This is a genomic window from Affinirhizobium straminoryzae (assembly GCF_007004135.1).
Classification (GTDB): Bacteria; Pseudomonadota; Alphaproteobacteria; order Rhizobiales; family Rhizobiaceae; genus Neorhizobium; species Neorhizobium straminoryzae.
In genome coordinates, this window is sequence record NZ_VJMG01000037.1 from 1 (window position 1) to 51894 (window position 51894).

At 64.0% G+C, this 51894-nt stretch carries 54 protein-coding genes; 30 read left to right on the forward strand and 24 right to left on the reverse strand.

What is annotated here, in order from left to right:
• Window positions 1-48 precede the first annotated feature (48 nt).
• Together rpsT and mutM are read right to left on the reverse strand one after the other, a co-directional pair.
• Window positions 49-315, reverse strand: a complete 267-nt coding sequence (gene rpsT / locus FNA46_RS13960) for a 30S ribosomal protein S20 (RefSeq protein ID WP_143125823.1) — start codon at window positions 313-315, stop codon at window positions 49-51.
• Between the two features lie 210 nt (window positions 316-525).
• On the reverse strand, window positions 526-1416 hold the full coding sequence (gene mutM, locus FNA46_RS13965) for a bifunctional DNA-formamidopyrimidine glycosylase/DNA-(apurinic or apyrimidinic site) lyase (protein ID WP_143125824.1): 891 nt from the start codon (window positions 1414-1416) through the stop codon (window positions 526-528).
• Window positions 1417-1561: 145 nt separating this feature from the next.
• Between mutM and ubiE the strand changes: the two genes are divergently transcribed.
• The 3 genes from ubiE to coaBC all read left to right on the forward strand — a co-directional run bounded on the left by ubiE (window position 1562) and on the right by coaBC (window position 5316).
• A complete protein-coding gene (gene ubiE, locus FNA46_RS13970) occupies window positions 1562-2338 on the forward strand; it encodes a bifunctional demethylmenaquinone methyltransferase/2-methoxy-6-polyprenyl-1,4-benzoquinol methylase UbiE (RefSeq protein ID WP_143125825.1) in 777 nt (258 codons plus the stop codon).
• Window positions 2339-2404: 66 nt separating this feature from the next.
• Window positions 2405-3979 carry a 2-polyprenylphenol 6-hydroxylase gene (gene ubiB / locus FNA46_RS13975; protein ID WP_143125826.1) on the forward strand — a complete coding sequence of 525 codons (1575 nt, stop codon included), beginning with the start codon at window positions 2405-2407 and terminating at the stop codon, window positions 3977-3979.
• Between the two features lie 116 nt (window positions 3980-4095).
• Window positions 4096-5316, forward strand: a complete 1221-nt coding sequence (gene coaBC, locus FNA46_RS13980; protein ID WP_143125827.1) for a bifunctional phosphopantothenoylcysteine decarboxylase/phosphopantothenate--cysteine ligase CoaBC — start codon at window positions 4096-4098, stop codon at window positions 5314-5316.
• 3 nt (window positions 5317-5319) lie between these two features.
• Here the strand turns inward: coaBC and FNA46_RS13985 are convergent, their stop codons facing one another.
• On the reverse strand, window positions 5320-5847 hold the full coding sequence (locus tag FNA46_RS13985) for a chromate transporter (protein WP_143125828.1): 528 nt from the start codon (window positions 5845-5847) through the stop codon (window positions 5320-5322).
• Window positions 5844-6410 carry a chromate transporter gene (locus tag FNA46_RS13990; RefSeq protein WP_143125829.1) on the reverse strand — a complete coding sequence of 189 codons (567 nt, stop codon included), beginning with the start codon at window positions 6408-6410 and terminating at the stop codon, window positions 5844-5846. Before FNA46_RS13990 ends, FNA46_RS13985 begins: the two co-directional genes overlap by 4 nt.
• A gap of 100 nt (window positions 6411-6510) precedes the next feature.
• On the opposite strand from FNA46_RS13990, the gene FNA46_RS13995 reads away from it, so the two are divergent.
• Window positions 6511-7449 (forward strand): LysR family transcriptional regulator, encoded by a 939-nt coding sequence (locus FNA46_RS13995; protein WP_143125830.1) that lies wholly within the window; start codon window positions 6511-6513, stop codon window positions 7447-7449.
• Between the two features lie 7 nt (window positions 7450-7456).
• Here FNA46_RS13995 and FNA46_RS14000 read toward each other — a convergent pair whose 3' ends face one another.
• On the reverse strand, window positions 7457-8245 hold the full coding sequence (locus tag FNA46_RS14000) for a class II glutamine amidotransferase (protein WP_143125831.1): 789 nt from the start codon (window positions 8243-8245) through the stop codon (window positions 7457-7459).
• A 263-nt stretch (window positions 8246-8508) separates the two neighbouring features.
• On the opposite strand from FNA46_RS14000, the gene otsB reads away from it, so the two are divergent.
• On the forward strand, window positions 8509-9246 hold the full coding sequence (gene otsB / locus FNA46_RS14005) for a trehalose-phosphatase (protein WP_143125832.1): 738 nt from the start codon (window positions 8509-8511) through the stop codon (window positions 9244-9246).
• Window positions 9247-9278: 32 nt separating this feature from the next.
• Complete coding sequence (gene otsA / locus FNA46_RS14010; protein WP_143125833.1) at window positions 9279-10694, forward strand: alpha,alpha-trehalose-phosphate synthase (UDP-forming); 1416 nt, start codon at window positions 9279-9281, stop codon at window positions 10692-10694.
• A 9-nt stretch (window positions 10695-10703) separates the two neighbouring features.
• On the opposite strand, the gene FNA46_RS14015 is transcribed toward otsA, so the two are convergent.
• Window positions 10704-12287: a peptide chain release factor 3 gene (locus FNA46_RS14015; RefSeq protein WP_143125834.1), complete on the reverse strand. Its 1584-nt coding sequence runs from the start codon at window positions 12285-12287 to the stop codon at window positions 10704-10706.
• An 88-nt stretch (window positions 12288-12375) separates the two neighbouring features.
• Here FNA46_RS14015 and dut point away from each other — a divergent pair, with 88 nt between their 5' ends.
• Window positions 12376-12834, forward strand: a complete 459-nt coding sequence (dut, locus tag FNA46_RS14020; protein ID WP_143125835.1) for a dUTP diphosphatase — start codon at window positions 12376-12378, stop codon at window positions 12832-12834.
• Between the two features lie 30 nt (window positions 12835-12864).
• Here dut and FNA46_RS14025 read toward each other — a convergent pair whose 3' ends face one another.
• Window positions 12865-13644: a DUF3313 domain-containing protein gene (locus tag FNA46_RS14025; RefSeq protein WP_246103085.1), complete on the reverse strand. Its 780-nt coding sequence runs from the start codon at window positions 13642-13644 to the stop codon at window positions 12865-12867.
• A gap of 266 nt (window positions 13645-13910) precedes the next feature.
• On the opposite strand from FNA46_RS14025, the gene FNA46_RS14030 reads away from it, so the two are divergent.
• Complete coding sequence (locus FNA46_RS14030) at window positions 13911-14525, forward strand: LysE family translocator (RefSeq protein WP_143125837.1); 615 nt, start codon at window positions 13911-13913, stop codon at window positions 14523-14525.
• Window positions 14526-14655: 130 nt separating this feature from the next.
• Window positions 14656-15624 (forward strand): cysteine synthase A, encoded by a 969-nt coding sequence (gene cysK / locus FNA46_RS14035; protein ID WP_143125838.1) that lies wholly within the window; start codon window positions 14656-14658, stop codon window positions 15622-15624.
• Between the two features lie 186 nt (window positions 15625-15810).
• Here the strand turns inward: cysK and FNA46_RS14040 are convergent, their stop codons facing one another.
• The 10 genes from FNA46_RS14040 to FNA46_RS14085 all read right to left on the reverse strand — a co-directional run bounded on the left by FNA46_RS14040 (window position 15811) and on the right by FNA46_RS14085 (window position 27201).
• Window positions 15811-16686, reverse strand: a complete 876-nt coding sequence (locus tag FNA46_RS14040; RefSeq protein WP_143125839.1) for a GNAT family N-acetyltransferase — start codon at window positions 16684-16686, stop codon at window positions 15811-15813.
• A 37-nt stretch (window positions 16687-16723) separates the two neighbouring features.
• Window positions 16724-18256: a YifB family Mg chelatase-like AAA ATPase gene (locus FNA46_RS14045; protein ID WP_143125840.1), complete on the reverse strand. Its 1533-nt coding sequence runs from the start codon at window positions 18254-18256 to the stop codon at window positions 16724-16726.
• A 216-nt stretch (window positions 18257-18472) separates the two neighbouring features.
• Window positions 18473-19420 carry a glutathione synthase gene (gene gshB, locus FNA46_RS14050; protein ID WP_143125841.1) on the reverse strand — a complete coding sequence of 316 codons (948 nt, stop codon included), beginning with the start codon at window positions 19418-19420 and terminating at the stop codon, window positions 18473-18475.
• Window positions 19421-19537: 117 nt separating this feature from the next.
• The gene (locus FNA46_RS14055) at window positions 19538-20638 is read right to left on the reverse strand and encodes a sn-glycerol-3-phosphate import ATP-binding protein UgpC (RefSeq protein WP_143125842.1); all 1101 of its coding nucleotides are present in this window, start codon (window positions 20636-20638) and stop codon (window positions 19538-19540) included.
• A gap of 1 nt (window position 20639) precedes the next feature.
• A complete protein-coding gene (gene ugpE / locus FNA46_RS14060; RefSeq protein ID WP_143125843.1) occupies window positions 20640-21488 on the reverse strand; it encodes a sn-glycerol-3-phosphate ABC transporter permease UgpE in 849 nt (282 codons plus the stop codon).
• A 10-nt stretch (window positions 21489-21498) separates the two neighbouring features.
• A complete protein-coding gene (ugpA, locus tag FNA46_RS14065) occupies window positions 21499-22383 on the reverse strand; it encodes a sn-glycerol-3-phosphate ABC transporter permease UgpA (RefSeq protein WP_143125844.1) in 885 nt (294 codons plus the stop codon).
• Window positions 22384-22459: 76 nt separating this feature from the next.
• On the reverse strand, window positions 22460-23776 hold the full coding sequence (gene ugpB, locus FNA46_RS14070) for a sn-glycerol-3-phosphate ABC transporter substrate-binding protein UgpB (protein ID WP_143125845.1): 1317 nt from the start codon (window positions 23774-23776) through the stop codon (window positions 22460-22462).
• Between the two features lie 125 nt (window positions 23777-23901).
• Complete coding sequence (locus tag FNA46_RS14075; RefSeq protein ID WP_143125846.1) at window positions 23902-24270, reverse strand: YraN family protein; 369 nt, start codon at window positions 24268-24270, stop codon at window positions 23902-23904.
• Window positions 24260-25168, reverse strand: a complete 909-nt coding sequence (rsmI, locus tag FNA46_RS14080) for a 16S rRNA (cytidine(1402)-2'-O)-methyltransferase (RefSeq protein WP_143125872.1) — start codon at window positions 25166-25168, stop codon at window positions 24260-24262. Before rsmI ends, FNA46_RS14075 begins: the two co-directional genes overlap by 11 nt.
• 98 nt (window positions 25169-25266) lie before the next feature.
• The gene (locus FNA46_RS14085; protein ID WP_246103084.1) at window positions 25267-27201 is read right to left on the reverse strand and encodes a S9 family peptidase; all 1935 of its coding nucleotides are present in this window, start codon (window positions 27199-27201) and stop codon (window positions 25267-25269) included.
• A 325-nt stretch (window positions 27202-27526) separates the two neighbouring features.
• Here FNA46_RS14085 and dnaN point away from each other — a divergent pair, with 325 nt between their 5' ends.
• From dnaN to FNA46_RS14120, 7 genes are all read left to right on the forward strand, one after another.
• Window positions 27527-28645 (forward strand): DNA polymerase III subunit beta, encoded by a 1119-nt coding sequence (gene dnaN, locus FNA46_RS14090; protein WP_143125848.1) that lies wholly within the window; start codon window positions 27527-27529, stop codon window positions 28643-28645.
• 124 nt (window positions 28646-28769) lie between these two features.
• The gene (pmtA, locus tag FNA46_RS14095; RefSeq protein ID WP_143125849.1) at window positions 28770-29363 is read left to right on the forward strand and encodes a phospholipid N-methyltransferase PmtA; all 594 of its coding nucleotides are present in this window, start codon (window positions 28770-28772) and stop codon (window positions 29361-29363) included.
• A 28-nt stretch (window positions 29364-29391) separates the two neighbouring features.
• A complete protein-coding gene (locus FNA46_RS14100) occupies window positions 29392-29994 on the forward strand; it encodes a histidine phosphatase family protein (protein WP_143125850.1) in 603 nt (200 codons plus the stop codon).
• Window positions 29995-30002: 8 nt separating this feature from the next.
• On the forward strand, window positions 30003-30695 hold the full coding sequence (gene pyrF / locus FNA46_RS14105; protein WP_143125873.1) for an orotidine-5'-phosphate decarboxylase: 693 nt from the start codon (window positions 30003-30005) through the stop codon (window positions 30693-30695).
• A 38-nt stretch (window positions 30696-30733) separates the two neighbouring features.
• Window positions 30734-31021 carry a DUF1330 domain-containing protein gene (locus FNA46_RS14110; protein WP_143125851.1) on the forward strand — a complete coding sequence of 96 codons (288 nt, stop codon included), beginning with the start codon at window positions 30734-30736 and terminating at the stop codon, window positions 31019-31021.
• Window positions 31022-31160: 139 nt separating this feature from the next.
• Window positions 31161-32141, forward strand: coding sequence for a complex I NDUFA9 subunit family protein (locus tag FNA46_RS14115; protein ID WP_143125852.1), 981 nt, complete (start codon window positions 31161-31163; stop codon window positions 32139-32141).
• Between the two features lie 235 nt (window positions 32142-32376).
• Complete coding sequence (locus tag FNA46_RS14120; RefSeq protein ID WP_143125853.1) at window positions 32377-32529, forward strand: hypothetical protein; 153 nt, start codon at window positions 32377-32379, stop codon at window positions 32527-32529.
• A gap of 127 nt (window positions 32530-32656) precedes the next feature.
• On the opposite strand, the gene FNA46_RS14125 is transcribed toward FNA46_RS14120, so the two are convergent.
• On the reverse strand, window positions 32657-33463 hold the full coding sequence (locus tag FNA46_RS14125; protein WP_143125854.1) for an undecaprenyl-diphosphate phosphatase: 807 nt from the start codon (window positions 33461-33463) through the stop codon (window positions 32657-32659).
• A gap of 155 nt (window positions 33464-33618) precedes the next feature.
• Between FNA46_RS14125 and FNA46_RS14130 the strand changes: the two genes are divergently transcribed.
• From FNA46_RS14130 to FNA46_RS14140, 3 genes are read left to right on the forward strand one after another with little or no spacing between them, the layout of a single operon-like run.
• A complete protein-coding gene (locus FNA46_RS14130; RefSeq protein WP_143125874.1) occupies window positions 33619-34311 on the forward strand; it encodes a glutathione S-transferase family protein in 693 nt (230 codons plus the stop codon).
• Window positions 34292-35485 (forward strand): tRNA epoxyqueuosine(34) reductase QueG, encoded by a 1194-nt coding sequence (queG, locus tag FNA46_RS14135; protein ID WP_143125855.1) that lies wholly within the window; start codon window positions 34292-34294, stop codon window positions 35483-35485. The genes FNA46_RS14130 and queG overlap by 20 nt, the downstream gene beginning before the upstream one ends.
• Window positions 35476-36348, forward strand: a complete 873-nt coding sequence (locus tag FNA46_RS14140) for an SDR family oxidoreductase (RefSeq protein ID WP_143125856.1) — start codon at window positions 35476-35478, stop codon at window positions 36346-36348. The genes queG and FNA46_RS14140 overlap by 10 nt, the downstream gene beginning before the upstream one ends.
• A gap of 74 nt (window positions 36349-36422) precedes the next feature.
• Here the strand turns inward: FNA46_RS14140 and FNA46_RS26075 are convergent, their stop codons facing one another.
• Window positions 36423-36794, reverse strand: a complete 372-nt coding sequence (locus FNA46_RS26075) for a hypothetical protein (protein ID WP_185969858.1) — start codon at window positions 36792-36794, stop codon at window positions 36423-36425.
• Here FNA46_RS26075 and FNA46_RS14145 point away from each other — a divergent pair.
• From FNA46_RS14145 to FNA46_RS14195, 11 genes are all read left to right on the forward strand, one after another.
• Complete coding sequence (locus FNA46_RS14145; RefSeq protein ID WP_188134458.1) at window positions 36793-37107, forward strand: septal ring lytic transglycosylase RlpA family protein; 315 nt, start codon at window positions 36793-36795, stop codon at window positions 37105-37107. The genes FNA46_RS26075 and FNA46_RS14145 overlap by 2 nt on opposite strands.
• 95 nt (window positions 37108-37202) lie before the next feature.
• Window positions 37203-38480 carry an RsmB/NOP family class I SAM-dependent RNA methyltransferase gene (locus FNA46_RS14150; RefSeq protein ID WP_143125858.1) on the forward strand — a complete coding sequence of 426 codons (1278 nt, stop codon included), beginning with the start codon at window positions 37203-37205 and terminating at the stop codon, window positions 38478-38480.
• Between the two features lie 128 nt (window positions 38481-38608).
• Complete coding sequence (locus FNA46_RS14155) at window positions 38609-39883, forward strand: imelysin family protein (protein WP_143125859.1); 1275 nt, start codon at window positions 38609-38611, stop codon at window positions 39881-39883.
• Window positions 39884-39930: 47 nt separating this feature from the next.
• Window positions 39931-41478 carry a di-heme oxidoreductase family protein gene (locus FNA46_RS14160; RefSeq protein WP_143125860.1) on the forward strand — a complete coding sequence of 516 codons (1548 nt, stop codon included), beginning with the start codon at window positions 39931-39933 and terminating at the stop codon, window positions 41476-41478.
• Window positions 41478-42584 (forward strand): imelysin family protein, encoded by a 1107-nt coding sequence (locus FNA46_RS14165; protein ID WP_143125861.1) that lies wholly within the window; start codon window positions 41478-41480, stop codon window positions 42582-42584. The genes FNA46_RS14160 and FNA46_RS14165 overlap by 1 nt, the downstream gene beginning before the upstream one ends.
• Before the next feature lies 1 nt (window position 42585).
• Window positions 42586-43668 carry a DUF1513 domain-containing protein gene (locus FNA46_RS14170; RefSeq protein WP_143125862.1) on the forward strand — a complete coding sequence of 361 codons (1083 nt, stop codon included), beginning with the start codon at window positions 42586-42588 and terminating at the stop codon, window positions 43666-43668.
• Between the two features lie 86 nt (window positions 43669-43754).
• On the forward strand, window positions 43755-44207 hold the full coding sequence (locus FNA46_RS14175) for a TspO/MBR family protein (RefSeq protein ID WP_143125863.1): 453 nt from the start codon (window positions 43755-43757) through the stop codon (window positions 44205-44207).
• A gap of 72 nt (window positions 44208-44279) precedes the next feature.
• Window positions 44280-44729, forward strand: coding sequence for a PaaI family thioesterase (locus FNA46_RS14180; protein ID WP_143125864.1), 450 nt, complete (start codon window positions 44280-44282; stop codon window positions 44727-44729).
• Complete coding sequence (locus tag FNA46_RS14185; protein WP_143125865.1) at window positions 44726-45364, forward strand: 5'-methylthioadenosine/S-adenosylhomocysteine nucleosidase; 639 nt, start codon at window positions 44726-44728, stop codon at window positions 45362-45364. Before FNA46_RS14180 ends, FNA46_RS14185 begins: the two co-directional genes overlap by 4 nt.
• A 40-nt stretch (window positions 45365-45404) precedes the next feature.
• Window positions 45405-46985 carry a glutamine-hydrolyzing GMP synthase gene (gene guaA / locus FNA46_RS14190; protein ID WP_143125866.1) on the forward strand — a complete coding sequence of 527 codons (1581 nt, stop codon included), beginning with the start codon at window positions 45405-45407 and terminating at the stop codon, window positions 46983-46985.
• Between the two features lie 119 nt (window positions 46986-47104).
• Window positions 47105-48043 (forward strand): FkbM family methyltransferase, encoded by a 939-nt coding sequence (locus tag FNA46_RS14195; protein ID WP_143125867.1) that lies wholly within the window; start codon window positions 47105-47107, stop codon window positions 48041-48043.
• A 70-nt stretch (window positions 48044-48113) separates the two neighbouring features.
• On the opposite strand, the gene FNA46_RS14200 is transcribed toward FNA46_RS14195, so the two are convergent.
• The 5 genes from FNA46_RS14200 to FNA46_RS26080 form a co-directional block, all read right to left on the reverse strand.
• Window positions 48114-48359, reverse strand: a complete 246-nt coding sequence (locus tag FNA46_RS14200) for an acylphosphatase (protein ID WP_143125868.1) — start codon at window positions 48357-48359, stop codon at window positions 48114-48116.
• 109 nt (window positions 48360-48468) lie between these two features.
• Window positions 48469-49650 (reverse strand): LysR family transcriptional regulator, encoded by a 1182-nt coding sequence (locus FNA46_RS14205; RefSeq protein WP_143125869.1) that lies wholly within the window; start codon window positions 49648-49650, stop codon window positions 48469-48471.
• Between the two features lie 163 nt (window positions 49651-49813).
• Window positions 49814-50155 carry a hypothetical protein gene (locus FNA46_RS14210; RefSeq protein WP_143125870.1) on the reverse strand — a complete coding sequence of 114 codons (342 nt, stop codon included), beginning with the start codon at window positions 50153-50155 and terminating at the stop codon, window positions 49814-49816.
• A 285-nt stretch (window positions 50156-50440) separates the two neighbouring features.
• Window positions 50441-51127, reverse strand: a complete 687-nt coding sequence (locus FNA46_RS14215; RefSeq protein WP_185969857.1) for an invasion associated locus B family protein — start codon at window positions 51125-51127, stop codon at window positions 50441-50443.
• A 127-nt stretch (window positions 51128-51254) separates the two neighbouring features.
• Window positions 51255-51894 (reverse strand): hypothetical protein (locus FNA46_RS26080; protein ID WP_210245881.1); only part of this gene is annotated, 640 nt, incomplete at its 5' end.

Genomic DNA, 51894 nt, shown 5'->3' on the forward strand with positions numbered 1-51894 from the left:
CCCGGTCAGAGACCGGGCTTCAAATGTGACAGTCAATTGTGACGGGTTTTAGGCCGAAAGGGCCTTCACGCGCTGCGCGAGGCGAGACACCTTGCGGGAGGCGGTGTTGCGATGCAGAACACCCTTGGTGGCCGCACGCTGGATTTCCGGCTGGGCGGCGCGGAGAGCTTCCGCAGCCTGTGCCACATCACCCGATGCAATGGCTTCTTCAACCTTACGGATGAAGGTACGAACGCGCGAGCGGCGCGCCTTGTTGATGTCGGTGCGGCGTGCGATCTTGCGGGTCGCCTTTTTCGCCGAAGTTGTATTGGCCATTTCTGCCTCTCTTCGAATTCGAACAAAAACTCCGCCGTCGCCGCGCCGGGTCCCTTGCGACCTGTCATCCAGCAATTCGGGAGCAATGGAGGAAGCCGTTCAATGGCTTTCCCAACTGTGGGCGGCGATATAGCTGGAATGCGGGGTCCAGTCAACGCGCATTTTGCACCCTTTTGCCCCGGCCTGACCCGCAAGACGCTGATTTGCGATTCATTTCTGGCAGGCGCCACAGTGGAAGGTGGAGCGTCCGGCCTGGGTCACCCGCAAAACGGTGCCGCCGCAGCCCGGCCGCGTGCATGGTGCCCCTTCCCGGTCATAGACGGCGAAGGTGTGCTGAAAATAGCCAAGCGAGCCATCTGTCTGGATATGATCGCGCAACGAGGAGCCGCCGGCGAGGATCGCGTCGGCGATCACGGCGCGGATGGCTTCCGTCAGCGCGACAAGCTCCGCCTTCGGCCGGCCGGTCGGGGTGACAAGCGTTCCCGCCTTGCGAAGCGGAGAGAGACCGGCGCGCCACAGCGCCTCGCACACATAGATATTGCCAAGCCCGGCAATCACCGTCTGGTCGAGCAGCAGCGTCTTCAGCGGCTGCACGCGATCGCGAAAGCGCGCGGCGAGATAGCCGGCATCCAGGCTGTTGCCGGTCGGCTCCGGCCCAAGGCCGGCAAAGGCAGGATAGAGATCGAGTTCTATGCGCGACCACAGGTGCATGAAACCGAAGCGGCGCGGATCGTTGTAGATAACGCTCAACCGCTCGCCCTCACGCTCCAGATGAAAGAGTACGTGGTCGTGCTTTTCATCCTTCGAGCGCGCGTGGTGGAACTCGCCCGGCGTGTCGGATGCTCCTCCCGCCAGAATGCGGAAGGAGCCGGACATGCCGAGATGGGAAATCACGCTCATACCGTCATCGAGATCGATCAGCAGGTACTTGGCGCGGCGGCCGAGACCGACAATCCGGCGACCGGAAACGCGTTCGGCAAAATTCTCCGGAAAGGGAAAACGCAGGTCCGCCCGGCGTGTCTCCAGCCGCACGATGCGGGCCTTCTCCATCGACGGCGCAAGGCCCCGCCGCACCGTTTCCACCTCTGGCAATTCCGGCATGAGTTCCTAAGTTCCTGTTTCCAACGGCCTGCACAGTCTCTATAGACCAGCGCCATAGTGCCGCAAGCGCGACAAGAGATAGTATCGCCTCGGGGCTTTCGCTATGGTCGCGCCGTGCCAGGAACGAAACGAAGGATGATATGCCATGGCTGACAGCCGGACCTCCGCTGAAGGTGGAATGGAAACCTCCTACGGCTTTCGCGAGGTGGGCGAAGGCGAAAAGCAGGGCCTCGTCAACGAAGTCTTCCACAAGGTGGCCAAGCGCTACGACATCATGAACGACGTGATGTCGGCCGGCCTCCACCGGCTGTGGAAGGATGCGATGGTGGCAAGCCTCAACCCGCGCAAGGACCCCTCCTACAAGGTTCTGGACGTGGCCGGCGGCACCGGCGACATCGCATTCCGCATCGTGGAGGCATCAGGCCGACAGGCACATGCGACCGTGCTCGACATCAACGGCTCGATGCTCGGCGTCGGCGCCGAGCGCGCCGCCAAGCGCAAGCTTTCCGATAATCTCACCTTCGTGGAGGCCAATGCCGAGGAACTGCCCTTCGAGGCGGGCAGCTTCGATGCCTATACGATCGCCTTCGGCATCCGCAACGTGCCGCGCATCGATGTGGCGCTGACGGAAGCCTACCGCGTGCTGAAGCGCGGCGGCCGGCTGCTGGTGCTCGAATTTTCCGAGGTGGAGATGCCGCTTCTCGACCGCATCTATGACGAATGGTCCTTCAAGGCCATTCCGCAGTTCGGCAAGATGATCACCGGCGATGCGGAGCCCTACCAGTACCTGGTGGAATCGATCCGCAAATTCCCCAATCAGGAGGATTTTGCCAAGATGATCCGCAGCGCTGGTTTTTCCCGTGTCAGCTATACGAATTACACCGGCGGCATCGCGGCGCTGCATTCGGGCTGGAAGCTGTAAGAGTGCCCGGCACAGGACCAAACGCGGCGTAGCGGGAAAGGCTGACGGCAGGATGAGGTTTTTCGCATGAGCACGATCGGTGCCTATTTCCGGCTGGCCCGCGTGGGCTGGGTGCTCGTGCGCGAGGGCGTGGTGTCGGCATTGCCGACGCAGGGCCTGCCGCCCGTGGTCGGCCTCGTCAAATCGCTCGCGCAGATCTTTACCCGCCCGGCCTCGATCCAGGAAAGCCGCAGCGTCCGTCTCACCAATGCGGTGGACCGGCTCGGCCCCTCCTATGTGAAGATCGGCCAGTTTCTCGCCACCCGGCCGGATGTGGTGGGTGTGGACTGGGCGCTCGATCTCTCCATGCTGCAGGACCGCATGGCCTTCTTCCCGACGGAGACGGCCAAGGGCGCCATCGAAGCCTCCCTCGGCCGCTCGATCGAGGACCTTTACACCCGCTTCGACGAACCGCTGGCGGCCGCCTCCATCGCCCAGGTGCACCCGGCGGCCGTTGCCTCTGCGGAAGGCGAGCGCAAGGTGGCCGTCAAGGTGGTGCGCCCCGGCGTGCGCCAGCGCTTCGCCCACGACATCGAAAGCATGTACCTGATGTCGCGCATGCAGGAACGCCTGCTGCCGTCCACGCGCCGCCTGAGGCCGGTCGAGGTCACCCGCACGCTGGAACAGACCACCAAGCTGGAGATGGACCTGCGGCTGGAAGCGGCGGCACTCTCGGAAATCGGCGAGAACACCAAAGACGATCCGGGATTCCGCGTGCCGAAGGTGGACTGGGAGCGCACCGGGCGCGACGTCATCACCATGGAGTGGATCGACGGCATCAAGATGTCGAACATCGAGGGCCTGCGCGCCGCCGGCTACGATCTCGAAAAGCTTGCGGAAACGCTGATCCAGTCCTTCCTGCGCCACACGCTGCGCGACGGCTTCTTCCATGCCGACATGCATCCCGGCAATCTGTTCGTCGATCCGGACGGCATCATCGTCGCCGTCGACATGGGCATTGTCGGTCGCCTCGGCAAGAAGGAACGCCGCTTCCTCGCGGAAATCCTCTACGGCTTCATCACCCGCGACTATCTGCGCGTTGCGGAAGTGCATTTCGAGGCCGGCTATGTGCCGTCCCATCATGACGTGGCAAGCTTTGCCCAGGCGATCCGCGCCATCGGCGAGCCGATCCACGGGCAGCCGGCCGAAACCATCTCGATGGCGCGCCTGCTGGCGCTGCTCTTCGAGGTGACCGACCTGTTCGAGATGCAGACGCGCCCCGAACTCATCCTGCTGCAGAAGACCATGGTGGTGGTGGAAGGCGTGTCGCGCATGCTCGATCCGCGCTTCAACATGTGGCGTGCGGCAGAACCCGTGGTCGGCGGCTGGATCCGTGACAATCTCGGGCCGAAGCGGATCGCGACCGACCTGCGCGACGGCCTGAAAGCCGCCGTCAAGCTGGCGGAAGCGGCCCCCGAAATTGCCGCCAAGACCGAAAAATTCCACCAGCAGCTGCTGCACATGACCGAGCACGGCATCCGTTTCGACAGTGAGACGGCCGAGGCGATCGGCAAGGCGGAGGCCAAGCATAGCCGCGGAGGTCGCGCCGCACTCTGGGTGATTGCCGCAACCTTGGCCTACATCGCCTTCCAGCTCAGCTGAGCCGATTGCATGCGGCGCATCAGGTGCTTAGGCTCCGGGACAGGATTGCGGATGACGGGTTTCTGACGGGCGTCGCCCCCTCATCCACACTCCGGGAAGAACACAGGGAGAGGCCCATGGAGCTTCAGGGCAAGCGCATTCTGCTGATCATTTCGGGGGGCATCGCCGCCTACAAGAGCCTGGATCTCATCCGCCGCCTGCGCGAGCGGGGAGCGACCGTCAGGCCGGTGATGAGCCGCGCGGCGCAGGAATTCGTCACGCCCCTTGCGGTCGGCGCGCTGTCGGCAAGCCATGTCTATACCGATCTCTTCTCCCGCGAGGATGAACAGGATGTCGGCCATATCCGGCTGGCCCGCGACTGCGACCTCATCGTCGTTGCCCCCGCCACGGCCGACCTGATGGCAAAGATGGCGCATGGACTGGCGGACGACCTGCCGAGCGCGGTGCTGCTCGCCACCGACCGTCCGGTGCTGGTTGCCCCCGCCATGAACCCGGTGATGTGGAACGCAGCCCCAACGCGCCGCAACGTGGAGACGCTGAAGACGGACGGCATCCACCTGATCGGGCCGATGAAGGGTGAAATGGCCGAAAGCGGCGAAGCCGGCACCGGCCGGATGGCCGAGCCGCTGGAGATCGTTGCGACCGTCGTCGCGCTCCTGTCCCCGCAGCACAAGCCGCTTGCGGGCAAGCGCGCCATCGTCACCTCCGGCCCGACCCACGAGCCGATCGATCCGGTGCGCTACATCGCCAACCGCTCCTCCGGCAAGCAGGGCCATGCGATTGCCGCAGCGCTGGCAAGGCTCGGCGCCGAGGTAACGCTCGTCTCCGGTCCCGTCACGATTGCCGATCCGCGCGGGGTAACGGTGCGCCACGTGGAAACCGCCGAAGAAATGCGGGCCGCCGTGCTCTCCTGCCTGCCGGCCGATATTGCCGTGATGGTGGCTGCCGTGGCCGACTGGCGCGTCGTCGGCACGGCCGGCCAGAAAATCAAGAAGCAGCCCGGCGAACCGCCGGCGCCGCTGGTCCTGACCGAAAACCCCGACATCCTGAAGACCATCGGCCATCATGAACAGCGTCCGACGCTTGTGATCGGCTTTGCGGCCGAGACGGAGAATGTCGAGGCGAACGGCCGCAAGAAGCTTGCGGCCAAGGGCGCCGACCTGATCGTCGCCAATGACGTTTCGCCGGACACCGGCATCATGGGCGGCGACCGCAACCGGGTCCGGCTGATCTCCCACGGCGGCATCGAGGACTGGCCGGAGCTTGGCAAGGATGCGGTGGCAGAGCGTCTGGCCGCGCTGATTGCCGAGCGCCTGAACCAGGGCAAGAGCGACTGAAGCCTAGAAAAAGCTGATGGCGAGTCCGCCAACCGCCCCGAGCGCCAGCACGGCCACCGGATGCGCGCGGGTGAAGACGGAAAGGGCCGCCGTCACGCCGGTCAGGCCCGCCAACCACCAGCTGGTGGCGGAGGCAGCGGTGATCACCACGGCGCTCGATGCCACAAGCCCCGCCGTCACCGGCAGCAGGCCGGCCTGCACCACCGCGCGCCAGGGGCGGTCACGAAACCGTTCCCAGGCGGAAACGGCCATGCAGGTGATCAGCGAGGAGGGCAGGAACTTGGCCAGCGAACTGACGAGCAGGCCCGGTAGCCCCGCCACGTGCCAGCCGATCAGCGGCACGATCATCATGTTCGGGCCGGGCGCAGCCTGCGCCAGCGCAAACAGCGCGCTGAATTCCGCCGGCGTCACCCAGTGCTGCACCTCCACCACCCGCCGCTGGATTTCCGGCAGCACCGCATAACCGCCGCCGAAGGCCATCAGCGACAATTCGGTGAAGATCAGCGCCAGTGCGATCAGCGTTGCGGTCATTGGCCGAACCTCCAGGCAAGCAGGATCGAGACCGGCGCCAGCACCAGCATGGCCACGATCAGCGGTACGCGCAGCATGGCCACGGCAAAAAACAGCATCAGCACCACCAGAAGCGCCACCGGACGCTTCAGGAGAGGTTTCAGCATCTTCCAGGCCATGCCGATCAGAAGGCCCGCAGAGGCCGCCGCAAGCCCGGCAAACAGGTGCTGCACATGCGCATCGGTGCTGTAGCGGTCGTAGAGCACGCCGAGCACGATGACGAAAGCCGTCGGCACCGCCGTCAGGCCGAGAATGCCGGCCAGGGCCCCGCGCCAGCCGCGAAACTTCATACCGACGGCCACGCTCATGTTGATCACATTGCCGCCCGGCAGGAACTGACAGAGGCCCAGCAGATCTGCGAATTCCTGCGGGCTCAGCCAAGCCTTGTCATCCACCAGCATGCGGCGCGCCAGCGGCAGCACACCGCCAAAGCCAATGAGACCGATACCGAGAAAGCCGGTGAACAGCTGGCGCGTGGTGGGAGCAGAGACACCGCCCTGCCCCGCTTCTGCAATGGTGGTCATGGTCGAGATTCCTTCAGAAGATGGATTGACGCAGTAGCGCTGCCGGCACCATAAGTCCAATATATCGTTTCAGTCTTTTCCATACGCAAAGGATATGGCAATGATCGAGATGCGCCATCTGCGCTATGCCGTCGCCATTGCCGACGAGGGCCACATGACGCGCGCCGCCGAACGGCTCGGTATTCAGCAGCCGCCGCTCAGCCAGCAGATCCGCGCGCTGGAAACCATGCTGGGCACGCCGCTCTTTCATCGGCTGCCGCGCGGCGTGGTGCCGACCGATGCCGGCGCCGTGTTCATCGCACGGGCCCGCCAGATCCTCGCCGACCTGCAGACGGCCGTTGCCGAGACGCACCGCGCCGCACGCGGCGAAACCGGCACGCTGTCCATCGGGTTTACCAGTTCGGCCGCCTTTCATCCGCTGGTCTCGTCTGCCGTACGCGCGCTGCGCCTCTCCTGGCCGGACCTGTCGCTGCGGCTGGAAGAAGGCGCGACCGACGAACTGACCGCGGATCTTCTGGCCGGTCGGCTCGATGTCGCCTTCCTGCGCGGCACGACGCTGGAGGCCGCGACCCTTTCCATCGCGCCGGTACACCGGGAAGACATGCTGCTGGCGCTGCCGGACGACCATCCGCTGGCGCACCCGCCGGGCATCGATCCGCCGGAACCGGTCGATCTCGCGGATCTTTCGGCCGAAACCTTCATTCTCTACCGGCGGCAGAGCGGCCAGGGTCTCTACGACCGCATCATCGCCGCCTGCCAGCGGGCGGGCTTCAGCCCCAGGGTGGCGCAGGAGGCGCCGAAACTCGCCTCGACGCTCAGCCTTGTCGCCGCCGGGCTCGGCCTGTCGATCATTCCGGAATCCATGGCTCGCCTGGAAACCTCGGGGATCGCCTATCGCCGCTTTTCCGCAAGCGCCGGCCTCGTCGCGCCTCTCTATCTCGCATGGCGCAGGGAGCCTGCCCGCGCCGCGCTCGATCATCTCGTGCGGGAGGTGAAGGCCCGTGCCGTCGTTGACGGCCATCCCCTCCCCCCGGACTGATGGTGGATCAGGCAGCCTCAGCCAGCGCCACCGGCGCAAATGGCGCGATCGTCATGCCGGCATCGCTCACCATCACCGCGCTGCCGTCCGGAATTTCCATCCAGGCATCCACATCGTCGTTCAGCGGTTCGGAGACGAGGCAATAGCCGCCACCCATGGGTGCCGCATACAGCGTCGGCGGACGATGATCGGTCGCATAACGGATGGCATAGAGCGCGTTCCCGTCGGAAAAGGCAGCGGTGAAGCGCACCAGCGTGCTCACCTCATGCTCGGCCGCCAGTTGCTCGATCGTGCCGATGGCCCGCGACACCGCGCCGAGCGGGTCGCCTGCCATGCCGAATTCCTGGGCGAGCAGGAACAGCATCTCGGAATCGGTGGTGCCGGTGCGGGCGTGGAACAGATCGTCCGACAGATGCCCTTCCATGCGCCGGCGAATGCGGTCGAAGCCGGCGATCTGGCCGTTGTGCATGAAGGACCAGCGGCCATGCACGAAGGGATGGCAATTGTCGCGGCGCGTGCCGCCATTGGTGGCGGCGCGCACATGGGCGAGAAACAGCGGCGAGCGGATCTGGTGGGCAAGGCTGCGCAGATTGCAGTCGGACCAGGCCGGCAGGATATCGCGATAGCGCCCGGGTTCGGGATGATCGCCGTACCAGGCGATGCCGAAGCCATCGCCATTGGTGGCCGTCTTGGCGCGGCTGGCGCAGTGGCTCTGCTCGATGAGCGAGTGGGCGGGCGAGGAGACGAGTTCCTCGAGATAAAGCGGATTGCCGCGATAGGCGGCCCAGCGACACATGGTTTCCAGCTCCAAATCGCGCCGCGCGATGCGGCGAATACCTTGAAAAGGATCGACCCAAAATCTTAAGCGAGGGTTAGCAGGCAAACGCCTGCGATGAAGGGCGATCCGGCAGCAAGATGTCGATTTCGTGACAGATTCCGCAACCCGGTTCCCAAACCTTTGCCCTTGCCATCCCGAGCGGCCGGCCTAGATCGCACCTCATGCGACCAACCGATGCATTCCGCAAAGCCGAAGCCAGACCGTTGCAACCGCAGGGACAGATGCTGGATATTCTCCGCACCGAACCGCAGGCACATGCGCTGTTTCTCGATATCGACGGCACGCTGATCGATCTGGCCGCACGGCCGGAGGCAATCGTCGTGCCGCCGGATCTTGCCGGCCATCTCGACACCCTTTCCGGCCGGCTGGGTGGCGCCCTGGCGCTCGTCACCGGCCGGGCGCTGCCCTTTGCCGACCGGCTGTTTGCCCCGCTCACGCTACCGATTGCCGGCCTGCACGGCGCCGAACGCAGACGCGCCGATGGTGTTGTCGACCGCGTGGAGCCCGACCCTGCCTTCCTTGCGCTGAAGCGCTCGCTGGAGCGGCTGACGGCGGACTGGCCGGGCGTGCTGATCGAAGATAAGGGGGCAGCCGTTGCCGCGCATTACCGGCAGGCGCCGGAGAGGCAGGCAGACCTCGAGGCCCTCATGCGCCAGGCGCTGTCGGAGGCCGGGCCGGCTTATGCCCTGCAGCGCGGCAAGATGGTGATCGAAATCCGCCCTGCCCGCGCCAGCAAGGGCGCGGCGCTACGCGCCTTTCTTGCCGAACCGCCCTTTGCCGGACGCAGACCGATCGCCATCGGCGATGATCTCACCGACGAAGCCATGTTCAAGGTCGCCAATCAGCTCGGCGGCCTGTCGATCCGCATCGGCGAGCCCGGCGAAGACACCGCCGCCCACACCACACTTGCCTCCGCCGCCGTCTTGCGTGCGATCCTGAAGGATCTCGCCACGCGCTGAGCCTGCCGGAGCAGACAGAAGGAGCCCACCGCTTGAGCCGTCTCATCGTCATATCCAACCGCGTTCCTATGCCGGAAAAGAACGGCACGGCCCCCGCAGGCGGCCTTGCCGTGGCGCTGCAGGCCGCCCTTGAGGAGCGCGGCGGCGTGTGGATGGGCTGGTCCGGCAAGTCGAGCGGGACAAAGGAGCCGGAGCCGCTGGCGCTGACGGAGCGCGGCAACATCACCTATGCGCTGACCGACCTCACCAAGACGGATGTGGAGGAGTATTATCACGGCTTCGCCAACCGGGTGCTCTGGCCGATCTGCCATTACCGGCTGGACCTTGCCGAATATGCCCGCAAGGAAATGGCCGGCTATTTCCGCGTCAACCGCTTCTTCGCCCATCGGCTGGCCCCGCTGCTGAAGCCGGACGACATCATCTGGGTGCATGACTACCACCTGATCCCACTTGCGGCGGAACTGCGGCAGATGGGCGTGAAGAACCGCATCGGCTTCTTCCTGCACATTCCCTGGCCGCCGGCCGACGTGCTGTTTGCCATGCCGGTGCATGAGGAGATCATGCGCGGTCTCACCCATTACGATCTCGTCGGCTTCCAGACGGACCACGATCTTGAAAACTTCCGCGGCTGTCTGGTGCGCGAAGGTTTTGGCAATGCGATCGGCGAAGGGCTCTACCTGTCGCACGGCCGCACCTTCAAGGGCGGCTTCTACTCGATCGGCATCGAGACGGCCGCCTTTGCCGAGTTCGCCCGCAAGGCGGCCGCAAGCGTGATGGTGCGCAAGGCCCGTCAGAGCCTTGAAGGCCGCGATCTGATCATCGGGGTCGACCGGCTGGATTATTCCAAGGGCATCACCCAGCGCATCGATGCCTATGAAAGCTTCGTCTCGCGCAATCCCGCGCATCAGGGCAAGGTCAGCTATCTCCAGATCACGCCGAAATCCCGCTCGGAAGTGCCGGAATACGAGGCCATGCAGCGCACCGTGGCGGAGCAGGCCGGCCGGGTGAACGGCGCGCTCGGCACCGTGGACTGGGTGCCGATCCGCTACATCAACCGCTCCATCGGGCGTCCGGTGCTGGCGGGGCTCTACCGGCTGGCAAAGGTCGGGCTGGTCACGCCGCTGCGCGATGGCATGAACCTCGTGGCCAAGGAATTCGTCGCCGCACAGGACCCGGAGGATCCGGGCGTGCTGGTGCTCTCCCGCTTCGCCGGCGCCGCGCGCGAGCTGAAAGGCGCGCTGCTGGTCAATCCTTACGACATCGAGGGCACCGCCAACGCGATTGCCCGGGCCCTCACCATGGGCCGCGAGGAGCGTATCCAGCGCTGGCAGGGCATGATGACCCATCTGCTGGAGCATGACGTGAAGCGCTGGTGCGATGATTTTCTCGCCGACCTGACGGCGGAGGCGGAAAACCCGGCGCCCGCCACGAGCGGCGGGCAGGACTGATCTCAATGATCACGCCGCCTTGGCGACGTGATATTCCTTGATGGCCACCATCTTGATCGCCGGATAACGTTCGGACTCGTAGCGCAGGGAGAACGAATCCTGCGCCAGGAACACCGGATCGCCGTCCAGATCGCGGGCAATGTCGCCGCGCTTGACGGTGAGGAATTTCTCCATCTCCGCCTTGTTGTCGCAGGAGATCCAGCGGCAGACGGAGAAGCGCGACATTTCGAAGGAAACAGGCAGGCTGTATTCCGCAGACAGCCGCTCCTTCAGCACGTCGAGCTGCAGGGCGCCAACGACGCCGACGATGGCGGGCGAACCGTCTTCCGGCGAAAACAGCTGCACCACGCCTTCTTCCGCCATCTGCTGCAGGGCTTCCTTCAGCTTCTTCGCCTTCATGGCATCCTCCAGCCGCACGCGACGCAGGATTTCCGGCGAGAAGTTCGGCACGCCCTGGAAGACGAGTGCTTCGCCTTCCGTCAGCGTATCGCCGATGCGCAGCGTGCCGTGGTTCGGAATGCCCACCACGTCCCCCGCATAGGCCGTATCGGCCAGCTGGCGCTGCGAGGCGAAGAAGAACTGCGGTGCCGTCAGCCCCATCTGCTTGCCGGTGCGCGCCAGACGCGCCTTCATGCCGCGCTCCAGCTTGCCGGAGCAGATGCGGGCAAAGGCGATGCGGTCTCGGTGGTTCGGGTCCATGTTGGCCTGGATCTTGAAGACGAAGGCCGTCATCTTGTCTTCGGCCGCATGCACCGTGCGGATATCGGCCACCTGGTCGCGCGGCGGCGGCGCAAAGTCCCCCAGCGCATTGATCAGGTCGCGCACACCAAAATTCCGGAGCGCCGAGCCGAAGAAGACCGGCGTCATATGACCTTCGAGAAAGGCCTGGCGGTCGAAGGGACGGCAGGCCTCGCGCGCCAGTTCCAACTCGTCAATGAAGGCATCGCGCTCGTTTTCCGGCAGGTTTTCCGCGACGCTCTGCGGACCATTGACCGCCATCGGCTCCACCTGCGTGTCGGACCCGCGATAGGTGTTGTTGGCCAGATTGTAGGAGCCGCAGAAATTCCGGGAACGGCCGACCGGCCAGGTGATCGGCGCGGTGTCGAGCGCCAGCTTCTCCTCCACCTCGTCGAGGATCTCGAAGGTGTCGCGCGCCTCGCGGTCCATCTTGTTGACGAAGGTGATGATCGGAATGTCGCGCATGCGGCAGACTTCGAACAGTTTCAGCGTGCGCGGCTCGATGCCCTTGGCGCCATCGATCACCATCACCGCCGCATCCACCGCCGTCAGCGTGCGGTAGGTGTCGTCGGCAAAGTCCTCGTGACCGGGCGTATCGAGAATGTTGAAGATATTGCCTTCGTATTCGAAGGTCATCACCGAGGTGACGACCGAGATGCCGCGTTCGCGTTCGATCTTCATCCAGTCCGAGCGGGTCTGGATGCGGTCCTTCTTCGCCTTCACCTCGCCGGCCAGCTGGATGGCGCCGCCGAACAGCAGCAGCTTTTCCGTCAGGGTCGTCTTGCCCGCGTCCGGGTGCGCGATGATCGCGAAGGTTCGGCGGCGGGAAACCGCCTCGGCAATGCTTTCAGCCATGTCGTGCAAATCCTTTGAGTTGCCGCGTATCTAGCGATTTTGGGCGCTTTATGCAATTGACCGGCAAACACAGGAAGGAAACCGCCCCATGCGCGATGTCATCGGCCCCGCCCTCAAGCTCATTCGCCTGCCGCACGGTGAAGGGATCGACCTGCCCGCCTACGAGACCCGCGGCGCCGCCGGCATGGATGTGCGCGCCGCCCTGACCGAGCCGATGACGCTTGTGCCCGGGCAAAGAGCACTGGTGCCAACGGGCTTTGTCTTCGAGATTCCGGAAGGCTTCGAGGTGCAGGTCCGCCCGCGCTCCGGCCTTGCCTTCAAGAACGGCATCACCTGCCTCAACACGCCCGGCACCATCGACAGCGACTATCGCGGCGAAGTGAAGGTGCTGCTCGTCAATCTCGGCGAGACCGATTTCGTGATCGAGCGCGGCATGCGCATCGCGCAGCTGGTTGTTTCGCCTGTGGTGCAGGCGCAGGTGCAGGAAGCCGATGGCTTCAGCGAGACCGCGCGCGGCGCCGGCGGATTCGGTTCGACGGGGGTGTGACGCAGCCACGCGACACCGCTGGAGCAGGGCCTACTTTGCCTTGTCCGTCCAGGACGGCGGGGCGCCGACCGCGCTTGCCACAAACCCGCCGACACCCGGTGCCCGCCCGAAAGCCTCGCAGGCCGCATATTTCGGTGCTCCGCCCAGTTGCGACTTCAGCTTCTGGCCGGAGGGCAGGTCGAGATGGACGCCCGACTGTGTCTCGCCCTTGACCAGGATCTGCGCGAAGGTGCCGGCAAAGGTGTTCGCCAGCCCATAGGCATCGCCGATTTCGGAGACGCGCGGGCTGTTGGTGATGGAATTGGCGCCGCGCGACCAGAGAATGGCGGCGCGCTGCGCCCCACCGGCATCCACCGCCTCCGCCTCGACGGCAAGACCGCCCAGTCCGATCGGCAGGCGTGGCACGCCGACCGGCAGCACGGCGGAGGTGCCAAGCGTTGCCACCTTGGAAACCCCGGCGGCCCATGTGCCGGTCGGTACGATGTCGGTGATGGTGCTGCGCACGGTCAGATCCGCCCGCTCGCCCGGCCCGACGACCCGGAAGCGGTCGGAGAGGCCGATGCACAGCGCGCGGTCGAGCGCGTTGGACACCAGCCGCTCCTGTTCGGCATCGTGAACCCTTGCGGCAGCCGCCGGCCCAAGCCTTGCCGGCTGGATGGAGACGGTGGTGGCGGAAAGCAGCGCGGACCGGTCGGCAAAGCTGCGGGATTTCGCCACCCGCCCCTCTTCCGGGCCGAGGCGACTATAGGAACTGAGCGAGCCGGCCTCCCGGAGCGGAACCGAACTGCAGCCGGAAGCGGCGAGCGCCATGCCGATTGAAAGGAACGAGGCTACGGGCAGCGACCACCCTTGCCACTCTGCTGGCGCATGCTTGTTTCTCGTTCCGGACATCACGTTCTGCTGCATCGCGCCCTCTCAACTGGTACCGTCAAGTACCCAAATTCCATCCGCATAAACGGACGCACTTGGTCTTTTTTCGGGCGGCGACGCGCACGCCATACTCTCCGAGACAGCGGCAGCGATTGCCCGACGGCGCATGATCTGGCATCAGACGCGCTGAGGCAGGAGGAAACGGGATGACACTGACGACACTTATCACCTATTCGCTGGCGCTGTTCATTGCCGCCGCCATTCCAGGCCCCGGCATGACGGCGATCGTGGCGCGGGCGCTGGGCTCCGGCTTCCGGCCGACCTTGTTCATGGGGCTCGGCCTCATCCTCGGCGATCTCGTCTATCTCACCGCCGTGGTGCTCGGCCTTGCCATCGTGGCGCAGAATTTTACGACGCCCTTTCTGATCATCAAATATCTCGGCGTCATCTATCTCTGCTACATCGCCTGGAAGCTCTGGACGGCGGGGCTGCTGCGGCAGGATATCGAGGCGAGCCGCGGCGGCGCTACCGGCGGCATGGCCTTTCTCTCCGGCCTGCTGGTCACGCTCGGCAATCCGAAGACCATGCTGTTCTACGTGGCACTGGCGCCCACGCTTCTGCCGCTCAAGGAGATCGGCCCGGCCGATTATTTGGCCCTGGTGGCAATCACCTTCGTGGTGCTGATGGCAGTCCTGCTGCCCTATATCCTGCTGGCCTCCAAGGCGCGCGAGCTTCTGAAGAAGCCGACCGCGCTGCAGGTCCTCAACCGTTCGGCCGCCGGCATCCTCGCGGGCACCGCCGCCTATATCGCCGCCCGCTGAGGGAAGGCGCCCAAGCGGATGAACGGCAAAGATTTTTCCGCCGGCGAGGGCTTTGCGCAAAGACACCCCCTCGCCGTCGGTGCCGTTCGGTCCTAATGTCGCGCCCAATGACAGCCTTGGGAGAAACACCATGTCCGACACCGCCAAGCCCGGCCGCGGCAAGATCTACGCCTCCATTCTCGACACCATCGGCAATACCCCGATCGTGCGCCTCGACAAACTGGCGAAGGAAAAGGGCGTGAAGGCCAATCTTCTGGCCAAGCTCGAATTCTTCAACCCGATCGCCTCCGTGAAGGACCGCATCGGGCTCGCCATGATCGAAAGCCTGGAAGCGCAGGGCCGGATCACGCCCGGCAAGACCACGCTGATCGAACCGACCTCCGGCAATACCGGCATTGCGCTGGCCTTCGCCGCCGCCGCCAAAGGCTACCGGCTGATCCTCACCATGCCGGAAACCATGTCGGTGGAGCGGCGCAAGATGCTCGCTTTGCTCGGCGCCGAACTGGTGCTGACGGAAGGGCCGAAGGGCATGAAGGGTGCGATCGCCCGGGCGGAGGAACTGGCCGCCAGCCTGCCGGACGCCATCATTCCCCAGCAGTTCGAGAACCCCGCCAACCCGGACATCCATCGCCAGACGACGGCCGAGGAAATCTGGAACGACACCGACGGACAGATCGATCTCTTCGTGGCCGGCATCGGCACCGGCGGCACGATCACCGGCGTCGGCCAGGTGCTGAAGGCTCGCAAGCCGGATCTCAAGGTATTTGCAGTGGAACCGGCGGAATCGCCCGTGCTGTCCGGCGGCGAACCCGGCCCGCACAAGATCCAGGGCATCGGCGCCGGCTTTGCCCCGAAAATTCTCGACACCACAATCTATGATGAAGTGGTGACCGTTTCGAGCGCGGACGCGCTGGAGACCGCACGCCTCGTGGCCCGCCTCGAGGGTGTTCCCGTCGGCATTTCCTCAGGCGCGGCGCTGACGGCCGCCATCCGCATCGGTTCGCGCCCGGAAAACGCCGGCAAGAACCTCGTCGTCATCATCCCCTCCTTCGCGGAGCGCTATCTTTCGACCGCGCTGTTCGATGGCCTGGGCGGGTGAGCGAATAGCGAATAGCGAATAGCGAATAGCGAATAGCGAATAGCGAATAGCGAAATTCTACCGGCGGTGTTTTGGCAAGAGGGATGTGCCGCCGGAGGCCTCCGATGAGGGCTTTGATCACGGCCCCGTCTGGTCGGCGGTGGCGCTGACCAGACGCCGGATGCGCGCCTTTTCTGTCGCATGGCCTCAGGTCATCATCAGGGCGGGAAAGTGCAGGATGCCCTGCGGCAGGACCGGGCCGCGCCAGAACATGCAGGCCTCCGGCCACGGGGTCCGGCGCAAACCGCTGAGCAGGGAGACGTCGCCGGGCACGAAACCCAACGCGACCCGGCCGCCCTGCGGGCCGGCCAGTAACTCTATGAGGCTGAAATCAGGCTGCCCGTCACGGGAAAGCCAGTCGCAGAGCATCAGTCCGTCCTCTGTCCGCTCCACAAAGGCAAGCCCCCCGCCCTCAGGCAACTCATGGGCCGTCACATCCGTGTTCATCAGATGCCAGAGCAGAACAGAGGCATCCGGCCGTGCCGAAAGCACGCCACCATGCACCAGCGCCCGGTCGCACCAGGTTGCCAGCAGGGCCCGGTCCTGCGGCGTCTCCGGATCGAGCCGGCGCCCGATGGCCCCTTGTGCCTTTCCGCCCGGCGGAAGATCCAGAAACAGGCGATCCGGGATCAGGCGGCGAAACCCGAAACGCGGATAAAAATCCACCACCGAGGGATTGGCGAACAGCAGAACCGGAGCGCCTTCGCGGTCCGCCTCCACCAGCACATGCTCCAGCAACCGCCGCGCCAGCCCGCGGCCACGATCCTGCGGGCGCGTGGCAACGGCGCCCAGCTGGCGGAGGGGCATCGGCTGGCGCTTGTCCAGCCACCCCTCCATCCGGGTGACCCCGACGGTGGCGCAGATCTCCTCGCCCTCGGTCAGGGCAAGAACGTCGTAGTTATCGCTCCAGCCACCCAAGCGCTCCCAGCCGGCAAAATTGCCGAGCCCGAAGATCGCCTTGAGGTGACCGAAAAAGCGGTCGTGCCAGTCCCGATCATGCCTTCCGATGCGTCGCAATTCCATGGCACCGTCCCCTCTGTGAGAAGACGGTGCTGGCGCCTCATGCCGCCGCCGTCAAGCGTTCGCCGGCAATCCGGTAGGAAATCGCCTCGGCGAGGTGGATGCGGCCAACCCTCTCCTCCCCTTCAAGATCGGCCAGCGTGCGGGCAACCTTCAGGATGCGATGATAGCCGCGGGCAGAAAACTTGAGCTTCTCGGCAGCGTCCCGCAAAAGCTGCGCTCCTGCCGCATCCGGCGCAGCGAAATCCTCGATGAGGGCGGTTGAGCAGCGGGCATTGGTGGAAATCTCCGGCAGGCCGGCGGCCGCGAAGCGGCGACGCTGCCGCTCGCGCGCATCCGCTACCCGTGCCGCGACCGTCGCGCTGCTTTCCGCCGGTCTCGGACGGATGAGATCGGCGGCGGAAACGGCAGGAACGTCGATGCGGATATCGATCCGGTCCATCAGTGGCCCGGAAATGCGGCTCTGGTAATCGCTGACGCAGCGCGGGCCGCGCGCGCAGCTGTGGCCCGGTTCGCCCGCCATGCCGCAACGGCAGGGGTTCATCGCTGCCACCAGCTGGATGCTGGCGGGATAGGAAACCCGGTGATTGGCGCGCGCGATCACGCATTCGCCCGTCTCCAGCGGCTGGCGCAGTGCATCCAGCACCTGCGGCGAAAATTCGGGAAATTCGTCGAGAAACAGCACGCCGTGATGGGCCAGCGATGCCTCGCCCGGCTTTGCCCGCAATCCTCCGCCCACCAGCGCCGCCATCGTGGCCGAATGATGCGGCGTGCGGAACGGCCGACGATCGGACAGCTTGCCGCCAGAGAGCTGCCCGGCGATCGAATGGATCATCGACACCTCGAGGAGTTCGGCGGCCGAGAGCGGCGGCAGGATGGAAGGCAACCGCGCCGCAAGCATGGACTTGCCCGATCCGGGCGGACCGACCATCAGGAGGTTGTGACCGCCGGCGGCCGCCACCTCCAGCGCCCGCTTGGCGCTTTCCTGCCCCTTGATGTCGGCAAGGTCCGGCAGGTTGGCGGCGGGCGCGCGGATCGCAGGCTGCGGGCGCGTGAGAACCTGGGTGCCACGGAAATGGTTGGCAAGCGCAATGAGACTGCGCGGCGCGAGAATGTCGATATCGGAACCGGCCCAGGCTGCCTCCGCGCCGCTATCGGCCGGGCAGATCAGCCCCTTGCCGAGCGCATTGGCGCCGATCGCCGCCGGCAGCGCGCCCGCGACAGCCGCCAGCGTTCCGTCGAGGTTCAGTTCGCCCAGCACCACATAGCTCGCCAGCGCCTCGGCCGGAATGGCGCCGAGCACCGCCATCAGGCCAAGCGCAATCGGCAGATCGAAATGCGATCCCTCCTTCGGAAGATCGGCAGGCGCGAGATTGACCGTCACCTTCTTCGGTGGCAGCGCCAGACCCGAGGCGTGCAGCGCCGCCTGCACCCGCTCGCGGCTTTCGGCCACAGCCTTGTCCGGCAGGCCGACGATCTGAATGCCGAGCTTGCCCGGCCCCACCATCACCTGAACGTCGACGGGCACGCCTTCAATGCCCTGGAATGCCACCGTGCTGACGCGCGCCACCATGCCCCACCTCGCCCCTTGGCGGGCGTCGATGTTCCGCAGATTTCGGTTGTCCGGACGCCCTTTCTGCAATCAAGCACAAGCGCAGGTCTAAAACAAGAACATTCGCGGAACAATTTCGCGCATTGAATGTATTAGCGTTTTCTGTATTCACCTAAAGGGAACAAACATGCACCAGAACAGAAACGCTCTGGTGCATGCTAACAATTTGAATTTCAATCAGCTTCTCTTGACTTCGATCGCATCCCACAGGAGCGCCGCGACATCGGCGCCGCCGAATTTCTTCACTTCCCGGATGCCGGTCGGCGAGGTCACGTTGATCTCGGTCATGAAGTCGCCGATCACGTCGATGCCGACGAAGAGGAAGCCGCGGGCCCGCAGCGCCGGGCCGATGCGTTCGCAAATCTCCGTCTCGCGCGCCGTCAGTTCGGTCGCTTCCGCACGGCCGCCCACATGCATGTTGGAGCGGGCGTCATGCTCGGCCGGCACGCGGTTGATCGCCCCCACCGCCTCGCCGTTGACGAGCAGGATGCGCTTGTCGCCCTTGCGCACTGCCGGCAGGTATCCTTGCGCGATGAAGGGCTCGCGATACATCTGGCCGAACATTTCGAGCAGCGAGGAGAAGTTGCGATCGTCACGCGCGGAGTGGAACACGCCGGCACCGCCATTGCCATAGAGCGGCTTCAGGATGATGTCGCCCAGTTCCTCGCGGAACCGCGCAATTTCGCCGAGGTCGCGGGTGATCAGCGTCGGCGGCATCAGATCGGCAAATTCGGTAACGAAGATCTTTTCCGGCGAGTTGCGCACCCAAGCCGGGTCGTTGACCACCAGCGTCTTCGGGTGCAGGCGCTCCAGCAGATGGGTGGATGTGATGTAGGCCATGTCGAAGGGCGGGTCCTGGCGCAGCATCACCACGTCCATGGTCGAGAGATCAACCCGCTCGCGTTCGCCGAGCGTGAAATGACTGCCCTTCTCGTCGCGCACCGTCAACGGCTCGACGGCCGCGAAGATGCGGCCGTCACGCATGGTCAGCCGGTCCGGCGTGTAGTGAAATAGTTCGTAGCCTCGCGCCTGCGCCTCCAGCGCCATGGCGAACGTGGAATCGCCTGCGATGTTGATGCCGGACACATGGTCCATCTGGAACGCGACTTTGCGGATCTTGGCCATACCCTGTCCCTCTTGAATTGCCCGCCAGATGTAGGACGCCGGGCGGGCAATGGCAACGGCCGGAAAAGCCTTGGTGGCTCCGTGCCGGGCGTCATCCCTGCCGCCCGGCAGACCCATTCAGACGGGTTGAACGACCGGTGCTGCGACACCGGCCGGAACCGAGCCCTTGCCGATGCGCTTGCCGCCATCGACGGCGAAGAAGTGCAGCCGGGCCGGATCGATGGCCAGTGACAGCTGTTCGCCGATGGCGATCTCCGGCGACAGCGCCACCGTCAGCATCTGGTCGCCCACCTGGCCATGCACGAGGCGCTGGGCGCCCAGTTCCTCGACGTAATCCACCGCAAACGGCAGAACGGCTTCGCCCTCGCGTGCCGGATGCAGGTCCTCGGCGCGGATGCCGACTGTCACCGGGCCGGAAGCGGGCGCCTCGGCACCCAGTTCGATCACCGCCGGGCCGATCGCCAGACGGTTGCCGTGCAGTTCGCCGGAGACGAGGTTCATCGCCGGCGAGCCGATGAAACTGGCAACGAAGGTGGAGGCGGGCGCGTGATAGACCTCGAGCGGCGAGCCGATCTGCTCGATGCGGCCGCCGTTCAGCACCACCAGCCGGTCAGCGAGCGTCATCGCCTCCAGCTGGTCGTGGGTGACGTAGATCGAGGTGGTGCCGAGACGCCGTTGCAGACGCTTGATCTCGCCGCGCATGGAGACGCGCAGCTTGGCGTCGAGGTTCGACAGCGGCTCGTCGAACAGGAAAGCCGCCGGCTTGCGCACGATGGCGCGGCCCATGGCGACGCGCTGGCGCTGGCCGCCGGACAGCGCGCGCGGCTTGCGCTCCAGATACTGGGTGATCTCCAGCATGCGGGCGGCTTCCGCCACGCGCGCATCGATCTCCGCCTTCGGCGTGCCGCGGTTCTTCAGGCCATAGGCGAGGTTCTGGTAGACCGTCATGTGCGGATAAAGCGCATAGTTCTGGAACACCATGGCAATGTCGCGCTCGGCCGGCTCCATGCGGTTGACCACGCGCCCGCCGATCGACACCTCGCCGTCGGAAATCGCCTCCAGGCCGGCCACCATGCGCAGCAATGTGGATTTGCCGCAGCCGGACGGTCCGACCAGTACGATGAATTCGCCATCCGCGATGTCGATCGAGACGGAATTGACGGCCTTCACGCCGCCGGCATAGACCTTCGACACACCGGCTATCTTGATGCCAGCCATCTTACTTCTCCGTTTCTGTCAGGCCGCGGATGAACAGCCGTTGCATGAAAATGACGATCAGGATGGGGGGCAGCATGGCCAGCACCGAGCCCGCCATCACCAGCTGCCACTGGATGACGCCGTCCTGCACGGTAACCATGCGCTTCATGCCCATCATCAGCGTGTAGTAGCCGGGATCGGTGGTCACCAGCAGCGGCCACAGATACTGCACCCAGCCATAGATGAAGAGGATGACGCAGAGCGCGCCGATATTGGTGCGCGACAATGGCAGCAGGATATCGCGGAAGAACTTCATCGGGCCGGCGCCATCCACGCGCGCAGCTTCCAGCATCTCGTCCGGGATCGTCATGAAGAACTGGCGGAACAGGAAGGTTGCCGTCGCCGAGGCGATCAGCGGAATGGTAAGCCCCGCCCAGGAATTCAGCATGCCGAGATCGGCAACGATCTTGTAGGTCGGCATGATGCGCACTTCCACCGGCAGCATCAGCGTCACGAAGATGATCCAGAAGGCAAGCTGGCGGAAGGGAAAGCGGAAATAGACGATCGCAAAGGCCGAGAGGATGGAGATCGAGATCTTTCCGATGGTGATCACCACCGCCATGATCAGCGAATTCAACGCCATGTGCGAATAGTTCGGCAGGCCGTTGGCGGCCGAGGCGCTGGTGAGGATCATGCTGTAGTTTTCGATGAGGTGCGAGCCCGGCCACAAGGGCACCGGCCCGCTCATCAGCGTTGCGATATCGTGCGTGGAGGCGATGATCGCCACATAGACCGGCAGTGCCACGACGGCAAAGCCGAGGATCAGGAAGGCGTGGGTGAGGAAGGTCAGGAAGGGACGGTTTTCAACCATGGTCTTACCCTCAATACTGCACGCGGCGTTCGACATAGCGGAACTGCACGAAGGTCAGCACCATCACGATCATCATCAGAAGCACGGACTGTGCCGAGGAGGAGCCGAGGTTCAGGCCCAGATAGCCGTCCTGGTAGACCTTGTAGACGAGCGTCGTCGTCGCCTGCGCCGGACCGCCCACCGTCGTTGCATCGACGATCGGGAAGGTGTCGAACATCGTGTAGTTCACGTTGATGATGAACAGGAAGAAGGTGGTGGGCGACAGAAGCGGCAGCGAGATCGTGAAGAAGCGCTTCACCGGGCCGGAGCCATCGATGGCGGCCGCCTCCATCAGCGACTGCGGCACCGATTGCAGCCCGGCGAGGAAGAACAGGAAATTGTAGGAGACCTGCTTCCACGCGGCGGCAATGATGATCAGGATCATCGCCTGCGTGCCGTTGAGATCATGATCCCAGCGGATGCCGGCCTTCTGCAGGAGGAAAGGCATCAGACCCGTGGTACTGTTGAACAGGAACCACCAGAGTACGCCGGCCACCACGGGCGCCACCGCATAGGGCCAGACCAGCAGCGTGGTATAGACGCGGCCGGTGCGGGTCAGCCGGTCGACGGCCGCGGCAAAGGCAAGCCCCAGCACCATGGACAGCGCCGTGACCGAAACGGCAAAGACCGCCGTGCGGATGAGCGCATCGATGTAGTTGGGATCCTCGAACAGCCGCTGGTAATGCAGCAACCCGACAAAGGTGGTGGACAGGCCGAACGGGTCCTCACGCTCGAAAGAGGATTTTACCGCCTGCGCGGCCGGCCAGATGAAGAAGACCAGCGTGATGAAGAGCTGGGGTGCCAGCAGCAGATAGGGCAGCAGCCGGCTGTCGAAAGTTGTTTTCTTGGTGTCCATGGAAGCCTCCGGCCCGGAGCGGACAAACGGAAGGAGGACCGGCAAAAGCCGGCCCTCCCGCAGGGGTCAGATGCAATCAGTTGGCGGCTTCGAATTCGCGAAGCAGCTTGTTGCCACGCTCGACGGCGCTGTCGAGCGCCTGCTTGGCGTCCTTCTTGCCGGCCAGCAGGGCCTGGAACTCTTCGTCCACGATGGTGCGGACCTGCGTGAAGTTGCCGAAGCGAACGCCCTTGGAGTTCGGGCTCGGCGTGCCGCGCATGATCTGCTTGATGCCGACATCGGAACCCGGGTTCTTGTCGTAGTAGCCCTGGCTCTTGCCGAGGTCATAGGCGGCGTTGGTGATCGGCAGATAGCCCGTGTACTGGTGCCAGTCGGCCTGAACCTCCGGCCTGGAGAGGTAGGTGAAGAACTTGGCAACACCCTTGTAGGTGGCCTTGTCCTTGCCGTTCAGCACCCACAGCGTCGCGCCACCGATGATGGAGTTCTTCGGCTCCTTGGTGACGTCGTCATAGTAGGGCAGCGGTGCGAAGCCCGGCGTGAAGGTCTTGGCGTTGTTGATGACGCCGGCGCGACCGGCCGACGAGTTCATCGTCATCGCGCATTCCTGGGCATAGAACATGGTCGCGGCATTGTCGCCACCGACCGGACCGCCATACTTGAACAGGCCTTCATCCTGCCACTTCTTCAGGTTGGCCCAGTGCTTGACCTGAACCGGACCATTGAAGGTGAACTGGGTCTTCAGGCCGCCAAAGCCGTTTTCCAGCGTCCCGAAAGGCTGGTCGTGCAGGGCCGAGAGGTTTTCCGTCTGGACCCAGGTGATCCAGGCCGAGGTGAAGCCGCACTTGGCAGCACCGGAGGAGACGATCTTCTTCGAATAGTCCTCGACATCCTTCCAGGTCTTCGGCGCGACTTCCGGGTCGAGACCGGCCTTCTTGAACACGTCCTTGTTGTAATAGAGGATCGGCGTGGAGGAGTTGAAGGGAAGCGACAGGATGTTGCCCTGCGTGTCGGAATAGTAACCGACGACGGGCGCCAGGAACGACTTCGGATCGAAGCTTTCGCCCTCGTCCTTCATCAGCTTGTAGACCGGATAGACGGCGCCCTTGGCGGCCATCATGGTGCCGGTACCGACTTCGAAGACCTGCACGATGGCCGGCTGCTGGTTGGCGCGGAAGGCGGCGATCGCGGCCGTCAGCGTTTCCGGATAGGAGCCCTTGTAGACGGGTACGACCTTGTACTCGCTCTGGCTCTCGTTGAACTTCGTGGCGATCTCCTCGAGCTTCTTGCCGAGCTCGCCACCCATGGCGTGCCACCAGGTGATTTCGGTTGCAGCCAGCGAGGTGGTGGCCGACAGCGCAAGCGCTGCAGCAGCCAAAGTAAGCTTCTTGAACATGTTCGCTCCCTCATATCCGTTTGGTCGGGTCCGGGTGCCTTAGCTGCCTTTTATGACAGTTCATTAATGGTTTTGTGACCGGACTGTTACAGCAATGACTTAAATTGCACAGCTTTGCAATATTGTCAGAATGCATCCGGAAGATGCAGCGGAAAACGCAATCCTTGCACTGCGATGATGTCGTATCGCTGCGAGAGCCGGTGGGCGTCCGGCCGGCGCGCCAGCCACAGGTCGCTGGCCGCGCGGATGCGCCGTTGCGCGGCAAGGCCGACGGCATCGACAGCGTCGGACGTCCTGCGGCGCGCCTTCACCTCCACAAAGACGACAAGGTCTTGCCGGCGGGCAATGATGTCGATTTCGCCCTGCGGCGTGCGATGGCGCAGCGCCAGGATGCGGTATCCCTTGAGGATGAGGAAAAGGGCGGCGAACAGTTCGGCGAAGCGCCCGCGGCGCTCCGCTTTCCGACGCTTGCCGCGATCCCGCTCAGCCGCCATCGCCGTCCTTCAGTTCGATCAGCCGCTGGTAGAGATCCTTGCGCGACAGGCCGGTGAGGCGGGCCGCTTCCGCCGCCGCCTTGGTCGCCGGCATGCTGGAGGCCAGTTCGCGCAGCATCACATCCACATCGACGGCGGCCGGCACGTCGTCATCGGCGGGCGGGCCGATCACCAGAACCACCTCGCCCTTGACCGTCTGGTCAACATACTGCGCGGCCAGTTCGCCGAGCGGCCCGCGGCGAAACTCCTCGAAGGTCTTGGTCAGTTCTCGGCACACGCAGGCCGCCCGGGTAGCCCCCAGCACATCGGCGGCGATCACCAGCGTATCGGCAATACGGTGCGGCGATTCAAAGAAGATCAGCGTCGCCGGGATCTTGGAAAGCTCCGCCAGCCGGTCGCGCCGCCCCTTTTCCTTGACCGGCAGGAAACCGGCAAACAGGAAGGCATCGGAGGGAAGACCCGAGCCGACAAGGGCCGCAAGCGGCGCGCACGGACCGGGGATCGGAACCACCTTGTGCCCCGCCTCCAGCGCGAGCTGGCCAAGCCGGTAGCCGGGATCGGAGACGAGCGGCGTGCCGGCATCGGAAACCAGCGCCACCGAACGTCCGCCGTCGAGCGCCGCGATCAGCCGCGGGCCCGCCTCGTCGGCATTGTGTTCGTGATAGGCGAGCGGCCGGCCGGCAATGCCGTAGCGATCCAGCAGCACGCGGGTGACGCGGGTATCCTCGCAGGCCAGCACATCGGCGCCCGCCAGCGTTTCCAGCGCGCGCAGCGTGATGTCGCCGAGATTGCCGATGGGGGTTGCCACCAGATAGAGCGCCGGCTCCAGCGGCCTCGCCGGTATCGCCACATTGCCCACCCGGTAGGTGCGCTGCGCACCCCTGTCGTCTTCCGTCACGTTCAACCTTGCCTCTTGCCTGCGGCCGGCTGGCCGCCATCAGGGGCCCGCCCTCGCCCCGAACGGGCGCCGGGCGGCTCCCAACCTGCAGCTATCCCTCAGACAGGCTGCTCGGCAAGATCGAAAATCTCGGCGCCGGCCCGGATTTCGTGGCTGGAGCCCTCCAGATCGTCGCCGAAGGGCTCGAAGGCGCCGCCGAGATGCTGCGCGAAGAAGGCCTCCGCCATGGCAATATAGGCGATGCGGTTGCCGGGCTTGTGAAAACCGTGGCCCTCGTCGGGATAGACGACATAGGTCACCGGAATGCCCTTGGCCTGCATGGCAGCGACGATCGTGTCGCTTTCCGCCACCTTGCAGCGCACATCATTGGCACCGTGGAAGATCAGCATCGGCCTGGTGATGCGGTCCACCTTGTGGATCGGCGAGCGTTCGGCGAGCAAGGCCCGCCCCTCTTCCGTGCGCGGATCGCCATAGCTGCGATACATGAACTCGGCAAAGCCCGCCCAATAGGGCGGCATGGATTCGAGCAGGGTCTGCAGGTTGGTGATGCCGACCACCGGCACGCTGCAGCAGAACACATCCGGGGTAAACGTTGCCCCGACGAAGGAGGCATAGCCGCCATAGGAGCCGCCATGGATGGCGATCCTTGCGGGATCGGCAATGCCCTCACGGATTGCCCAGTGCACCATGTCGATCAGGTCGTCATGCATCTTGGCCGCGTGCTGCTTTTCGCTCGCCGCCACGAAGGCTTTGCCGAAGCCTGTAGAGCCGCGGTAATTCACCGACAGCACCGCATAGCCGCGATCGGCCAGCCACTGGTGATCGCCGCGATAGCTGTAGACGTCGCGCCCCCAGGGACCGCCATGTACAAGGAGCACCATCGGCAGCGGTTTTTCCGGACGCTCGCCCTCCACGGAAGCCGGAAGCGTCAGATAGGAAAGAAGATCAAGACCATCCCGCGATTTGGTCTCGACCGCCTGCATCGGCGCCAGGCTGTAGGCATCTAGCTCCGGGCGGGCGCGAAATAGTTCGGTGATCGTGCCTGTGTCGCGATCATAGAGGAAGCTGGTGGCGGCCTGCTCCGCCTTGTGGGCGGTGATGATCCAGCGGCGGTCATCGTCCGAACGGCTGGCGATCCCGAATTCGAAACCCGGCAAGGTCCACTCGATCCGGGCAAAATCCGCCTCCACCTGCGCCGTGATATGGCTCCACGCCATGCGCGGACCGGCAACGCTGACAGCCTCCACATCGAACGAAATCGGATGCACCAGCGCCGACTGGATATCGAAACGCGGATGCTCGGCCACCACGGTTTCCGCACCGCTTTCCAGGTCGATCCAGCTGAAGGCTGCGGTGTTGCGGCCGACACAGCTTTTCATCAGCAGCCGCCTGTTGTCGGAATGAAACAGAAGCGGCCAGGTCAGCCAGCCGTCGATATGGTCGACATCCATCCAGTGATGAACCTCCTGACCCTCGATCCGCCAGAACCGTGTCCCGCCATCCGCCGCCGTGGACCGCGCATGGCGCGGCCGCATCTGCCAGTCGAGGCCGATAGAGGCGAACCCCTGGGTGTTCTGCCACAGCAGCTCGCGCTCACCCGTTTCGAGGTCGATGGTGTGGAGATCATGCCAGCGGGCATCGCGGTCATTGAGACCGACGACGATCTTGCCGGGAACCTGCCTCGACAGCATCTCGATCTGCGCACTGATCCCCTTGATGGGCGTCAGGTCACGGGTTGCCCCGGTCCGGGGATCGACGGCAAAGACGTGATGGTTCTCGTCGCCGTTTTCATCGTTGACGAACAGCACGAAGCGGCCGTCCTTCGTCCAGTCCTGCCAGGTGATGGGCCGGCCGGTGGTGCGCGTCAGCGGCTCGGCGGCACGCGGATCATCGGTCGGGGCGATCCAGATATTGATCACGCCATCGACCGGCGCAAGCCAGGTCAGCCACTGCCCATCGGGCGAAAGCTCCGCGCCGTAGGCATGCGGATTGCCGAACAGAAGCTTGCGGGGAATGAGAGACGAACGGGCCAAGGGAACCTCCGGCGGGGGATGGAAAGCCATGCATTTCCGTCAAACTCTCACCTTTCGATGTCGCCTTGACAACACCAGCCGATGCACGAAACCGTTATGCGCCGGCCTGCGGCGCCGCCTCCGGCTTTGCCCCTGCTCGCTTTGCCCGCGAAAACCTGTGCGAAGTGTCAGGTGCACTGCGGAAATCCTGCGGCGACCGGGCACCACCCCTTGCCTTTTCGTTAAAAACTCTGCCATTTTGCGCGTCCACATCGTCCGACCAGCTGACGGACAGGCATAACATTCGGTCCCCTCGCGGACCGGTACGGTCGAAAGCGGTAGCGTCATGCGTATTACTCTTGAGCGGTCCAACCTCCTGAAATCGCTGAACCACGTCCACAGGGTCGTGGAGCGCCGCAACACGATCCCCATTCTGTCGAACGTGCTGCTGCGCGCGTCGGGCAATGATCTGGCGCTGAAGGCGACGGACCTCGACCTGGAAATCACCGAGGAAGTGCCTGCCATGGTGGAACAGGCCGGCGCCACCACGGTGCCTGCCCATCTTCTCTATGAAATCGTGCGCAAGCTGCCGGATGGTGCCGAAGTGCGGCTTGCCACCAATCCGGATGGCGGCAGCATGGTCGTGCAGTCAGGCCGCTCGAAGTTCTCGTTGCAGTGCCTGCCGGAATCCGATTTCCCGGATCTGACCGCCGGCACCTTCAGCCACACCTTCAAGATCAAGGCGACCGATCTGAAGATGCTGATCGACCGCACCCAGTTCGCCATCTCGACGGAAGAAACCCGCTACTACCTGAACGGCATCTTCTTCCACACGATCGAGGCTGGCGGTGAACTGAAGCTGCGCGCGGTGGCCACCGATGGCCATCGCCTCGCCCGCGCCGACATCATCGCGCCCTCGGGCTCGGAAGGCATGCCGGGCATCATCATTCCGCGCAAGACGGTCGGCGAGCTGCAGAAGCTGGTCGACGACCCGGAGGCCCTCGTCACCGTCGAGGTGTCGGATGCCAAGATCCGCCTGACGATCGGCGGCATCGTCATCACATCGAAGCTGATCGACGGCACCTTCCCGGATTACCAGCGCGTCATCCCGACCGGCAACGACAAGGAAATGCGCGTCGATTGCCAGAGCTTTACCCGCGCCGTCGACCGCGTCTCGACCATTTCGTCGGAGCGCGGCCGCGCCGTGAAGCTGGCGCTCAGCGACGGCCAGCTGCTGCTCACCGTCAACAACCCGGATTCGGGCAGCGCGACGGAAGAAGTGGCGGTCGGCTACGAGAGCGACCCGATGGAGATCGGCTTCAACGCCAAGTATCTTCTCGATATCACCGCCCAGCTTTCGGGCGAGGATGCCATCTTCCTGCTGGCCGATGCCGGATCCCCCACCCTGGTGAAGGATACGGCCGGCGATGACGCACTTTACGTGCTGATGCCGATGCGGGTCTGAAAATCAAAAGGGATCGGTTCGCCGGTCCCTTTTTTTGCCGCATTTTTCATTGCGACATTTTCTCTTGTTTTTGCGCCATGAAGCGCCACCTGAAAACCAAAGAGGGGCGCACCGGGAGACCATGATGGAATTGCGTTTGAAGCAGCGGCTGGGCCGCAAGTTCGATGAGGAAATCCGCTTCTTCAAGGGATGGATGGACGGACCGAAGCGGGTCGGCGCGATCCTGCCCACCTCCGGCATCACCGCCCGCCGCATGGCCAGCGTCATCAATCCGCAGTCCGGCCTGCCGGTACTTGAACTCGGTCCCGGCACCGGCATCATCACCAAGGCCATCCTGGAACGCGGCATCGCGCCGGAGAAGCTGGTCTCCATCGAATTCTCCACCGACTTCTACCAGCACCTGATCCGCACCTTTCCGGGCGTGCAGTTCATCAACGGCGACGCCTTCGATCTCGGTCGCACACTCGGCGAACGCAATGGCGAGATGTTCGATGCCGTCATCTCGGCCATCCCCATGCTGAGCTTCCCGATGGAGCGCCGCATCGCGCTGCTGGAAGACCTGCTGGACCGCATGCCGCGCGGCCGCCCGGTGATCCAGATCACCTATGGCGCCGTCTCGCCGATCGTCGCGCGGCCGGAGCGCTATCAGATCCGCCACTTCGATTTTGTCGTGCGCAACATTCCCCCGGCGCAACTCTGGCTCTATACCCGTCCCTGACGACAGGTTCTGCAAGAGGGAGCTGGCCATGTTCGGCCTCTACATCACGCATCCGCAAGTGACGATCGATCCGGCGGTGCCGGTGCCGGACTGGGGGCTTTCGGAGACGGGTCTTGCCCGCACACGGCAGGCGGCAAGCCTGCCCTGGGTCACGCGCCTGTCGCGCATCGTCTCCAGCCGGGAGCGCAAGGCGGTGGAGACGGCGGCGATTCTCGCCGGGGCCGCCGGCATTTCGCCGGAGGCCGATGCCGCCATGCACGAGAACGACCGCTCCGCCACCGGCTTCCTGCCGCCGCCGGCCTTCGAGGCGGCCGCCGACTGGTTCTTTGCCCATCCGACCGAAAGCTACAAGGGCTGGGAACGCGCCGTGGATGCTCAGGCGCGCATCGTCGCCGCCCTTGCCCGCGCGCTCCACGGTCACGATCCGAGCCGACCGATTGCCTTTGTCGGTCATGGCGGCGTCGGCACGCTGCTGAAATGCCATCTGGCGGGACGCCCGATTGCCCGCGACGGCGACCAGCCGGGCGGCGGCGGCAATCTTTTCGCCTTCCGCCTGGGCGCCACTCTTGCCGATTGCCGGCTTGCATGCGACTGGACGCCGATGGAATTCTGGCAAGGAGACATGGCATGACTGCAGGCATGACCGCACGCGACCGTCTGATCGTCGGGCTCGACCTTCCCACGGTGGCCGAGGCGGAAACGCTGGTCGGGCGGCTCGGCGATACGGTTTCGTTCTACAAGATCGGTTACCAGCTGGCCTTTGCCGGCGGGCTGGAATTTGCCCGCGATCTCGTGGCCGAGGGCAAGCAGGTCTTTCTCGACATGAAGCTGCTCGACATCGACAACACGGTGGCAAACGGCGTCGAGAACATCGTGAAGATGGGCGTCACCATGCTGACCCTGCATGCCTATCCGAAGGCGATGCGCGCCGCCGTCGAGGCCGCAAAGGGCTCCAGCCTCTGCCTGCTCGGCGTGACGGTGCTGACCTCGATGGACGACCAGGACCTGCGCGACGCCGGCTACGAATACGATCCGCACACGCTGGTGCTGACGCGCGCCGAACAGGCGCGGGCCGCCGGCATGGGCGGCATCGTCTGCTCGGCCGAGGAATCGGCTGCCGTGCGCAAGATCATCGGGCCGGACATGGCGCTCGTCACACCGGGCATCCGCCCCAGGGGCGCCGACGCCGGAGACCAGAAGCGGGTGGTCACCCCTTTCGATGCGATCAAGGCCGGCTCCAGCCATCTGGTCGTCGCCCGCCCCATCGTGAAGGCAGAGGATCCGCTGGCCGCGGCGAAGGCGATTCTCGCGGAGATGCAGTCGGCGCTCTGAGCCGCTCGACACGACCCAAGCAGAAAAGGGAGAGAAACATGCCGAAGGGATACTGGATTGCCCGCGTCGATGTCCGCGACGCCGAGCGCTACAAGGATTATGTCGCGGCCGCCAAGCCCGCCTTCGAAAAGTATGGCGCAAATTTTCTTGCCCGCGGCGGTGCCGTGACGACGCTGGAAGGCGTGTCGCGGGCGCGCAATGTGGTGATCGAATTTCCTTCCCTGCAGCACGCCGTCGATTGCTACAATTCGCCGGAATATCAGGTCGCCGCCAAGATCCGCCAGGAAGTTGCGGATGCGGAGATGCTGGTGGTGGAGGGCGTCTGACGCCGCCGTTCCGGCATGGTGTCAAAGGCGAAACCCTTTTTGCCGCAGTGCGGGGGTGAGGCGCAGCTTGACACTTCACCTCGTGCACGCTTTGGGCTAGAGAAAAGCCATTGATCCCTTTGGCTTTCGGAGCAGTCCCATGACCACGTCCAATCTTCCGCCGCTCGTCACCGTCTTCGGGGGCTCGGGCTTTGTCGGCAGGCATGTGGTTCGCGCGCTGGCCAAGCGCGGCTACCGGATTCGGGTTGCCGTGCGCCGTCCCGATCTCGCCGGCTTCCTGCGCCCGCTCGGCTATGCCGGCCAGATCCAGCTGGTGCAAGCCAACCTGCGCTACCGCGCCTCCGTCGATCAGGCCGTTGCCGGCTCCGCCCATGTGGTGAACTGCGTCGGCATCCTGTTCGAAAGCGGCAAGAACAATTTCGACGCCGTGCAGGAGTTCGGCGCCAAGGCCGTGGCGGAAGCTGCCCGTGCCGCCGGCGCGACGCTGACCCATATCTCGGCGATCGGCGCCGATGCGCAGTCACCCTCCGCCTATGCGCGTTCCAAGGGCCGCGCCGAACAGGCGATCCGTGAGACGCTGCCGGGCGCCGTCATCCTGCGCCCCTCCATCGTGTTCGGCCAGGAAGACAACTTCTTCAACAAGTTCGCCGACATGGCGCGCACCCTGCCCTTCCTGCCGCTGATCGGCGGCGGCCACACCAAGTTCCAGCCGGTCTTCGTGGAAGATGTGGCAGAGGTCGTGGCCCGCTCGGTGGATGGCACGCTTGCGGCCGGCACCACCTATGAACTCGGCGGCGCCGAGGTGCTGACCTTCAAGCAGTGTCTCGAGGAAGTGCTGCGCGTCACCTTCCGCAAGCGCGGCTTCGTGTCCATTCCCTTCGGCATCGCCTCGCTGATGGGCAGCATCGCATCCGCCGTGCCGCTGATCGCTCCGCCGCTGACGGCCGATCAGGTCACGCTCCTCAAGAAGGACAATGTGGTCTCCGCCGACGCGGAACGCGAAGGCCGCACGCTGAAGGGTCTCGGCATCGCGCCGACGCTGCTCTCCAGCATCCTGCCGAGCTATCTGGTGCGCTTCCGCGTGCACGGCCAGTACACCAATGCCGGCAAGGCGGCCTGAGCCGCTTTCCACGAGAATGTCGCGACATCTGAAGGCAGGCGCCCAACGCCTGCCTTATTTTCGTCTGTTCGCAGTGACACAAAAGCCGCAGGCGCAAACGGGCTCACGTTAACGTCCAATTCATCAAGATGTTCTATTGAATTCTGGGGTTGCGCCTCGTAAATCCCGCTCTCCCTTTGCAGAAACGACTCGTAAGGCCGTGACACCGATCTCCTCCTCCGAAAGGCAATCCTCCATGGGCAAGTCCATCGCACTGTTTTTTGCGTGTGCGGCACTCGTCATCCTCGCCGGCTCCTTCCTGGCCCCCGGCACTGTTGCGGCCAACAAGAGCGCCTGCGCCCCGGCCTATGGCGTCGATCCCTGCAGCACGAGCTCCATTCGTCGCTGATCCGCAAGAACCCGGCAGCGCCTGGCGCCGCGCCGGTCGGTCATCTTCCTGCCGAGACGAGACATGAAAAAGCCGGGGCGCTGTCGCGACCCGGCTTTTCCTTTTCTCCGATACTGGTCTGTCTCGATCAGTGAATCATGCCGAACGAGGCAAAGCCCAGCAGAATGGCACCGAGAATGATGCGGTAGACCGCAAACACGGTGAAGCGGTTGGTCTGGATGTAGGAGAGCAGCCACTTGACCGCGATGAAGGCGACGATCGTCGAGGTGACGAAGGCAACGCCGAGCGAGGTCCAGTCTTCGCCGGCCACGCCCTGATCCTTCAGCGTCTTCAGAAGCTGATAGGCGCTGGCGGCATACATGGTGGGAATGCCGACCAGGAAGGCGAATTCGGTGGCGGCGGCACGGTTGCCGGTGCCGGCCAGCATGGCAACAAAGATCGTCGCCCCGGAACGGGAGGTTCCCGGGAAAACACCGGCCACTACCTGGGCAATCCCGACGAGGATGGCGACCGGCCAGGTGATCGTCGTGCTTTGCGGGCGCTTGGCAGCCGCCCATTCGGCAAAGATCATCCAGACACCGCCGATGATGAGCGCCCAGGCGATCGGGCTTGCATCTTCCGGCAGTTCGAAGCCCAGCTTCTTCACGGTCAGGCCGAGAACGGCGGTGATCAGGAAGGCGACGATGAGCTTCAGGGCATAGTCACGGTTTTCCGGTTCACGCCAGCCCAGCACGAGGTTGAGAAGACGACGCCAGTAAATGATGGTGACGGCAATGATCGCCCCGGCCTGGATCACGATGTTGAAGGTGTCGGAGCGGGCGCCCAGCCACTGTTCGGCGATGATCAGGTGGCCGGTGCTGGAAATCGGCAAAAATTCGGTGATCCCTTCGATCACCCCAAGAATGAACGCGCTGAGGATGCTCTGGTCCGCCATTCTTAATCCTTTATTGAGTAGATGACGACAGTTTGAGGGAGTTGGGTCGGCATTGCTTGTGCTGGGCTTATCAAACCCATATAGCTGCCATACGTCAGGCCGGCACAAGATGCGAGCCATTCTCCCTGTCGAATTAGCATAAAGTTCACGTGTCCATGCCCACCCTCTATCATCACCCGATGTCTTCGGCCTCGCGTTTCGTGCGCCTTATCCTGGCGGAATATGGCTTTCAGACGGATCTGGTCGAAGAACAGCCCTGGGAAAAGCGCAGGGAATTCCTGGCCCTCAACCCTGCGGCCAGCCTGCCGGTCTATGTCGATGACAGTATGCGCGTGCTGTGCGGGCCGACCGTTCTCCTGGAATTTCTCGACGAGACGCATGGCGTGCTGAAGCGGGACCGGCGGCTTCTCGCCGAAGATCCGTTCCAGCGGGCCGAGATCCGCCGGCTAACCGAGTGGTTCCTGCAGAAGATGGAGCAGGACGTGACGCGGCCGCTGACCCGCGAGCGGGTCTACAAGCTGCAGATGACGCCGGCCCAGGGCGGCGGCGCGCCGGATTCCAAGGTGCTGCGCACGGCGCGCACCAACATCCGCCAGCACATGAAGTATCTCGCCTGGCTGGCAGGCTCGCGCACCTGGCTTGCGGGCGAACGGCTGAGCTATGCCGATCTTGCCGCCGCCGCCTCGATCTCCGTCCTCGATTATCTCGGCGAGATCGATTGGCAGGAGACTCCGATCGCCAAGGAATGGTATCAGAGGCTGAAATCGCGGCCCTCCTTCCGCCCCCTGCTGGCGGAACGCATCCGCGGCATCACGCCGGTATCTCATTATGCGGACCTCGACTTCTGATCAGGACAGGCCATCCGCTGCCGAGGCGCAGAAGGCGGCGGAACGCCGGCGCAAGCTGACCGGCTTCCTGCATGCCGAGGCAGCCGCCCAGGGCTTCGATCTCTGTCGCATCACCCGCCCCGATGCCATTCCGGACGCCAAAGCGAGGCTCGATGCCTTTCTCGCCGCCGGACGTCACGGCACCATGGCCTGGATGGAGGAGACCCGCGAACGGCGCGCCGATCCGAAGGTGCTGTGGGGCGCAGTGCGCTCCATCGTAATGTTCGGGCTGAACTACGGCCCGGACGAGGACCCGCGCGGCATCCTCGACAGGCCGGATCGCGCCGCCATTTCCGTCTATGCCCGCAATCGCGACTATCACGATGTCATCAAGGGCCGGCTCAAGGAGATCGCCACCCGTTTTGCCGCGCGTGCCGGCGAGGATGTAAAGGTCTTCGTCGACACCGCTCCGGTGATGGAAAAGCCGCTCGCCGCCGCCGCCGGCCTCGGCTGGCAGGGCAAGCACACCAATCTCGTCTCGCGCAGCCATGGCTCCTGGCTCTTTCTCGGCAGCCTGTTCACCACGGTGGATCTGGAGATCGACGCGGCAGAGCGCGATCACTGCGGCTCCTGTCGGGCCTGCCTCGATGCCTGCCCGACCGCGGCCTTTCCCGCCCCCTACCAGATCGATGCGCGCCGCTGCATTTCCTATCTCACGATCGAGCACAAGGGCCCGATCGACCGGGATCTGCGGCCGCTGATCGGCAACCGCATCTATGGCTGCGACGACTGTCTGGCGGCCTGCCCCTGGAACAAGTTCGCGGCAAGCGCCTCGGAGATGAAGTTCCGGGCCCGCGAGGACCTGAAGGAACCGGAGATCGCCGCGCTGCTGACGCTGGACGATGCGGCCTTCCGGGCCCTGTTCAGCGGCTCGCCGGTGAAACGCATCGGCCGCGACCGCTTCGTGCGCAATGTGTTGATCGCCGCCGGAAATTCCGGCCGCGCTGATCTGATCGCGCCCTGCCTGCGTCTTCTTACCGACGGCTCGGACATCGTGCGGGCGATGGCGGTGTGGGCACTGTCGCGCCTGATGCCGGCAGACGCCTTCGAGACGCTGAAGGCCGAGCCGCGCAGCGAGGCCAGCGCTGAGGTCGAGACGGAATGGCAGAATGCGGGAGTGCAGACATGCGGATGATGATTTTCGGCGCGGGCTATTCGGGCCAGGCGATTGCAGACGAGGCCCTTGCCGCCGGCATGCACGTCTCCGGCACCAGCCGCAGCATGGAAAAATGCGCCGCGCTCTCGGCTGTCGGCATCGAACCCTTCCTGTTTGACGGAGCAACACTCTCGGCGCCGCTGCGGGATGCGATGGCGCAGACGACCCATCTCGTCCAGTCGATCGCGCCGGGCGCCGCCGGCGATCCGCTGCTACAGCTGACGGAAGGCGATCTCGCGCATCACTTTCCGCGCCTGCAATGGACCACCTATCTGTCGACCGTCGGCGTCTATGGCGATCACGGCGGCGCCTGGGTGACGGAAGAGACCGAATGCCGCCCGGTATCGCAGCGCTCCGTGGAGCGCGTGGCGGCCGAACAGGGCTGGCTGGAGGCGGGCGCCCGCGCCAGCGTGCCGGTCGCCGTGCTGCGGCTGTCCGGCATCTATGGACCCGGCCGCAACGGCTTCGTCAATCTCGCCCAGGGCACGGCCCGCCGGCTGGTAAAACCCGGTCAGGTGTTCAACCGCATTCGGGTGGAGGATATCGGCCGCGCGACGCTGTTCCTCGCGGAGCGTCATCTCGGCGGCCTCTTCAATGTTACCGATGACGAACCTGCCCCGCCGCAGGACGTGGTGACGGAGGCCGCGCGCCTGATGGGCGTGGAGCCACCACCGGAACAGGCCTTCGAGACGGCCGAACTCAGCCCCATGGCGCGCTCCTTCTACGGGGAGAACAAGCGGGTCTCCAATGCGAAGATCTGCAACCTGGGATTTTCGTTCCGCTTTCCGGATTACCGGATCTCGCTGGCCGATCTCTGGACCAGTGGTCGCTGGAAGCCCTGATCTGCAGGGGCCTGAATCCCGGATTGAAACACCCGCCGAAAAGGTGAAAATTCCTACTGGCGCCCTCTTTCTGGTCATTCTTTCTTAACCTTGGCGGCAGCGTGCCACAAAATTTGTCCGATTAAGGCGGAAACCACCTTCGGACGACAAAAAAATTTCGTCGATTTTCGTGACCGCGAGTCATGTGGCGACAAGGCAGGAACACTTTTCCGCTTATTGCCTGAAAAGGCACTGTTTTTTCCAGCTCCATCGCCAGCGATGTTTAGCCGGCTTGCGTTCACGAATGTTACGCTCGTTAACATTGCGTGATAACAAACCCCACGTTTTCGCCTTTTTTGACCCTGCCTAAGCCTGCCCCACGCAAATTTCAGCACTCTTTGCAGGGGATAATCCGGTTTGAGACTGACAAAACGCACGAGCTTCGCCGCGGCCGCCATCGCATCCATGTCACTTCTGGCGTCCGCTCCAGCCCATGCAGCAGCAGGTTGTGGCCACGCCTCATGGTATGCCCTCGGATCCCGGACGGCGTCGGGCGAGAAGATGAGCGCGTCGCAGCTCACAGCCGCTCACAAGTCGCTCGGCTTCGGCACCAAGCTGAAGGTCACCAACAAGCGCAACGGCAAGAGTGTCATCGTGCGGGTCAATGATCGCGGTCCCTTCATCAAGGGCCGCGTGCTGGATCTCTCCAAGGCTGCCGCCCAGAATATCGGTATGGTCGCCGCCGGCACGGCACAGGTCTGTTACGAGGTGGTCGGCTGAGACCCCGCGCCTGAGCCCCTTCACCCGGCTCTGGCCCCGGACTTGCCCTTGCGGCGGATCGCGGCTACACGCGCTCTGACACAAGGAGAGCGATCATGCGACTGGGCGGGCGAATGGCGGCAGCCATCGAGGTTTTGGCCGATATCGAGGCGCGCAAGCGTCCCGTGGCCGATGCGCTCAAGGATTGGGGTCTGGCACATCGTTTCGCCGGCTCCGGCGATCGCTCCGCGATCGGCAATCTCGTCTATGACGCACTGCGCATGCGCCTCTCGCATGCCTATCTGATGCAGGACGACAGCGAGACGGCTCTCATCTATGCGGTTCTGCTGCGCCAGTGGGGTTTTACGCTCGACACGCTGGCCGCCGAGCTGGCGGATGACAAATTCGCGCCGGCCGCACCCGATCTTTCCGGTCTTGCGACGCGGGATCTGGCCGAGGCCGAACCGCATGTGCAGGGCGACATTCCGGACTGGCTGGTGCCCTCATTCCAGTCCGCCTTCGGTAACGACTGGCTCTTTGAAGCCCGCGCCATGGCCGAGCGCCCGACGCTCGATCTGCGCGCCAATACGCTGAAGGCCGGCCGTGACAAGGTCGTGAAGGCGCTGGAACGCGCCGGCGCCACCCCCACCCGCATTGCCCGCAACGGCATCCGCATTCCCGCCGGCGATGGCGCGGCACGCCTGCCCAACGTCACGGCAGAACTTTCCTTCCAGAAAGGCTGGTTCGAGGTGCAGGACGAGGGCTCGCAGATCGTTGCCGATCTGGTGCTGCCGCAGGAAGGCCAGCAGGTGCTGGATTACTGCGCCGGCGGCGGCGGCAAGACGCTGGCCATGGCGGCGGCGATGAACAACAGGGGCCAGGTGCATGCCTATGACGCGGACCGCAAGCGGCTCGCCCCGATCATCGAGCGCCTGCGCCGCGCCGGCACCCGCAATGTGCAGGTGCATGACGACGTGCGTGGCCTGAAGGCACTGGAAGGCAAGCTGGATACGGTGCTGGTGGATGCCCCCTGCACCGGCACCGGCACCTGGCGTCGCCGGCCGGACACCAAGTGGAAGCTCACTCCTCGCAACATCGAGGAAAGGCTGGAGCAGCAGCGCGATGCGCTGTCCTCTGCCGCCGCCTATGTGCGGCCGGGCGGTACGCTGGTCTATGTCACCTGTTCCGTGCTGCCGGAGGAGAACGACCGGCAGATCGCTCGCTTCACCGCCGAGCATCCGGACTTTGCCGCGACGACCTCGCTTGACGCCTGGGACCGGCTGTTTGCCGGCGCGCCGAAGCCCTACAGCGGCGACGGCAAGGGCCTGACGCTGACGCCGGCCCGCACCGGCACCGATGGCTTCTTCTTCTGCCGGCTGGAACGCCGGGCCTGACGGCGGCCCAAAGGTGACAAACATCAAGCCAGAAGCAGGAACCGCGTCAATTCTAATCTAGATTGTTTGACACAGGTTTTTATTTGCGCGATGACACGGACCCGTGATCAGCCGATGCAGGAGGGACCATGATCCGCACAACGATCCTCAAAGCGGGCTTCGGCCTGCTGGCGGCCTCCGCCGCCTTTGTCGTCACCCCGGCGGGCGCTGCCGAACCGGCTGCGGTTCTGGCGCATTATGCCGATCTCGCCCATGCCAAGTACGAGGACGCGCTGAATACGGCCAAGACGCTCGACAAGGCCATCGACGCGCTGATTGCCAAGCCCTCCGACGAAACGCTGAAGGCGGCCCGTCAGGCCTGGATCGCCGCCCGCGTGCCCTATCTGCAGTCGGAAGTCTATCGCTTCGGCAATCCGGTCGTCGACGCCTGGGAAGGCAAGGTCAATTCCTGGCCGCTCGATGAGGGCCTGATCGACTATGTCGATGCCTCCTACGGCACCGAAAGCGATTCCAACGCCTACTACACGGCCAACATCATCGCCCATCCGAAGCTGACGGTGAACGGCGAGGAGATCGACGCGACCAAGATCACCCCGGACCTGCTCGAAAGCCTGCATCAGGCCGGCGAAGTGGAGGCCAATGTCGCCACCGGCTATCACGCCATCGAGTTCCTGCTCTGGGGGCAGGATCTGCACGGCACCGGCCCGGGCGCCGGCGAGCGTCCCGCAACCGATTACGACAAGGCCAATTGCACGCACGGCAATTGCGACCGCCGCGCCGATTATCTGAAGGCCGCCTCCACCCTGCTGGTCAACGACCTGCAGGAGATGGTGACCGCCTGGGCGCCGGATGGCGAAGCCACGCAGACCGTGACCGCCGATCCGAAGGCCGGCATCACCGCCATCCTGACCGGCATGGGCTCGCTCTCCTATGGCGAACTGGCCGGCGAGCGCATGAAGCTCGGCCTGCTGCTGCACGATCCGGAAGAGGAGCAGGATTGCTTCTCCGACAACACCTACAATTCGCATCTCAACGATGCGATCGGCATCGCCTCCGCCTATAACGGCACCTACACCCGCGTGGACGGCACCAAGATGACCGGCCCGTCGCTCTCGGAACTGGTGAAGGCCAAGGACCCGGCTCTCGACGCGGAAATGACCGCCAAGCTCGACAAGACGCTGGCCGCCATGAACGCCATGGCCGAGCGCGGCCGCACCGTCGAAGCCTATGACCAGATGATCGGTGAGGGCAATGCAGCGGGCAATGCCGTTGTGCAGACTGCCATCGACGGCCTGATCGACCAGACAAAGACCGTCGAGCGCATCATCGCGGCGCTTGATCTCGGCACCGTCAAGCTCGAAGGCTCGGCCAGCCTCGACAACCCGAACGCCGTCTTCAAGTAATCATGACGGGAGCAGGCCGCCCGCCCTCGGGCGGCCTGGACAGACCTATGCAGACGCGCCGGTTCCTGATTGTTGCCCTGTCGGCCCTGGCCAGCGCCCTTTTTCTGCTGCCGGCCCTGGTGCTCGGCGGTTCCGATCTCGTGCCCGGCCTGCCCGCCGCGCGGCAGGATCTGACGGCCGGCGACGCAGAGCGTGTGAGGACCGTCACACGGCCCACCGGCGATTTTTCCCGGGCCGAGCCCTTCGAGGCCATGCCCGGTGGTGCCGCCACCTCGGTTGCGCGCCCCGATGCCGATGCCTTCTCGCATTTTTCGCCCAATATCAGCTTTGCCGAACAGGAACGGTTCAAGCTCGGCAATGCGCTGTTTTCGAAGCTGTGGGTCGCCGCCCCCTCCTCCACCCAGGCCTCCGACGGGCTGGGGCCGCTCTACAATGCCCGCTCGTGCCTCAGCTGCCATATCCGCGACGGTCGCGGCCATCCGCCGGAAGGGGATGCGGACCGCACCTCGATGTTCCTGCGTCTGGCCCGCCCGCCACAGACGGACGAGGAGAAGGCGCTCGTGGCCCGCCACGCGATCCTCACCCTGCCGGACCCGACCTATGGCGAGCAGCTGCAGGATCTGGCGGTGCCCGGGCTTGCCGCAGAAGGCGAGATGGAGATCGCCTACGAGGAGGTTCCGGTCACGCTTGCCGACGGCACGGTGATTGCGCTGCGCAAGCCGACCTATTCGGTCTCCAAGCTCGCCTACGGCCCGCTCGATCCGGCCACCACGCTGTCGCCGCGCATCGCCCCGCCGATGATCGGCATGGGGCTGATCGAGGCCATTCCGGCCGAAGACATCCTCGCCCATGCCGATCCCGAGGACCGCGATGGCGACGGCATTGCCGGCAAGGCCGCCATCACCCGCGATCACCGGACGGGCGCGCTCGTGCTCGGCCGTTTCGGCTGGAAGGCGCAGAATGCCAGCGTGCGCGACCAGTCCGCCGCCGCCTTTTCCGGCGACATGGGGCTTTCGACGCCGGACCGGCCGGACCCCTATGGCGATTGCACCCCGCACGAAACCGCCTGCCGGGCGCTGCCGACCGGCGAGCAGCCGCGGCTCGGCGCCACCGAAGCGCCGGATCCGGTTCTCGATCTCGTCACCTTCTATTCGAAGAACCTTGCCGTGCCGACGCGCCGCAATGTGGACCGGCCGGATGTGCTTGCCGGCAAGCAGTTGTTCTACCGCATCGGCTGCGCCGATTGTCATGTGCCGAAATTCGTCACCCGCCGCGATGCCGAACATCCGGCCCAGGCCTTCCAGCTGATCTGGCCCTATTCCGATTTCCTGCTGCACGACATGGGCGACGACCTCGCCGATAACCAGCCTGTCGGCGTTGCAAGCGGGCGGCAGTGGCGGACACCGCCGCTCTGGGGTATAGGCCTGACGGGGACCGTGAATGGCCCCGGCTTCTTCCTGCATGACGGGCGCGCCCGCACCCTCACCGAAGCCATTCTGTGGCACGGCGGAGAGGGAACGAAAGCCCGCAATGCCTTTGCCGCCCTTGCCCGGCAGGACCGGGATCGCTTGATCGCCTTTCTGGAGTCGCTCTGATGTCGAGATGGATTGCCGCCCTTACGCTTGCCCTCCTGTCGGCAACGCCCGGCCTTGCGCAGGATGCCAATCCCTCGCCTCCGCCGGTTCTGACCCAGGAGAGCGCCCGCCATCTGATGGACCGCGTGGTCGATGGCTTCATCCGCCCGGGCTATCGCGGCTTTGCCGGCAAGAGCGGCGAACTCACCACCGCCATGGCCAATCTCTGCGCCACCCCGTCGGTGGAGACGCAGGCAAGCGCCCGCAAGGCCTTTGCCGCCGCCGCCACCGCCTGGGGCACCATCGAGATCGTCCGTGTCGGCCCCGTGCTCGACAAGAACCGCTTCGAACGCATCCTCTTCTACCCGGACCGCAAGGGCACGGGCCTTCGCCAGGTGCAGGCGTTGCTGGCCCAGCCGGACGAGAGCGCCACCTCGCCGGAGGGACTGCGCGACAAGAGTGTCGCGATGCAGGGGCTCGGCGCACTGGAATTCGTCCTCTACGGCGCTGGTGCCGAGGTGCTGACCGGCGAGCGCAACAGCTTCCGCTGCCGCTACGGTCTGGCGGTGGCCGGCAGCGTCGAGCGGGTGGCAAACGAACTGGTAGCGGTTTGGGACGATCCCGCCGGCGTGCAGAAGGACTGGAAAAACCCGGGTCCCGACAGCGCCACCTTCCGCACCGGAAACGAAGCCATCACCGAAGCGCTCGGCATTCTCGTCCATGCGGCGGAAGCGGTGCGCGACCAGCGCATCGAAAGCTTCTACAAGGGCGAGTCCAACAATACCTTTCCGAAACAGGCGCTGTTCTGGCGCTCGGGGCTTACCTTCCCGATGCTGGTCGCCAATCTGCAGGGCATTCACGGCCTGCTCGACACATCCGGCTTTCGCGATCTCCTGAACGAGGACCAGCGCTCGGTGGTCAGTTCCATCGATTTCGTGCTGAAGCAGCTGGTGCGCGTCGGCGGCGGAGTGAATGCCGATGTCGAGGTGGCCGTCAGCGATCCGAAGGAACGTCAGAAGCTGGATTTCCTGCTGCTCAACAGCCGCGACCTGATCCTGCGCCTCAACGACAATCTCGGCGGCGGCCTCGGCCTTGGCGCCGGCTTCTCCTTCGCGGATGGCGACTGACATGGTCCGCACCGGCGCAATCGACAGACGCCAGTTCCTGCGGGCTGCCGGCATCGGCTTCGTCGCCGCGCTTTCGCCGCAGAAGCTTTATGCGCTGGAACGCAGCGAGGCCGTCTATGCCTCCGGTTTCCGCGCGCCTGACGGCACCTATGGGATCGCCACCGCCAGCATCCGCGGCGAGGTGATCGATCGCATCCTGCTGCCGGCCCGCGCGCATGGCCTGGCCTATTGCCCGGTCAGCGGCCGCGGTGTTGCCTTTGCCCGGCGTCCCGGCACCTTTGCGATGATCTTCGATCCGGCAGGCCGGCAGGAACCCGTGGTGATCCATACGCCGGAGGGCCGTCACTACTACGGCCACGGACACTTTTCACCGGACGGCCGCCTGCTCTACGCCAGCGAGAACGATTTCGACGGCAATCGCGGCATGATCGGCCTCTATGACGCCACGGACGGCTTTCGCCGCATCGGCGAGTTCGAGGCGCAGGGCATCGGTACGCATGACATGACCGTTTCCGATGACGGGCGGTTTCTGGTCATCGCCAATGGCGGCATCGAGACGCATCCGGATTTCGGCCGCACCAAGCTGAACCTCGACCATATGCAGCCCTCGCTGGTGCTTCTCGATGCGAAGACGGGCAGCGTGGTGCAGCGCCACACCCTGCCGGACAATCTCAGCCAGCTCTCCACCCGCCATCTCGACATCGATGCCAATGGCCGCATCTGGTTTGCCTGCCAGTATGAGGGGCCACGCCAGGATCTGCCGCCGCTTGCCGGCAGTTTCGCGCCGGGCGAGGACCTGCGCTTCCTGTCGCTGCCGGAGGAGACGACGGTGCGGCTTGCCAATTATGTCGGCGCGATCGCCATCAATCGCCGGGATCGTCTGGTGGGGCTCACCTCGCCAAAGGGCGGCACCGCCGTGATCCTCAATGCCGATACCGGCGCGGTGCTCGCCGAAGAGACGGTGCCGGATGCCGCGGGCGTTTCCGCCGCCCCGGATGGCATTGCCGTCACCTCCTATGACGGGACGCTTGCCGGCACCCGCTCGCGCCTTGCCTGGGACCAGCATCTGGTGCGCCTTGCCTGAGCCGATGGGACGCTGCCCCGGCAACGCGTGCAGTGTGAAGACCTGCCGGGTTTCGATCCGTGCCGGGATGCTGTAGCCTGCGGCGCATGAAAAAGATCCTCATCCATCTGCTCTTCATTCTCCTGGTTGTCGGCCTCGGGGCGCTGATCGGCGTCTCCAACGTGCCGGGCACATGGTACCAGTCCCTTGCAAAGCCGCCCTTCAACCCGCCGAACTGGATCTTCGGGCCGGTCTGGACGGCGCTCTACGTGCTGATCGGGATTGCGGGTGCCCGCGCCTGGCTTTCGGCGCCGGCTTCCGGCCGCACGCAGCTGTGGTTCGGCCAGATGGCGCTCAACTTTCTCTGGACACCTGCCTTTTTCGGCGCGCAGAGCATGCTGCTCGGCCTTGTCGTCATCGTACCGCTGCTGCTTGCCATCCTCGCCTTCATCCGCATGAGCTGGACGGCAGACCGCGTCAGTGCGCTGCTCTTCGTGCCCTACGCGCTGTGGGTCGGCTTTGCCACGCTGCTGAACCTCTCGCTCTTCCTGCTGAATTAACCGCAAGGAACGCTGCCGGCTTGCGGGCTCTGCCCGGCCATGCCAGTTTCGCAGCCGCGAAAGGATGGGGCGATGAACGAGGGCGAAGACGTGGATTTCCGCGACCGGGTGCGGCAGAGTTTCGAGCGGCAGCAGGCCATGCGCACGCTTGGCGCGGAACTGACCCGCGTCGAGCAGGCCATGGTCGAGATCGAGATGCCCTTCGACGTGAAGCTGACCCAGCAGCACGGCATCCTGCACGCAGGCGTGATCGCGGCCGGACTCGACACCGCCTGCGGCTATGCGGCCTATACGGTGATTGCGCCGGAGGCCTCCATCCTCACCATCGAATTCAAGGTCAACCTCATGTCGCCGGGGCGCGGGGAGCGTTTCCTGTTCCGCGGCGAAATCACCAAGCCAGGCTCCACCATCATCGTCGCCGACGGGCGCGCCTATGCGCTCGGCGACGGCCCGGCCAAGCTGATCGCCTCGATGAGCGGCAGCATGATGGTGATCCGCGGCAGACAGGAATTTATCGGATGAATTTCGACATCAGGCAGGTCGGCAGCACCGCCATCCTCTTCGTGATGGCGGTCGAGGCCGAATATGGACCGCATCTGAAGGCGCGCTTTCGCCCGCTGATGACCGGCGTCGGCCCCATCGAGGCAGCGATCACTGTCACGCGCGCACTGAGCGTGCTGGAGGCGGAGGATCGCCTGCCGGATCTGATCGTCTGCCTGGGCTCGGCCGGCTCGCGCCAGCTCGAACAGACGGAGGTCTATCAGGCCGCCTCGCTTGCCTGGCGCGACATCGACGCCTCGCCGCTCGGCTTCGAGAAGGGCCGCACGCCCTTTCTCGATCTGCCGGCAACCATTGCGCTTCCCCACCGCATTCCGGGCCTTGCCGCCGCATCGCTCTCGACCGGCGGCAACATCGTTTCCGGCGCCGCCTATGACGCGATCGAGGCCGAGATGGTCGACATGGAGACCTTCGCCGTTTACCGCGCCGCCCAGATGTTCGGCATACCGCTGATCGGCCTGCGCGGCATTTCCGACGGCAAGGCGGACCTGCGCCATGTGGGCGACTGGACCGAATATCTGCATGTGATCGACGAGAAGCTGGCCACAGCCGTCGATCGGCTGACGGATGCCCTGCACAGCGGCGATTTGCGGCTCTGAGAGAGTTGCAAAAATGGCCGTTCTTCATTAAAGGCTCGCCATGACCCAGACAGCTCATCACGACCGCCTCCTCATCATCGATTTCGGCTCCCAGGTGACGCAGCTCATCGCGCGTCGTCTGCGCGAATTGAACGTCTATTGCGAAATCCACCCCTACCAGAACGTCACGGATGCCTTCCTCGCCGCATTCAGGCCGAAGGCCGTGATCTTCTCCGGCGGACCGGATTCGGTGACGCGCGAAGGCTCTCCCCGTCCGCCGCAGTCTGTCTATTCCTTGGGTATTCCAGTGCTCGGCATCTGCTACGGCCAGCAGGTGATGATGCAGGATCTCGGCGGTCAGGTGGAAGGCGGCAAGATTTCCGGTGGCGGCGGCACGGCGGAATTCGGCCGCGCCTATGTGACGCCGGCGGACCGGACCGATCCTTTCCTGTCCGGCTGGTTCGCGGAAGGCCGCGAGCAGGTCTGGATGAGCCATGGCGACCATGTCAGCCGCATCGCGCCGGGCTTCGAGGTCTACGGCACCTCGCCGAATGCGCCGTTTGCGATCACCGCCGATCCGAAGCGGCATTTCTACGCGGTGCAGTTCCACCCGGAAGTGCACCATACGCCGAACGGCAGGACGCTCTACGAAAACTTCGTGCGACTGGCCGGCTTCAAGGGCGACTGGACCATGGGCGCCTACCGTGCCGAGGCGATCGCCAAGATCCGCGCCCAGGTCGGCGACAAGAAGGTGATCTGCGGCCTCTCCGGCGGTGTCGACAGCTCGGTGGCTGCGGTCCTCATCCATGAGGCGATCGGCGAACAGCTGACCTGCGTCTTCGTGGACCACGGGTTGCTGCGCCAGGGTGAGGCCGAAGAGGTCGTCACCATGTTCCGCGACCATTACAACATCCCGCTGATCCATGCGGACGAGCAGGACCTGTTCCTGGGCGAGCTGGAAGGCGTGACCGACCCCGAAGTCAAGCGCAAAACGATCGGCAGGCTCTTCATCGACGTGTTCCAGAAGCACGCCAACACGATCGACGGCGCCGAATTTCTGGCGCAGGGCACGCTCTATCCGGACGTGATCGAAAGCGTCTCCTTCTCGGGCGGCCCCTCCGTCACCATCAAGAGCCATCACAATGTCGGCGGCCTGCCGGAAAAGATGGGCCTGAAGCTGGTCGAACCCTTGCGCGAACTGTTCAAGGACGAGGTGCGCGCGCTGGGTCGCGAACTCGGCCTGCCGGACAAGTTCATCGGCCGTCACCCCTTCCCCGGCCCCGGCCTTGCCATCCGCTGCCCCGGCGAGATCACCCGCGCCAAGCTGGACATCCTGCGCAAGGCGGATGCGGTCTATATCGACCAGATCCGCAAGCATGGTCTCTATGACGAGATCTGGCAGGCCTTCGTGGCAATCCTTCCCGTGCGCACCGTCGGCGTGATGGGCGATGGCCGCACCTACGACTATGCCTGCGCGCTGCGCGCCGTCACCTCCGTCGATGGCATGACTGCGGATTATTATCCCTTCACCCACGAATTCCTCGGCGAAACGGCAACCCGCATCATCAACGAGGTCGAAGGCATCAACCGCGTGACCTACGACATCACCTCGAAGCCGCCCGGCACGATCGAGTGGGAATGATTCTGGTTGTGATGGTAGGCTGATCTCTACCATCACAAACCGCCGTGTGATAGCTTCCAGAAACACTGTCAGGTTGAACGGCGCCGCCGTTTAAGCAATGATGTCTGGGAGGAACGTGCATGGCATACCTCGGTGGAAAAACGCTTACACAGTTGACGCTTCTGGCCAAAGGCCTCTCGGCGACACGGCCGAAATCCTTGTTCCAGATGATTTCCGGAATGGGTGCACCGCTTCCGGATATTTCAGCGGTCACCAATGAGTTTGGTTCGTTTACCGGGCTGCGCAACGATTACCTGTTCCAGTCCATCGGGGAAAAGGGCATCAACGAGGCGCATTTCCGTGATCTCGCCCGGGTGCTGATCGAACCGGACTGGAATGCCCTCGATCTCGGCGCCAACCTTGGCAGCCACTCCGTGCTGATGGCAAAGCTTGTGCCCGGCGGCCAGGTCTTTTCGTTCGAACCGCAATCCCTCACATTTTCGCTGTTGCAGAACAATCTGTTGCTGAACGGCTGCGGCAATGTTCACCCCTATCGCTTCGCCATATCCGACGGCGACCTGCAGGTTCTGACCATGGAAGCCTTCAGCTATGCGGGCGATAGCATCAACAATGGTGCCTTGCGCGTCAGCGCCCGCCGCTCCGCCGGGGACCTTACCATCAGCAAGCGGCTGGACGACCTGTCACTGCCACCGATCGGTTTCATCAAGATGGACATCCAGGGTTCGGAACTGAAAGCCCTGAAGGGCGGCGCAAACCTGATTGCCCGAGACAGGCCCTTCATGTTCATCGAAATCGAGGAGCAGCATCTGCAGTCGCTGGGCACCAGTTCGAAGGAGCTCATCGAGCACATTCTTGGCTTGGACTACATCCTCTTCCGGATCATGACCCACTACCCTTGCGACCATATCTGCGTGCCGGCGGAAAAAATCGACGCATTCCTCGCAGCTCTGGGCACGTCCTATTCCTATCCTCTGGAACGGATCGAAGGACGGCGGGTCCTGCTGACATTTGCGCGTCCGCGGGATCAGAATTACCAGCGCCTTGACGTCATCGGGTAAGCCGCAAGCCGACCGTGCCCCTGCCTTCATCCGGAGGCAGGACGATGCTTCCGTGGATCAACGCAAGCTGTCAGCCATGTTTGACAGAGCGCTCGATCGCGTCAACCCAGACATCGATAGGCCCCAGCAGGCAGCCGATTTCCATGGCGTCGATCAGTTCTTCCGGACCGGTGAGTTCGAGGATCAGACGCGTGGCATCGGCCTGACAGACGGTCTGCTCAAGGCCGAGCTTACGGGCATGACGCTCGACCCAGGGCAACAGGGCAGCACTGTCCAGCGCGCCGTCAATGACCATCCGTTCGCAACGTTGCGTCATGCCTGCTCCGATAGAAGTAAGGTCGCCCGACACGTTGGTCCGGCGACGGGTCCCGTCACACGAAAGGGAAACCGGACATCCGCGACCTTGCACGTGGCAAGACAGCGGGTCAACCCGTTGCCCGCATCGGTTCCGAACCGGGTGCCAGTCCGTAAAGCGGCATTGCCGAGAGAAGCCCTCTTACCCATTTTTGCGCCAGGGAATGATCCGTACGCTCGTGCCAGGCCATCGTCAGCTGACTGCGCGGATAGGGAAAGGGGCATTTGATCACGCTGAGCGGCAGCAGACCGGCATGGTGGGTGGCAAAACCATATCCCGCCGTCAGCACGAGGTCGGTGCCCGGCAGAAGATGAGGCGCCATCAGATAGTCGCAGAGCACGATCCGCTGGTCACGGGCCGTGCGCTGGAGGCCTGCCGCAGTTTCCAGAACACTCGGCAGCCAGGCCGAGCCACCGGGCGCCATCAAATGACGCGCCCCGGACAGATCCTCAAGGCTGGGCGAGCTGTGCGCAAACCGATGATTGCGGTCCACAAGCCAGACCACCTCCTCTTCCGCGAGAATGGTTCGCTTCAGCCCCACCGGCATCTGCAGCCAGTGACCGATCGCCACATCAACCGCACCATTGGCCATCGCCCCCTCGAGATCGAAATCTGCGGGCAATCGTTGCAGCACGAACCGTGCGGCCGGCGCCTGCAATGAGGCCTGCCGCAACACAGTCCCGAGCAGGCCGGGGGACACCGTATCGGCAACTCCGATCGTCATGGTCTGGTCGAGGGTCTGTGGCTCGAACTCCTCCGGCCGCAGGATCAGTTCGTTGAGTTCGGACAGAACATGCTGCGCCGTGCGATAAAGGGCCTGCGCATGATCTGTCGGCACCATGCGACCACCACTGCGCACCAGAAGCTCATCCCGGAAAATGTCACGCAACTGCTTGAGGATCAGACTCGTCGCAGGCTGGGAGAGGTTCAGTCTGCGTGCGGCATTGGTGACATTGCCCTCCTCGATCAGTGTACACAAGACCCTCAGATTGAACGCCGTCAGCGGATTATCCAGTACGCGCAACCTCTCGCCCCCTTGTGGTCGCATGTCATGCAAGTCCAATGATGGAAACCCGCTGAAATTGCAGCTGATCGCCAGACCGAACGATCCGCCCGGAAGCTCCGGACAACCATCCGCACCCACAACGCCATCAACGCATAGAATTAATACATAAATGAAAAATGTCGATATTTTTTGATAAAATTTGAATACTTTTTGCAAATCAAATTGCGAAAATAAGATGAAAATCAATTATATTATATAAGTTATTTAAAATATAAAAATAATAAATTGTCACATTCAAATTTCACACAGCGAAAAATAAAATAATCCATCTCAATAATTCATCTTACCAGCCCAAAGAAAAACAACAATTCAAAATACAAATTATAACACACTACCGCTCTCTCGACATCTATGAACTATTCCAGCAAGATGAGCTGGCGTTCTCCACGAGGGCGCGAAACGCAGTTTGATTACCTGATATCGCCACCGATGCTGGTCGGCGTGAAAAAATCTCAAAAGTCGCCGTCATCGCAAAAATGAACAATCTGGGATCACCCACTGCCAGCGTGGTCGAGTTCGGATCGATTGGCCCGGCACCGAAGAGGTCGTCGCTCAGATGCCCGCCGATCTCAAAATCAAGGCCGAAACCGCCATCCCCATACGTCATCCGCGGCTGACCTTTGACATAATCATTGAAGGCAACACCGGCGTCGAGAAAAATGCGCAATCGAGGGGAGAAGGGCAGTGCCAATGCCTGCTGCCTACTGGCGTTCCCCGCCTCGGGGGCGTCGCGGAGTTGACCGGTCCAATAGAGACCACTGTCACTCGAGATTGACGACATCTCATAGGCCGGTAGCCTATTGGATCCGCCCAGGCACCAGAGTTCACCTGACGACAGCCGCTTGTCCGGCATATACTGTCCATCGGACCGCGCCAGCAGACTGAAGCCATTGCCGAGGGACTGGGAGAGGCCGAGCAGCCTCCCCTGTACTGCATGCCGCGAGACAGGTGGCATAGTGACGACCCGCTCGTGGGATCAGCCCTTCGGCTGCTGCGTTGCCATGCGCGTATTTTCCTTGACCATCTCGTCATAGGCCTTGGAGAAGCCCGCAGCCGAAAAGCCGATGCCCACCTTTTGGCCGGTGCGCGAAACGATGACAACGCGACCACCATCCTTGGAGCCCTGCAGCGCCTTGATGAAGGCGTCATCGGTCGTTCCCTCGACAAAGCAGCCCTGGACGGAGCAACGGTTGACGCCAGCGGTGCTCTGGTAGCTGCCCACTTCGACGGAAACGCCGGGGGTCAGCAGGAAGTCCAGCGGCAGCACATACTGGATGACATTGCTCTTGGCCTTCGGATCGAAGGCAATGCTCATCACCAGGATGTTGCGGTCTGTATCCTTCTGGGCGATCCGCTGCTTGATCTGGCAGTTCACGTTGTTGATGGCCGGGTCATAGCACTCCAGCAGCCAGTCGCCATGCTGCTGCACGGTGACCTTCGGACCGCTCTGCACCGTGCCCGGCGCTGCCCCGTCCTTGCCCTTCTGGGCCGCATCGGCGGGCTGGGAGGGCGTGGAGGTCGGCGCAGCCGCCTGGGATGCCGCGGCGGGTGCCGCAGTATCGGCTGCCTTCGGTTTATCACCCGTGCCGGCAGCATGCGCCATCAACGGTATGGCAACACCCAGCGTCACGGAGACAGCAAAGGCAGTGCTCAGGGACTTCAAACGGAATGCATTCGTGGACACGACATCCTCACTTCTTGGAATCAACTTCATGTTGGCTGTGGCACAAAGGCCATTTCTGTGAAAGGGCAAGGTTCGGCTTCCGTGACCATCGCCCCTCCCTTGATCGTCAGTTCTGGAGGCCCAGAACAATTGTCCCGCCGTCGATGCGGTCGACAGCAATGGCGTTGCTGCCATACATCCAGTTCACGACAGCCTGCTGATCATTGCGCAGGGCAAGTAGAGCTGCCATGTAAAGGCTTGAATCCGGCACTTCCGGAACGAACGGACTGGTTGTGCCGGAATTGCGCATGCCGGTTTCGAGCATGCTGCGATTGCCATCCCCACCATCATCAATCGTATTGCCGGCCGTCGCAATGATGCGCAGCGGCGACGGGTTTTGCGAGCGGACCTTGCGCAGCGTGACGTTACGCGCGCCATGAATGCGCACCCTGCCAAGCCCGCCGTCAATCCATCCCCCCATCATCTGCGTCACACTTCCATCAAGGCTGTCAATGATGACATCCCCGATGCCGGCTGCCGTGATATCCGATGCTGCGCCAATCGAGATATCATGCTGCGCCAGAATGTTGATGTTGCCGTCAGCCGTATCGAGATCATCCTCAAGGACAATGTTGCCAGTTCGGCTGAAGATGCCGAGATCGCCCGCGCCACCCGTCTTCACCTGGCCAAGCGTGGCATCCGTACCAGCCGACAGCGTCACGCTGCCCGTGCCGCCGTCGATCAGCGAGCCAGAGGCCTGCGTCAGG

Coding starts and splice junctions, on each gene's coding strand:
- dut (WP_143125835.1), top strand. CDS start 12,376: ATGCGCGATGTCATCGGCCCCGCCCTCAAGCTCATTCGCCTGCCGCAC.
- mutM (WP_143125824.1), bottom strand. CDS start 1,416: ATGCCGGAATTGCCAGAGGTGGAAACGGTGCGGCGGGGCCTTGCGCCG.
- FNA46_RS14110 (WP_143125851.1), top strand. CDS start 30,734: ATGCCGAAGGGATACTGGATTGCCCGCGTCGATGTCCGCGACGCCGAG.
- ubiB (WP_143125826.1), top strand. CDS start 2,405: ATGAGCACGATCGGTGCCTATTTCCGGCTGGCCCGCGTGGGCTGGGTG.
- FNA46_RS14040 (WP_143125839.1), bottom strand. CDS start 16,686: ATGGAATTGCGACGCATCGGAAGGCATGATCGGGACTGGCACGACCGC.
- FNA46_RS14155 (WP_143125859.1), top strand. CDS start 38,609: ATGATCCGCACAACGATCCTCAAAGCGGGCTTCGGCCTGCTGGCGGCC.
- FNA46_RS13990 (WP_143125829.1), bottom strand. CDS start 6,410: ATGACCACCATTGCAGAAGCGGGGCAGGGCGGTGTCTCTGCTCCCACC.
- FNA46_RS14075 (WP_143125846.1), bottom strand. CDS start 24,270: ATGGCGGCTGAGCGGGATCGCGGCAAGCGTCGGAAAGCGGAGCGCCGC.
- coaBC (WP_143125827.1), top strand. CDS start 4,096: ATGGAGCTTCAGGGCAAGCGCATTCTGCTGATCATTTCGGGGGGCATC.
- FNA46_RS14100 (WP_143125850.1), top strand. CDS start 29,392: ATGTTCGGCCTCTACATCACGCATCCGCAAGTGACGATCGATCCGGCG.
- FNA46_RS14130 (WP_143125874.1), top strand. CDS start 33,619: ATGCCCACCCTCTATCATCACCCGATGTCTTCGGCCTCGCGTTTCGTG.
- FNA46_RS14030 (WP_143125837.1), top strand. CDS start 13,911: ATGACACTGACGACACTTATCACCTATTCGCTGGCGCTGTTCATTGCC.
- FNA46_RS14115 (WP_143125852.1), top strand. CDS start 31,161: ATGACCACGTCCAATCTTCCGCCGCTCGTCACCGTCTTCGGGGGCTCG.
- FNA46_RS14180 (WP_143125864.1), top strand. CDS start 44,280: ATGAACGAGGGCGAAGACGTGGATTTCCGCGACCGGGTGCGGCAGAGT.
- otsB (WP_143125832.1), top strand. CDS start 8,509: ATGCTGGATATTCTCCGCACCGAACCGCAGGCACATGCGCTGTTTCTC.
- FNA46_RS26075 (WP_185969858.1), bottom strand. CDS start 36,794: ATGGATGCGATGGCGGCCGCGGCGAAGCTCGTGCGTTTTGTCAGTCTC.
- FNA46_RS14175 (WP_143125863.1), top strand. CDS start 43,755: ATGAAAAAGATCCTCATCCATCTGCTCTTCATTCTCCTGGTTGTCGGC.
- FNA46_RS14185 (WP_143125865.1), top strand. CDS start 44,726: ATGAATTTCGACATCAGGCAGGTCGGCAGCACCGCCATCCTCTTCGTG.
- ugpB (WP_143125845.1), bottom strand. CDS start 23,776: ATGTTCAAGAAGCTTACTTTGGCTGCTGCAGCGCTTGCGCTGTCGGCC.
- FNA46_RS14200 (WP_143125868.1), bottom strand. CDS start 48,359: ATGACGCAACGTTGCGAACGGATGGTCATTGACGGCGCGCTGGACAGT.
- FNA46_RS14160 (WP_143125860.1), top strand. CDS start 39,931: ATGCAGACGCGCCGGTTCCTGATTGTTGCCCTGTCGGCCCTGGCCAGC.
- FNA46_RS14000 (WP_143125831.1), bottom strand. CDS start 8,245: ATGTGTCGCTGGGCCGCCTATCGCGGCAATCCGCTTTATCTCGAGGAA.
- dnaN (WP_143125848.1), top strand. CDS start 27,527: ATGCGTATTACTCTTGAGCGGTCCAACCTCCTGAAATCGCTGAACCAC.
- ubiE (WP_143125825.1), top strand. CDS start 1,562: ATGGCTGACAGCCGGACCTCCGCTGAAGGTGGAATGGAAACCTCCTAC.
- cysK (WP_143125838.1), top strand. CDS start 14,656: ATGTCCGACACCGCCAAGCCCGGCCGCGGCAAGATCTACGCCTCCATT.
- FNA46_RS14125 (WP_143125854.1), bottom strand. CDS start 33,463: ATGGCGGACCAGAGCATCCTCAGCGCGTTCATTCTTGGGGTGATCGAA.
- FNA46_RS14045 (WP_143125840.1), bottom strand. CDS start 18,256: ATGGTGGCGCGCGTCAGCACGGTGGCATTCCAGGGCATTGAAGGCGTG.
- FNA46_RS13985 (WP_143125828.1), bottom strand. CDS start 5,847: ATGACCGCAACGCTGATCGCACTGGCGCTGATCTTCACCGAATTGTCG.
- FNA46_RS14145 (WP_188134458.1), top strand. CDS start 36,793: ATGTCACTTCTGGCGTCCGCTCCAGCCCATGCAGCAGCAGGTTGTGGC.
- pmtA (WP_143125849.1), top strand. CDS start 28,770: ATGGAATTGCGTTTGAAGCAGCGGCTGGGCCGCAAGTTCGATGAGGAA.
- FNA46_RS14195 (WP_143125867.1), top strand. CDS start 47,105: ATGGCATACCTCGGTGGAAAAACGCTTACACAGTTGACGCTTCTGGCC.
- FNA46_RS14170 (WP_143125862.1), top strand. CDS start 42,586: ATGGTCCGCACCGGCGCAATCGACAGACGCCAGTTCCTGCGGGCTGCC.
- FNA46_RS14165 (WP_143125861.1), top strand. CDS start 41,478: ATGTCGAGATGGATTGCCGCCCTTACGCTTGCCCTCCTGTCGGCAACG.
- FNA46_RS14015 (WP_143125834.1), bottom strand. CDS start 12,287: ATGGCTGAAAGCATTGCCGAGGCGGTTTCCCGCCGCCGAACCTTCGCG.
- pyrF (WP_143125873.1), top strand. CDS start 30,003: ATGACCGCACGCGACCGTCTGATCGTCGGGCTCGACCTTCCCACGGTG.
- FNA46_RS14140 (WP_143125856.1), top strand. CDS start 35,476: ATGCGGATGATGATTTTCGGCGCGGGCTATTCGGGCCAGGCGATTGCA.
- gshB (WP_143125841.1), bottom strand. CDS start 19,420: ATGGCCAAGATCCGCAAAGTCGCGTTCCAGATGGACCATGTGTCCGGC.
- FNA46_RS14120 (WP_143125853.1), top strand. CDS start 32,377: ATGGGCAAGTCCATCGCACTGTTTTTTGCGTGTGCGGCACTCGTCATC.
- FNA46_RS14150 (WP_143125858.1), top strand. CDS start 37,203: ATGCGACTGGGCGGGCGAATGGCGGCAGCCATCGAGGTTTTGGCCGAT.
- ugpA (WP_143125844.1), bottom strand. CDS start 22,383: ATGGACACCAAGAAAACAACTTTCGACAGCCGGCTGCTGCCCTATCTG.
- rpsT (WP_143125823.1), bottom strand. CDS start 315: ATGGCCAATACAACTTCGGCGAAAAAGGCGACCCGCAAGATCGCACGC.
- queG (WP_143125855.1), top strand. CDS start 34,292: ATGCGGACCTCGACTTCTGATCAGGACAGGCCATCCGCTGCCGAGGCG.
- FNA46_RS14025 (WP_246103085.1), bottom strand. CDS start 13,644: ATGGCGCTCGCCGCTTCCGGCTGCAGTTCGGTTCCGCTCCGGGAGGCC.
- guaA (WP_143125866.1), top strand. CDS start 45,405: ATGACCCAGACAGCTCATCACGACCGCCTCCTCATCATCGATTTCGGC.
- ugpE (WP_143125843.1), bottom strand. CDS start 21,488: ATGGTTGAAAACCGTCCCTTCCTGACCTTCCTCACCCACGCCTTCCTG.
- FNA46_RS14055 (WP_143125842.1), bottom strand. CDS start 20,638: ATGGCTGGCATCAAGATAGCCGGTGTGTCGAAGGTCTATGCCGGCGGC.
- FNA46_RS13995 (WP_143125830.1), top strand. CDS start 6,511: ATGATCGAGATGCGCCATCTGCGCTATGCCGTCGCCATTGCCGACGAG.